The sequence below is a fragment of the Mesorhizobium sp. ISC15 genome, assembly GCF_037162615.1.
Taxonomy (GTDB): Bacteria; Pseudomonadota; Alphaproteobacteria; order Rhizobiales; family Rhizobiaceae; genus Mesorhizobium; species Mesorhizobium mediterraneum.
Genome location: NZ_JAVSPX010000001.1, coordinates 693,928 through 749,065 on the forward strand (window position 1 = coordinate 693,928; position 55,138 = coordinate 749,065).

Consider the following 55,138-nt stretch of genomic DNA (forward strand, 5'->3'; position numbering starts at 1 on the left):
AAGCCGGTTTGGCCGTAAATTATGTCCGCTTCCGGGCAACATCTCGTGATCCTTGGCCAAACGGACCTGCACCGATATAACGCCGGAATGCTTCCGGTCCAGCCTTGGTGAAAAAATCGGCGACAGTCCCCGTCGCGGCAACCGTGCCATTGTCCAGGAACACCATGTCCTGGCCGATACGGTGGGCGTCCTCCGGCTGATGGGTGACGAACAGCACCGTCATGCGCCGCTCCGCATGGACGCCGGCTACCAGGTCGAGCATGTCGTCACGCAAGGCCGGCCCGAGCGAGGCGAACGGCTCATCGAGCAAAAGAACCGGCCGATCGCGCACGAGGACGCGGGCGAGTGCGACACGCTGCCGCTCGCCGCCGGAGAGTTCGCGCGGCAGACGCCGTTCCTTGCCGGCAAGGCCGACGCGCTTGAGTGCCCCCGCGATTGCCACGTGGTCGGCCTCAGCCAGCCTGAGCGACGGCGAGCGGCCAAGGCCGACATTTCGTTCGACCGAAAGATGGGCGAAGAGATTGTTCTCCTGGAACACCATTGACACGGGCCGCGTCGAAGGCGGTTTGGCGCCGACATCGGCGCCGCTGATCAGCACGCGGCCCGATCGTGGCGTCTCAAAGCCGGCCACCAGATTGAGCAGCGTCGATTTTCCCGAGCCGCTCGGCCCCATGATCGCAGTGATCTTCGAGGCGGCGAACGCGACATCGAATAAAAACGGCGCTTCGCCATAGCTGAACGAGACCTTTTCCAGCCGCACAGCCGTGCCGTTTTCAGCGCTGCTGAGCGTCATGTCTTTTCTCCCCGCCCCAGCCGATCCGCGGCCAGCACAAGCGCGAGACAGACCAGGCCGAGCAGCAGCGCTAGGCCGGCGGCATCCATCGTGCGGTAGCTGCCCATGCGCGCCAGCAAGAGATAGGGCAGTGTCTGCAGGGAGTCGCTACCGAACAGGGCGATGACGCCGAGATCGCCGAGCGACAATGCCATGGCAAAGGCGAAACCCATGGCGAGCGGCCGCCGCAGCGACGGCCAGTCGATCAGCCGGAACCGGTTCCAGCCCGAAATGCCAAGCAGCAAACAGAGCCGTTCGTGGCGTTCGCTCGCCGCATCATAGCCGGGGCGAATAGCGCGGATGGCAAACGGCATCGCCATCACCGCGTTGACGGTGACGACCATGACAGGGGCGATCGCGAAGACGTCGCTGACGGTACGCAGGAGCAGAAACCAGCCGGCGCCGATGACGATGGGCGGCACGACGAGCACGAAGCCGGCGCCGGTATCGGTGGCATGCTCGAGCAGCGTCTTGGCGCCGACGCGACGCTTCAGGGCCAGTGCCCGTCGTCCCATGACGAGCGACAGCGACAGCGCCACCGAAAGCAGCGCCGCCAGCAAGGCGAGCACTGCGCTGGTCAGCGTCGCTTGCCGCACAGCGCTCTCGCCCGCCAGCCGGCCAAGATCGGCGCCAAGGCCCGACATCACCGTGGCCGCCATCGGCCCGGCGACGAACAGCAATGCCAGAACGATCAATGCTGCGTTCAGCACGGTCTCGCCGACGCTTGCCGAAAGATACCGGCGCGGTGCCACCGACAGGTTGGCATCGCCGACGGTGTTGGCGCCGAGCCGCATCAACACCAGCACCACGACGAAGGTCAGCGCGATCTGCAGCAGTGTCAGCGTCACCGCGCGGGCAGGATCGAAATCGAAACGCAGCGCCTGGTAGATAGCGACCTCCAGTGTCGTCGCGCGCGGCCCGCCGCCCAGCGTGAGCACGATGGTGAAGGATGTGATGCACAGCATAAAGACAAGCCCGGCGACGCCCGGCAGCGCCGCCCGCAGCGTCGGCCATTCGATCAGCCGGAAGGCGGGTCTGGCGCCCATGCCGAGCTGGCTCGCCAGCCGCCACTGGTCGGCCGGCACTGTCCCCAGCGCTTCAAGGAACAGCCGCGTTGCCAGCGGCAGGTTGAAGAAGACGTGGGCGACGAGGATGCCGGACAGGCCGTATATGCCCGGCCAACCCTGACCGCCAATCGCGCTGAGCAGGCCGGCGAAATAGCCGGCACGGCCATAGAGGGCCAGAATGCCGAGCGCGGCGACGATGGCCGGCAGCGCCAGCGGCACGGCGAAGAGCTGCAGGATCAGGCCGCGGCCAAAGAACCACGGATGCCGCGACAGCGCCCGCGCAACGAGCAGCGCCGGCAGGACGGACAGCAGTGTCGACAGTAGCGCTTGCCATAAGGTGAAACGGACAACGCGGAAGAGATAGGGGTCGAAGGCCGACGCGGCGCCGGACGGGTCGCGGGCGCCTTCGACGATGAGCCCGGCGAACGCTCCACCGATCAAAAGTGCTATTGCCGCAAGCGCGAGAATGCCAGCTGTGACGCGGGAATCCGATGATGGCGCGCGTTGCACGCTAGACCACCAGATTCGAGATTCTTAGCGAGGATTGCGTTCCTTCGCGCCCCCCTCTGTCCTGCCGGACATCTCCCCCACGAGGGGGGAGATTGGCAGGTTCAGCGCTCCGCTCATTCCGGCAATGTCGGAGATTGGCGAAAGCCGGCATGATGGCCGATCTCCCCCCTCGTGGGGGAGATGTCCGGCAGGACAGAGGGGGGCGCCGTAGAGTGATCATCGTCAATCAGAAGCTACTTGCTCATCACCGCCAGCCATTCGTCGACCCAGGCCTTGCGGTTGGCGGCGACCTCTTCGGGGCTGAACAGCAAGGCCTTGGTCGGCTTGACGAGCTTGTCGAAGGCTGGGTTGAGCGGCTTGTCGGTCTTGCCGGCAGGAAACATCCAGTTGGTCTCGGGAATGACGTTCTGGAATTTCGGACCGGTCATGAAGGCCAGGAACTTTTCCGCCAGCGGGTTCCTCGCACCAGTCGTGGTGATGCCGGCAACCTCGATCTGCAGGTACTCGCCCTCCTCGAAGGACGCCGCCTGATAGCGTTCGGTGTTTTCGGCGACCATGTGATAGGCCGGCGACGTGGTGTAGGACAGCACCATCGGCGCCTCGCCCTTGGTGAACAGGCCATAGGCCTCGCTCCAGCCCGGCGTCACGGTGAGCACCTTTGCCCTGAGCTTGGCCCAGGCTTCCGGCGCCTTGTCGCCATAGACCGATCTCACCCACAACAGCAGGCCGAGACCGGGCGTCGAGGTGCGCGGATCCTGGATGACGATCTTCTCATCGGCATCGCCCTCGACCAATTCCTTCAGGCTCTTCGGCGGGGTCTTCAGCTTTTCGGTGTCGTAGACGACGGCGAAATAGCCATAGTCGAACGGCACAAAAATATCGTCGCTCCAGCCGCCCGGCACCTTGACGTCCGATACCGGGCCATGCGGCGAAAACAGGCCGGTAGCCTTGGCTTCCACCGTCAGATTGGTATCGAGGCCGAGCACGATGTCGGCCTTGGTCGCGGCCCCTTCCAATCTGACGCGATTGAGCAGCGCGACGCCGTCGGCGACCGCAACGAAATCGAGAGTGCAGCCGCATTCCGCCTCGAAGGCCTTCTTGACCGCGGGGCCTGGACCCCAGTCGGCGGTGAAGCTCTCATAGGTATAGACGGTGAGTTTCTCCTGCGCGGATGCTGGCCCGGTGCCGAGAACGGACGCGGCAAGCAGCATTGCCGAAACAAGAGAGTATGAAAACGTGCGCATCGGCGCCTCCTTCGTTCACATTGAAAGGAATTGAGGCGTCGGGCTGTCCGAAACGTCTAATCCCTCCGCCGGTACAAACCGGATCAGGTTCAGCGGGTTGGCATGGTTGCCTCTCAGCTGGTCCGCGAAGATCACGTCCAGCACCCCGTTAGAGCGTTTCGACACATAGGCCCGGCCGAAGTGCTGCGCAAGCTGAAGTTTGCAGGGCATCTGGAGCGCGGCCTTCCGTTTCGCAAGCAGGGCTGGTAAGGGCCACGCATATGAGCAAATTCACCATCCTGCTTGGCGGCGATCTTATCCGCACGCCGCTGCTCGACCGCCAGGTCGAAGGCTCCCGTGTCATCGCCGCCGACGCTGGCATCGGCCATGCCCGGACGCTGGAGCTGACGCCGGAACTCTGGGTCGGCGACTTCGATTCGGTGCCGGCGGACTTGCCGGACGATCTGGCCGCCGTGCCCCGCCAGGTGTTTCCGGCAGAAAAGGACAAGACCGACGGCGAGCTGGCTATCGCCGCTGCGCTCGAACGCGGCGCGACCGGGCTCGTGCTCGCCGGCGCGTTCGGCGGCAAGCGCACCGACCACGCCTTCCTGCACCTCGCGCTCAGCATCCGGCTGGCCGAGGCAGGCATAGAGGTGCTTTTGACCAGCGGCGCCCAGGAAGGCATCCCCTTGCTTCCCGGAAAGACCGGCTTCGACTACGCCGACAGCACGCTGTTTTCGATCCTCGGCTTCTCCGACCTTTCCGGCTTGACCGTTACCGGCGCCAAATGGCCGCTGAACCACGTCGAGGTCGCGTTCGGCTCATCGCTGACCATTTCCAACGAGGTCAAGGGCCGGCTCGAAATCGCGCTGGGCAGCGGCCGCGCGCTGTTGCTCGCCCATCCTTTTCCCCTACCTGAAAGCTGACATGGCGCCGCCACTTCTCAATCTCGACGGGATAAAGCTGACTTTTGGTGGCACGCCGCTGCTCGACGGGGCGGAACTGACAGCGTCGGCGGGCGACAAGATCGCTTTGGTCGGCCGCAACGGCTCGGGCAAGTCGACGTTGCTCAAGATCGCTGCGGGATTGATCGAGCCGCAGGACGGCGAGATGTTCCGCCAGCCTTCGGCGACAGTGCGCTACCTGCCGCAAATGCCAGACATGGATGGTTTCGCCAGCGTCCGCGCCTATGTCGAGGCGGGGCTTGGACCCGCCGATGACCCCTACCGCGCCACCTATCTGATGGAGCATCTCGGCCTGTCCGGCGAGGAACGACCGAACGACCTGTCCGGCGGCGAGGCGCGGCGCGCTGCCCTTGCCCGCGTCATGGCGCCGGAGCCCGACATTCTCCTCCTCGATGAGCCGACCAACCATCTCGACCTGTCGGTCATCGAGTGGCTGGAGGAGGAGCTTGCCCGCACCTCTTCGGCGCTGATTGTCATCTCGCACGACCGCCGCTTCCTCGAGCGCGTGTCACGCGCCACCGTCTGGCTCGACCGCGGCCAGACCCGCCGTCTCGACAAGGGTTTTGGCCATTTCGAGGAATGGCGCGACACGGTGCTGGAAGAAGAAGAGCGCGAGCAGCACAAGCTCGGCCGCCAGATCGTGCGCGAGGAGCACTGGCTGCGTTATGGCGTGACGGCGCGACGCAAGCGCAACATGCGCCGGCTCGGCGAGTTGCAGACCATGCGCCAGCGCTTTCGTGGCCATCGCGGCGCCGAGGGCGCGGCGACCATGGTGGCCAGCGACGCCGCCGAATCCGGCAAGCTGGTGATCGAGGCCAAGAACATCGAGAAGAGCTTTGGCGACCTCACCGTGGTCAAGGGCTTCTCGACCCGTATTCAGCGCGGCGACCGCGTCGGCTTGGTCGGGCCGAACGGCGCCGGCAAGACGACGCTCTTGAAGATGCTGACCGGCGAATTGAAACCGGACTCAGGCACGGTGCGGCTCGGCACCAATCTGGAGATCGCCACACTCGACCAGAAGCGCGAGGCGGTCGATCCGCAAGAGACACTGGCGCAATACCTCACCGACGGACGCGGCGAGAACCTTGTCATCAATGGCGAGCAGCGCCACGTCGTCTCCTACATGAAGGATTTCCTGTTCAAACCGGAACAGGCGCGCACGCCGGTGCGTGAGCTTTCGGGCGGCGAGCGAGCGCGGCTGTTGCTGGCCCGCGTGCTGGCACGGCCGGCAAACCTTCTGGTGCTCGACGAGCCGACCAACGATCTCGACATGGAGACGCTGGAACTGCTGCAGGAGCTGGTCGCCGGTTTTGCCGGCACCGTCATCCTGGTCAGCCACGACCGCGATTTCCTCGACCGCACCGTGACCAGCCTGATCGCGCCGGACGGCGGCGGCCGCTGGATCGAATATGCCGGCGGCTATTCCGACATGCTGGCGCAGCGCGGCGGCACCAGGCTGGACGACCGCAAGGCGCGGACGAAGGCCGAGACCAGCGAAGCGACGGCGGCAGCCAGGACCGAAGCAGCTGCGCCGAAGGGCCCGGCAAAGAAACTGTCGTTCAAGCAGAAATTCGCGCTGGAATCGCTGCCCAAGAAGATCGAGGCGGTGACCGCCTCGATCTCACGGCTGGAGGACAACATCGCCGACCCGGCCTATTACGAGCGCGATCCGGCCTCGTTCCAGAAGACCATCGCCGCCCTCGACAAGGAAAGAGCCACGCTGGCCGCGCTTGAGGAGGAATGGCTGGAACTTGAAATGTTAAGGGAAGAAATGGAGGGATGAGGAGCGTTCGGCCGCGGGCCGATCGATCGACAATTATTTGTAGATTGGAGCGACGAACGCCGAAGCCATAGCGGAGGGCTGGGCGCACGATCAGACGCCGTTTCGTCGTTGCTACGCCGGGCAAATGCGCATACATTATGCGCACACTGCGGAGGTCACAATGCGCAAGCTAGCCTTGAACGCGGTTCGCCAGCCGGCAAACCTGTCGATCGACTCAAAACTCATGAAGGAAGCCAAGGGGCTTGACGTGAACGTCTCACGCGCCGCGGAGGCCGGCATCGCAGAGGCTGTCGCTGCCGAAAAGGCGCGACTATGGAAGCTTGAGAACCGAGCCACGATCGAGGCGTGGAACGAATACGTCGAAAAGCACGGTATCCCGCTGGAAGAACATCGGCAGTTCTGATGGCACGCTATGATGTCTTCGCGGGCCGGGTCGAAGGCAGCTATTTGCTGGACGTTCAATCCGACCTGCTCGACGATTTTAAAACACGGGTAGTGATCCCGCTTCTGCCGATAACAATGACGCCGCCGCCGATGCGAAAGCTCCACCCCATCCTCGAGATCAATGGCCGAAAATTGATAATGGCGACCCATCTGATCGCCACCGTTCCGGCCAAGGAATTGGGTGAAAGTCGACTGAATATCACCAGGCACCACGACGACATCGTGGCAGCACTCGACATGCTGTTCCAAGGCTTCTGAGCCAAAGGGGAGCGTTAGGCTGGTGAGCGCGGCCCTCAGCCCGCCGTCTTTGTCTGCCAGGCCTTCAGCGCCTCATCGAACACCTTCTCGCCGGGAATGCCCTTTTCCATGGTGAGCAGCGCCCGCCGTCCGGTCTTGTAGACGACCGGCACGTCGATCCAGTTCTGGCCCCGGAGCAGGGTCAGATTGGCGTCTTCGTCCGCCTTGGTGTCGTTGAGAGCGACCAGGAAGAAGCCGTCGGCGATTTTGGCCGGGATGCCGATCAGCGGACTACCGGCATCCTGTTCGGAGCCCTTCATGGCGACGCGCAGGATATTGTCGACGCCGCCGCCGTCGAAACCGTCGGGCGTCAGGAAAATCATTTCGATGATATGGCTGGCCGGCAGCGTTTGGTCGGTGTTGCGGCGGATGGTCATGCGCAACTGCACGTCCTTGCCCGGAATGCTCGCCTCGGCGCGGATTGCCGGCTCGGGCGGCAGATTGCCGCCGGGCGATTCCTGCACCAGCGACCAGACGATGCTGCCGGGCTCGGCTGAGCCTTGGGCGGTGCTGGTGCGCTCCTCGTAGAAGATCGCCTTCTGGCCGACCGCCAGCGCGGTTTCCGCAGGCGCGGCTGTCGGCGCGGCCGGTGTGGCACTCGGGGTCGGCGCTGCCGGGGCGGCTGCGCTGTCGGTAGGCGCCGCCGGCGTCGGCGCTGCTCCATCGGCAGGCGGTGTCGCAGGGGCTGCACCTGGCGTGGCGGGCGCATTCGTGGCTGGCGCATCGCCGCCCGGCGCTGCGGGCGCAGGTGCGGCCGGAGGCGGCGTGGTCAGTGCTGCGACGGATTCGCCCTCTCCGATGCCGCTTTGTCCTGAAGCAGCGGGGCCGGGATCGACCTCACCGCCCTCGGGCGTCAGGCGCTGGGTGAACTTTGCGCCCTCGGCATCCGTTGGAGCCGCTGCGGCCGGAGGCCTTGCCGCGGCATCGGTAGCCGGCTCGGCCGGAGCAGGCTTGACCAACGGTTCGATCGTTGCGACCTCGGTGCTGTTGAGACCCAGCATATTGCTGAACGCGTCCTTGTTCAGCCAGATGCCGTAGCCGCCGCCGGCAACGACGAGCAGAGCGACGACAGCGGCGATCAGCCCGCCATAGCTGCGCTTGCGCTCGGCAGGACGCAGACGCGGAAAGGTGTCCGCCGCCGGTTCCTCCTCGTTGGAAAAGACATCGCTTCTAAAGACGTCGCCCTTTTCGTCCGCCGCTGGAAAATCCCTGTCCGAAGGCACCGGATCGGTGCGCTCTGGAGGAGAAGCAACGGACGGCGGCTTTTGCCAGTTCGGCGCGGCTTTGGCGGCAGGCGTCGGCTGCCATGCCGGTTCGGTCTTTGCCGGCTGCCATGCTGGCTCGGCCTTTGCCGGCTGCCGGACATGGCTGGGTTGGTTCTTGTTGCGGTCGATGGAGGAGAAGATGTCTTCCAGTTCCGCCAGCGGATCGGATGCGGGCGCAGGCTTGGCATAGCCCCGCTCTACGCTGGCGATGGCGTCTTCCAGGGTGCGCTTATGCTGGGCAACGACCGAAGGCGCCAGCGGCGGTGTGTTCTTGGCCAGCTTGTCCGCGATGGTCGAGCGAGCCTTCTCATAGACTCTCGCGCGTATCTCCGGCGTCGGATTGCCAAGGCCATCGAGCGTCTTTTTCAGAGCACCAACAAAATCTGCCATGCTTCAGTCGACCTGCATTTCGTTTCTGGGCCGGCCCCCGCAAATCGGCCGCGATGCCCGGAACGGCTGAGAATCTAGTCTTGAAACGGATCGGTCACAAGTATTGTGTCGTCCCGTTCAGGGCTGGTGGAAAGGAGTGCGACCGGCGCGCCGATCAGTTCCTCGATATGACGGACATATTTGACTGCCTGGGCCGGCAGATCGTTCCAGCTTCTGGCGCCGGCGGTGGTGCCTTTCCAGCCCTCCAGCGTCTCGTAGACCGGTTCGACTCGCGCCTGCGCGCCCTGGCTGGCCGGCAGATAATCGATCGCCTCGCCGTCGAGGCGGTAGCCGGTGCAGACCTTGATCTCGTCCAGACCGTCGAGCACGTCGAGCTTGGTCAGAGCGATGCCCTTGATACCGTTGACGGCGACGGCTTGGCGAACCAGCACGGCATCGAACCAGCCGCAGCGGCGCTTGCGGCCAGTGACGACGCCGAACTCGTGGCCGCGCGTGCCCAGGAACTCGCCGATCTCGTTCTTCTGTTCGGTCGGGAACGGACCTTCGCCGACGCGCGTCGTATAGGCCTTGGTGATGCCGAGGACATAGCCGATGGCACCCGGGCCGACGCCGGATCCGGCTGAGGCCTGGCCGGCGACCGTGTTGGACGAAGTGACGAACGGATAGGTGCCGTGGTCGATGTCGAGCAGCGTGCCTTGCGCGCCTTCGAACAGGATGCGTTCGCCGGCGCGGCGCTTGTCGTCGAGGATCTTCCAGACACGGTCCATATAGGGCAGTATCTCGTCGGCGACCGAAATCAGCTCATTCATGATCGCGTCATGCGTGACTTCTGCGTGGCCGAGCCCGCGGCGCAGCGCATTGTGGTGCGTCAGCAGCCTGTCGACCTTCAAGGGCAGCGTTTCCAAATCCGCCAAATCCATCACCCTGACCGCGCGCCGGCCCACCTTATCCTCATAAGCAGGGCCGATGCCGCGACGGGTCGTGCCAATCTTCGTTCCGGAATTAGTGGCGGCGTCTTCGCGGAATCCGTCCAGTTCCCGGTGCAAGGACAGGATAAGCGCGGTGTTTTCGGCTATTTTCAGGCGCTCAGGCGTCACCTCGACGCCTTGCGCCTTCAATTTCGCCACTTCCGCGACGAAGGCGTGCGGATCGAAGACGACGCCATTGCCGATGATGGACAGCTTGCCTTGCCGCACCACGCCGGACGGCAGCAGCGACAGCTTGTAGACCTTGCCGTCGACAACCAGCGTATGGCCGGCATTGTGGCCGCCCTGGAAGCGCACGACGACGTCGGCGCGCTCCGACAGCCAGTCAACGATCTTGCCTTTGCCCTCGTCGCCCCATTGCGAGCCGACGACCACCACATTGGCCATGTTTCTTTTCCCTTGAGGCGCCGCTCGGAGCGGCTTGAAATGGTTTCGAAACGACAGGCTTCTATCGCATCGGCCCGAAAATCGGAATCGATTTCGGCGAGCACGATGCGAACATTCAAAGCCTCGAGACGCGTACTGTGTGCGACCAAGTGGACGCACGTCGCTCTATAACGTCAAGACCCGGCGAGCGCGACCATTCTTTACCGCCGAAGGCGCCCCCAGGCACAACAATTTTCGCCTTTGACATCATTTACTTGGGCGAACCATCACAATAGGTCGGCAAAAGACCCTTCGCCCGCCCGCCCCGGCTGGAAATTTCGCGATGCATCGAACCGCCTATCTGTTCCTGCTGTTCACCACCTTGCTGTGGGGCGGCAACTCCGTGGCCGGCAAGCTGGCGGTCGACCACATTTCGCCGATGACGCTGGTCTTCCTGCGCTGGGTTCTGGCCGTTCTGATCATGCTGCCGATCGGCTGGCGAACGTTGCGCGAGGACTGGCCGGTGGTGCGCAAGCATTGGTTGCTGCTCGGCGGGCTCGGCGCTTGCGGCTTCACCTTCTTCAACGCCATCTTCTACACGGCGCTCAACTACACCACGGCGATCAACGTCTCGATCGAGCAGGCGGCGATACCGATCGTGATCATCCTCGCCAATTTCGTGCTGTTTCGCCTGCGTGTGAACCGGGTGCAGATCGCCGGCGTCGTGCTGACGATCATCGGCGTCGCCCTGACCGCCAGCCATGGCGATCTGCGCCAGCTCCTCAGGCTGGATCTCAATTTCGGCGACGCCATCATGCTGATCGCGGTGCTTTGCTACAGCTTCTACTCGGTCGGGCTGCGGCTGAAGCCGGCCATACGCTGGCAGAGCCTGATGCTGGCGCTGTCGATTGCCGCACTTGCCACTTCGCTGCCTTTCTTCCTGTGGGAGGTGGCGGCCGGCAAGGTCATCGTTCCCGATGCACGCGGCTGGGCGGTCGCGTTCTACACCGCGATCGGCGCCTCGGTCATCTCGCAGATCTTCTACATCAGGGGCAACGAGCTGATCGGCGCCAACCGGGCCGGCCTGTTCATCAATCTGGTGCCGATCTTCGGCACGCTGCTCTCGGTGCTGATCGTCGGTGAGACATTCCAGCTCTATCAGGCGCTGGCCCTCGTGCTGGTGCTCGGCGGCATCAGCCTCGCCGAATACAGCGGAAGGAAGATGGCGATTTAGCCGGCAAATGTTCGGCGCCGGATGCGGATGGTGCGATCCAGAGCCTGTCGCAGCCTCATGGTGAACCAAGCCCCTACAACAGTGGCCGGACGAATATCCAAAACAACTAATGTATTAAGAACCAGAGATACCAGTACGGCTGTATTAAGGATACGGACATTCCAATATACGGCGCCATTCCCTGGAGATTGACTTTTTCATCTTTCGCAACTCATCTTCCCAGCACCAGTTTAGCTGATCTCGGTGAAATGGAGACGATCATGAATTTTCGAATGCTTGCGGCGCTTGTCCTTGCTTTTGTTGGCTTGGCAGCCTTTCCCGTATCGGCCTCCGCAGCCACCGCCTATACAACCGGGACCTTGAATGTGCGAAGCGGCCCTGGCCCCGGCTATGCAAGGATCGCAACATTGCCGGCCGGCCACAGGGTGACGGTGATCGATTGCCAGGGCAGCTGGTGCGCAATTCGTGCCGCCGGGATACGGGGCTGGGCCAGCGCAAACTATCTGGACCGCGTCTATGTTTCCCGACCGATCGTCGTGCGGCCGCACATTATCGTTCGCCCGCCGCATTACCGTCCGCATCGGCCGCACCGGCCGCATAAGCCGCACCGGCCCCGTCCCGGCAAATGCAAGATCGCGCCCGGCTTCGCCTGCAAATAACGGCCGTCAAAGGATTATCCAAACGCTCTGACGTCATTGTCGAAACGCCCCGTGTGCTTTTGGAAGCACGCGGGGCGCGGATGATTCAGGCGCCGCCCACATCGAAATGCAGCCGCTTGGCGGAGTCGATCGACTTGTGCGCCCGCACCTGCTCCAGCACGTTTTCCGGGAACGGCGCATCGAGATAGAGCAGCGCGATGGCATCGCCGCCAGGCCGGTTGCGGCCGAGCTGGAAGTTGGCGATGTTGACGCCGTTCTCGCCGCAGACCGTGCCGAGCAGGCCGATGATGCCGGGCGCATCGGCATTGGTCGTGTAGAGCATGTGCTGGCCGACCTCGGCGTCAAGGTTGATGCCCTTGATCTGGATGAAGCGCGGCTTGCCGTCAGAGAAGCAGGTGCCGGCGATCGAGCGCGTCCTATGCTCGGTCTTGACCGTGAGCTTGATATAGCCGTCGAACACGCCGGATTTGTCGCGCTTGACCTCGGCGACGATGATGCCGCGCTCCTTAACCATGATCGGCGCCGACACCATGTTGACGTCGGAGACCTGCGGCCGGATCAGCCCGGCAAGGGTGGCGCTGATAAGTGCTCGCGTGTTCATCGTCGCGGTCGACCCGTCGAACAGGATCTCGACCTCTTTGATCGGATCCTCGGTGACCTGTCCGACAAAGGCGCCGAGCACTTCGGCAAGCTTGACGAAAGGTTTCAGGCGCGGCGCTTCCTCGGCGGTGATCGACGGCATGTTGATGGCGTTGGAAACGGCGCCCTTGATCAGATAGTCGGACATCTGCTCGGCGACATGCAGGGCGACATTCTCCTGCGCTTCGGTGGTCGACGCGCCGAGATGCGGCGTCGCCACGACATTCTCCAGGCCGAACAGTTCATTATACTCCGCCGGTTCGACCTCGAACACGTCGATGCCAGCACCTGCCACCTTGCCGCTTTTCAGCGCCGCGATCAGATCGGCCTCGACGACCAGCCCGCCACGCGCGCAATTGATGATGCGCACACCGGTCTTCATTTTGGCGATCGCCGCGGCGTCGATGATGTTACGCGTTTTGTCGGTAAGCGGTGTGTGCAGCGTGATGAAGTCGGCGCGGGCGAACAACTCGTCGAGCTCGACCTTCTCGACGCCGAGCTCCTCGGCGCGGCTGTCCGACAGGAACGGATCGAAGGCGATGACGTGCATCTTCAGGCCGACGCCGCGTGTGGCGACGATCGAGCCGATATTGCCGCAGCCGATGATGCCCAGCGTCTTGCTGGTGATCTCGATGCCCATGAAGCGGTTCTTTTCCCATTTGCCGGCATGGGTCGAGGCATTGGCTTCCGGTATCTGGCGGGCCAGCGCAAAGATCATGGCGACGGCATGCTCGGCGGTGGTGATCGAATTGCCGAAGGGCGTGTTCATCACGATGATGCCCTTGCGGCTTGCCGCCGGGATGTCGACATTGTCGACGCCGATGCCGGCGCGGCCGACCACCTTCAATTTGGTGGCGGCGTTGATCAGCTTCTCGGTGACTTTCGTCGCCGAACGGATGGCGAGGCCGTCATACTGACCGATCACTTCAAGGAGCTTTTCCTTGTCCTTGCCGAGATCGGGCAGGTAGTCGACCTCGATGCCGCGATCCCTGAAGATCTGCACGGCGGTGGTGGAGAGTTTGTCTGAGACGAGAACGCGGGGCATGGGCTAGATCCTTTGCGATTGGCGCCCCTCCCCCTTGAGGGGAGGGTCGGCGCGAAGCGCCGGGGTGGGGTCGTTGCGGCCGGACGCGGCCGATTCTTTCTGGATGGTGGGGTCGTTGAGCTGGGTGGAGGCGACCCCACCCGGCCCTTCGGGCCACCCTCCCCTCAAGGGGGAGGGATCAGGCCGCTGCCTTGAGCGACGCCTTTTGCGTGGCAAAGGCCCAGTCGAGCCACGGCAGCAGCGCTTCGAGGGAGGAGGTCTCGACCGTCGCCCCGCACCAGATGCGCAGGCCGGGCGGCGCGTCGCGATAGGCGCCGATGTCGTAGGCGACGCCTTCCTTGTCGAGCGTCGAGACGATGCCCTTGGCGAACGCCGCCTGGCCGTCGGCATTGAGTGCTGCGACATCCGGGTCGGTGAAGGAAAGGCAGACGGACGTGTTCGACCGCGTCGCCGGGTCGGTGGCCAGATGGCCGAGCCATGCGGATTTGCGGACGAAGCCGTCGAGAACGGCGGCATTGGCGTCGGCGCGGGCAATCAGCGCGTCGAGGCCGCCGATCGACTTCGCCCAACGCAGCGCGTCGAGATAGTCCTCCACGCACAGCATCGACGGCGTGTTGATGGTCTCGCCCTTGAAGATGCCTTCGATGAGCTTGCCGCCCGAGGTCAGGCGGAAGATTTTCGGCAGCGGCCAGGCCGGCTTGTAGCTTTCCAGCCGCTCGACGGCGCGCGGGCTGAGGATCAGCATGCCGTGCGCACCTTCGCCGCCCAGCACCTTCTGCCAGGAGAAGGTGACGACGTCGAGCTTCTGGAAATCGAGCCTTTGCGCAAAGGCCGCCGAAGTGGCGTCGCAGATGGTGAGGCCGCGGCGAGCGGCCGGGATGAAATCGCCGTTCGGCACACGCAGGCCCGATGTCGTGCCGTTCCAGGTGAAGACCACGTCGCGGTCGAAATCGATTTTTGTCAGGTCCGGCAGCGCGCCGTAACCGGCTTCGATCCTGCGCACGTCGGCAAGCTTCAGCTGCTTGACCACATCGGTGACCCAGCCGTAACCGAAACTCTCCCAGGCGACCATGTCGACGCCGCGTTCGCCGAGCAGCGACCACAGCGCCATCTCAACCGCGCCGGTATCCGACGCCGGCACGATGCCGATGCGATAGTCTGCCGGAACCTGAAGTATCTCCCGCGTCAGCTCGATCGCCTGCTCGAGCTTGGTCTTGCCGATCGTGGCGCGATGCGAGCGTCCGAGCGCGGCATTGATCAGCGCCTCGACCGACCAGCCGGGGCGTTTTGCACAGGGACCTGAGGAAAAATTGGGATTTGCCGGACGGAGTCCGGGCTTCGTATGCGTCGTCATCGTGGTCTATCCTTCCAGATAGTGGCCCCTCGTTGGGGAGGGGTGGCCCACGGACGGCGATATGCGTTCAGGCGTCAGGCGTCAAGGGGAAAGTTTTTGTCGCTGGCAGGATACTGGTCACCTGTGGTGAGAATGTCATGGCCTAAAAACACGAACGGCGAACCCGAAGATCCGCCGTCTTGATTGTCGCCTGCGCGGCTCCTACCAGAGGTCGTAACGCAACCCGATCTTGACCTGATGATTGCTGATCCCTTTGCGGATCGGATACGAATCCAGATCCTCTGCGGTGGCATATTCGGCGTCGGGCGCGGAAAAATACTGATAGCCCAGATCAACGGAGACATTCTTGGACACTCGATAGGCAAGGCCCGCATTCAGCGTATAGGCAAGGGAATACTGGGTCTTGTTGTCCTGCAGAACGAAATCGTCGGCGGGGTCATCATTGTCGGTGAAATAGCTCGCCGAAAGCTTGCGCTTGCTCTGGACGACGCCGATACCCGCGCCGAGATAGGGCGTGATCCCGACATAGGTGCCAAGATCGACATAGCCATTGAGCATGCCCGAAAAGGCGTAGTTCTCCAGGGATGCTGATGCCACGGTCGCCTCTGCCGCAATCGCTGAATCGTCATAGCCGACGCCAATCTCGTTGCCGGGCAGATAGCCGAGATTGAGGTCGGCACGCAGATAGTCGTTGAAATGGTAACCGAAGCCGATGCTGGCAAAGATCGGATCTTCTTTGTCGCTGAAGCTCGCCGGCGTGAAGGCGAAATCCTCATTTTCGAAGCTCTCTTCCGGTAAATAAGCGACATCGCCGCGCAGATACCATCCCGAACCGACTTCGACCGGCACGTAGTCCGGCGCCTGGTCGACATAGATCGGCGGGTCGTAGTCGGCGCCGAGTGCCTGCGACAGCGGCGTCAGGGCGATTGCTGCAAGCGCCAGCGCTATGCGCGATTTGACTGTCATGATCCGGCTCCCGAAGGTGGCGCCATCGCAATCGCAAGCGCCGTTTGAGAGCATTGTTAACCATAGTGGTTAAGTGGCGGTTAAGGATAACAGGACGTTAGCGAATTGATTTTGATGAGCTTCCCGACACAAACGAAAACCGCCCGGCTTTGCCGGGCGGTCCGCAAACCTGCTGTCGAAGCGATTACTTGGTGTAGACCGGTTCGGGTTCATAGGCGATCGGTTCCGGCTGGGCGCAGCCGGAGTTGCCGAACTGATAGCGCAGACCGCCGCGCACTTCGTGCACATTGATGCCCTTGTCATGTCCGGGACCGACATCGCTGGCGAAGTCGAACATCTTGCCGCCTTCGATATGGCTGAAGCGGTAACCGAGATCGAGCTTGACGCGATCGGTCAGGCAGTAGGAGGCGCCCGCCATCGCCGCATAGGCAAAGCGCCAGCCCTTGCCGCCGCTATGCTCAAACGTATCGTCGTCAATGGTGTTGTGCAGCTTGTCCCACTTGACCCAGGCGCCGCCGATGCCGGCGCCGACATAAGGCGTGATGCCGTGCCAGGTGCCGATATCGACATAGGCATTGGCCAGGAGCAGCAGCGCCGTATAAGACGACGTGTCGGTCGAAGTGCAGGGGTTGATGCCGCAGAAGCCGCTGGTCGAGCCGCGGAAATCGGATTTGCTCATCCAGTCCGCGGTCAGGTCGGTGCGAAAATGCTGGTTGATCTGGTAACCGACGCCGGCACCGGCCGAGAAGGCGCTCTCCAGCTTGCCGCTGTCGAAGCGGCCGGTACCGGGTGTGTCACCGTAGGTGATGTAGTCGGCGCCGCGAAACTTCGACCAATGATAGTCGATGTCGCCGCGAATGTACCAGCCGCCATATTCGGCCGGCTGCTCGTAGACGGCCGGTGGCGGGGCCGGCTCGATCACGGGCGGCTCGACGAAGTCGGCGGCGAACACTGGTCCGGCTACGCCCGCGAACAGCGCGGCAAAGAGGGCCATTCTTGCTGTATTGAACATGCTTGTCACCCCTGAGAACCCTCGGCACAGCGAACGCGTCCGAATGTGATTGGCTTCAGTCGTGGATAATGAATTGGAAAAGTTAAAAGGCGTTTAACCGTATCGCTTAACCATGAATCTCTAGAATTCGAGGAAACTACGGGCAGCGTTGACCTGCAACCCAACGAAAAAGCCCGCCGGAAGGCGGGCTTTTCAGACCAGCAAAAGCTGCAGGATCAGGCGGCGCTGCGCGTTTCTGAAATGATCTCGACGATGTCGTTGACGACGGCCTCGACCAGCTGCTGGTCGTCGCCTTCCGCCATGACGCGGATGAGCGGCTCCGTGCCGGATGGCCGGATGACCAGGCGTCCGGCCTTGCCCAGGCGGTGGCGTGCATCTTCGATCGCCGCCTTGACCGGGGCTTCCTCAAGCGGCTTGCCGCCGGAAATGTGGACGTTCTTCAGAAGCTGCGGCACCGGCTCGAACTTCTTCGACAGTTCGCTGACCGGCCGGTTCTGCCGCTTGATGCAGGCGAGCACCTGGAGCGCCGAGACCAGGCCGTCGCCGGTCGTGGAAAAATCGGACAGCACGATGTGGCCAGACTGCTCGCCGCCGACATTCAGGCCGTGCGCACGCATGTGCTCGACGACATAGCGGTCGCCGACCTTGGTGCGGTGCAACTGCAGGTTCATGTCGCCGAGGAAGCGTTCGAGGCCGAGATTGGACATCACCGTCGAGACGACGCCGCCGCCGGCCAGCCGTCCGCTCTGATGCCAGGACTCGGCGATCAGCGCCATGATCTGATCGCCATCGACGATCGCGCCATTCTCGTCGACGATGACGACGCGGTCAGCGTCGCCGTCGAGCGCGATGCCGATATCGGCGCGCACTTCGTGCACCTTCTTCTGCAGGCCGGCCGGATGGGTCGAGCCGCACTCCTTGTTGATGTTGAAGCCGTTGGGCTCGACATTGATGGCGACGACCTCGGCGCCGAGTTCCCACAGCGCCTCGGGCGCCACCTTGTAGGCAGCGCCATTGGCGCAATCGACGACGATGCGGAGGCCGGAAAGCGACATCGATCGCGGCAGCGTGCGTTTGGCGAATTCGATATAGCGGTCATGGACGCCGTCGACGCGCTTGGCGCGGCCGAGCCCGTCCGAATCGGCGAGCGCCAGCTCGATATCCTTGTCGAGCATCCCCTCGATACGCTCCTCGATCTCGTCGGAGAGCTTGTAGCCATCCGGGCCGAACAGCTTGATGCCGTTGTCATAGTAAGGATTGTGCGAGGCCGAGATCATCACGCCGATGTCGGCGCGCAACGAGCGCACCAGCATGGCGACTGCGGGCGTCGGAATCGGGCCGAGCAGGAACACGTCCATGCCGGCGGCGCAGAGGCCCGACACCATCGCATTCTCGATCATGTAGCCGGAAAGTCTGGTGTCCTTGCCGAGCACGACGCGGTGGCGATGATTGCCGCGCTGGAACGAAAGGCCAGCGGCCATGCCGACCCTCATGGCGATCTCCGCCGTCATTGGAAACCTGTTGGCGCGCCCGCGAATGCCGTCCGTGCCGAAATAACTTCCTGCCATGCTAGTCAGCTTCCCGATGGTTCTTTCCCGGCACGTCATGCCACAAATTGGCCCGAGCCCTATCATCACAATGCATGATTATATGCCTCCAATCCTTAGAAAATTGTTGTTTTGTGTGTTTTGTGTCACGCCACTGTATTGATTTTCAAGTTCCCTGCTCTGATTGCGGCAGCAGCGTTCAGGAACTTCAACTCAAACCGCATCTGGATTCTTGATGTGTGTCAGTATGGCTTTGAATTCGGAATCCGCGCGTCGTTCTGCTCCAGACCGAGGTGAATTCAGGATCCGCCGCACCAGCCGGTTCGACTGGCTGTCATGCGAGGCAGTCTCCTGACTGCGAACCGCTATATACGCGCTCTCCGTGCAAATGCACCCGGAAAAACTTGGCTGCGAGACAGCGCCCGGCAACGATTTCATCACCTTATCGGAAAGAATACACTTTCCGGCACTTTTTACGCTACTTGGCATCTAGCGCAACCAGCCGTTGAGCGCTATTGATTTGCTGGGACATATCATGAACCGCTGTAGGGAGAAAATGCATGCTCATCCATCGACTTGCCACTTTGACGGGTCTTGCCGTCGTGACCTTGTTCCTGGCGGCGCCTGCCAATGCGCTGACCATGGCCGAGTGCAGCACCAAGTATAACGCGGCAAAGGACGCCGGAACACTTGGCGGACAGAACTGGAATCAGTTCCGCAAGGCAGAATGCGGCACGGACGCTAGCGCCACGGCAGAACCCGCCAAGACGACGACCAAGGCGGCAGCGGCCACTGGCGATGACGCCGCGCCGGGCCTGACGGCGAAAGAGTGCAGCACCAAGTATCAGGCAGACAAGGCCGCCGGCACACTGAACGGCCTGACCTGGAACCAGTATCGCAAGACTGAATGCACCGCCGGCGCTACCGCTGCGGCAGCACCGGCCGCGGCAGCACCGGCTGCGACGGCAGCGGCCACTGATGACTCGGCACCGGGCCTGACGGCGAAAGAATGCAGCACCAAATACCAGGCTGCAAAGGCTGCCGGCACGCTGAACGGCATGAAGTGGAACGACTTCCGCAAGAGCGCATGTGCCGCCGGCGCCAGCGCTACGGTAGAACCGGCCGCAGCGACGACCAAGGCAGCGGCAACTGCTGACGCCGGCAAAGGCCTCAGCATGGCGGACTGCAGCGCCAAATATCAGGCGGCCAAGACCGGCAACACGCTGAACGGCATGAAGTGGAACGACTTCCGCAAGAGCCAGTGCGGTGCTGGTGCATCCGACGACGACACCGTGCCGGCTGCCGATGAGGCGAGCTACACCAGCGACCCGGAAACACCGACCGTCACCGCTCCCCAAGGTGTGAAGTTTCCGAAGGCGATCTCCCAGAAATATAGCACCGAGACCCCGGCCAAAGGCCGTATGCATACCTGCCTCGATCAGTACTACGCCAACAAGGACGCCAACGCGCTGGGCGGCCTCAAGTGGATCCAGAAGGGCGGCGGCTTCTACAGCCTGTGCAATGCCGCGCTGAAGAGCTGATAGATAGCAGCATCTGAACGAAAGCCCGCGAACCGCAAGGTTCGCGGGCTTTTTTGTTCGCCGCTTCAGGAGAGGCCACTCTTGCGTTGCAAGGAGGCGCCATCGACGACGCTGCCAATCTCCCCCCTCGTGGGGGAGATGCCCGGCAGGGCAGAGGGGGCGCGAAGGATCGCTGCTTTCATTCTAGTTTGGATTCCTCGCCTCCCCGAAAATGGGGAGAGGTGGCTCGGCGAAACCGAGGCGATGAGGGAAATTCGAACTAACAGCCAGAGTGAAGTTCGCCCTAGCCCCAGATACCGGCGGGACAGTGCCCCCTCTGTCCTGCCGGACATCTCCCCCACGAGGGGGGAGATTGGCCGCCACACCGGCTTTCGCCGATCGCCAACGTTGCAGGTCGGGTACAGGTCGCGGACAATTCCGCAGTCCTCCCCACCTCCTGAACAAAAAACGCCGCGGTCCAAGCCGCGGCGTTTTCGAAATCAACCTCTTGGGCCGGACCCTAGCTTGACGGCTGGGGCTCCATGCCGCCTTCGGGCTCCGGACCCTTCTTGCGTCGGCTGCCGGACTTCGGCACGGCCGAGCCACGGCTCGGCGGCGTGTCGTCGCCGAGATCGCGGGCGGGCTTGTGGCCGGCGATCAACTGCTTGATCTCCTCGCCCGACAGCGTCTCGTATTCCAACAGCCCCTGCGCCAGCGCGATCCATTCCTTCTTCTTCTTGGTCAGGATGGATTTTGCCGTCGAATAGGCCTCGTCGATCAGCCGGCGCACTTCGGCGTCGATGATCTGCGCCGTCTCTTCCGAGACGTTCTGCGTGCGCGCCACCGAATGGCCGAGGAAAACCTCTTCCTGGTTGTCGCCATAGGCGACGTGGCCGAGCTTGTCGGAGAAGCCCCAGCGCGTGACCATGGCGCGCGCCAGCTTGGTCGCCTGCTCGATGTCCGAGGACGCGCCCGAGGTGATGTTCTCCTTGCCGAACTTGAACTCCTCGGCGACGCGGCCACCCATCATGATGGCGAGGCGCGAGATCATGTATTTGTAGCTCATCGAATAGCGGTCGCCTTCCGGCAACTGCATGACCATGCCAAGCGCCCGGCCGCGCGGAATGATGGTCGCCTTGTGCAGCGGATCGGCCGACGGCACGTTCAGCGCCAGGATGGCGTGGCCGGCCTCGTGATAGGCGGTGAGTTCCTTCTCGGCCTGGGTCATGGCCGACGAGCGGCGCTCGGCGCCCATCATGATCTTGTCCTTGGCGTCCTCGAACTCGGCCATGGTGACAAGGCGCTTGTTGCGCCGTGCTGCCATCAGGGCGGATTCGTTGACGAGGTTCATCAGGTCGGCTCCGGAAAAGCCCGGCGTGCCGCGTGCGATCACCTTGAGGTCGACATTGGGCGCCAGCGGCACGTTGCGCACATGCACCTTCAGGATCTTCTCGCGGCCGACGATGTCGGGGTTCGGCACCACCACCTGGCGGTCGAAACGGCCGGGCCTGAGCAGCGCCGGGTCGAGCACGTCCGGTCGGTTGGTGGCGGCGATCAGGATGATGCTTTCGTTGGATTCGAAGCCGTCCATTTCGACCAGCAACTGGTTCAGCGTCTGCTCGCGTTCGTCATTGCCGCCGCCGAGGCCGGCGCCGCGATGGCGGCCGACCGCGTCGATTTCGTCGATGAAGATGATGCAGGGCGCATTCTTCTTGGCCTGGTCGAACATGTCGCGGACGCGGCTCGCGCCGACGCCGACGAACATCTCGACGAAGTCCGAGCCGGAGATGGTGAAGAACGGCACGTTGGCTTCACCGGCGACCGAGCGGGCAAGCAGCGTCTTGCCGGTTCCGGGAGGGCCGACAAGCAGCACGCCGCGCGGAATCTTGCCGCCAAGCCGCTGGAACTTCTGCGGATCACGCAGGAATTCGACGATCTCCTCCAGATCCTGCTTGGCTTCGTCGACGCCGGCGACATCCTGGAAGGTGACGCGGCCATGCGCTTCGGTCAAAAGCTTGGCCTTCGACTTGCCGAAGCCCATGGCGCGGCCGGAGCCGGACTGCATCTGGCGCATGAAGAATATCCAGACGCCAAGGATGAGGATCATCGGCAGCCAGGAGATGAGATAGCCGAACAGCGAATTGGAGCCGTCGGATTCAGGGCGCGCATTGATGGTGACGTTCTTGTCCTGCAGCCTCGAAACCAGCGACGGATCGCCAGGCGAATAGGTCTGGAAGCCGGTAGAGGTGTCGGTATAGGTACCGGAAATGCGGGCACCCGCGATGGTCACCGTCTTGACCCGGCCGGCCGCGACATCCTGCAGGAACTGCGAATAGGGGACATCGCTCGCCGCTCCGCGCGTCTGCGGCGTCTGGAACAGATTGAAGAGAGCGATGAGCAGGACCGCTATGATCGCCCAGAGCGCGAGATTGCGATAATTCGGATTCATCAATTGTCCCGTTGGCGTCCGCTGGCGGACACGCGTCGTGAGAGGAAACTTGGGTCTAACATAGGGATGGCGTCCTCCCTTGCCAAGCAGAACAGCATGTCGCGGTTAAGCTTTCGCCCATCATCAACCGGCAGTGTGGCCGCTGAAAGGCGCGGCAGGGAGGAGCGGCGCGCCGATCAGCGCGGCGACAGTTCCGGCCGGCGCCAGGTCGAAGGACGGCAGGAAGCGGGCAAAAGGTGCGACGACCGGACATGCCGCCATTCGTGGCAAGGCCGGACTGTCCTGCACCGGACTAAGGCTTTCGCCAAGAGGTCCACTTGAGCGCCACAACGCCGGCTCGGCCGCCAGGGCCGCGCGGACAAGGCTTGGCGGCGCGCCGTCTTCGGCAATTTCTCGTTTTGCGGCACGAGCCGCGCCGAGCGGCGCGATCAAAAATGCACCTGGCTCGTCGCCCAATGTGATCCTCCGGCGGCCGTCCCAGAGAGCATTGTCCACGGCAGGAGCAGCGGGCGGCAGGTTGCGGGTTTCGCGACGCAGGAAAATGCCGGCACGCCGTGCATCGACCACCGTCCGCGACAATGTGGCGCAAAACGGGTTAGCATAAAATGGCATCACGCAAGATGGCCTGGGCCTCAGCCGGGCAAACAGCGCCTCGCTGCGAGCCTGGTCGGGCAGAAAGGCAACGCCGCCGACAGTCGCCAGCAGGATGCGCAGCGCATAGACGGCCGCGAGGTCGTCGCCGGCCGTCGCAAAACCCGGATCGAGACGGATAAGGCCATCGGCGGGCCTGCTGGCAAAGCCACGGATCAACGCGGCCGCGCGATGGCCAAGCTGTTCGCGCTCCACGGCAGCCCGTGCGGCCAGCGCCATCGCGTCTTCCTGCGCACCATTGCCATCGGCAAGTGCTGCGCGGATGCGCGACCGCTCGAAAGCCTCGTCGTCATTGGTCGGGTCTTCGGCCCAGCCGACGTTCGCGCGCCGCAGGACTTCGCGCAGCGCCGCACGCCGTGTGCCGAGAAGCGGCCGTGCGATCCAGATCCGCCAGTCGTAAAGGGTTGCGGGCGCCATGCCGGCAAGGCCTCGCCCTGCCTCTCGCGGCCCCTCCTGGCGCGCGTGCCGCATCAGCACGGTCTCGGCCTGGTCGTCGGCAGTGTGGCCGGTCAGGATGAGGCCGATGCCCTCCGCCTGCGCTGCCTCGGCCAGCAGCCGGTAGCGCGCCTTTCGCGCGGCAGCCGGCAGGCCGGTCGACGGCTTGCGCCCGGACCAGACCATGATGCGGTGGGCAATGCCGCGCGCGGCGCAAAGCCTGGCCACGGCTCGCGCTTCCGCTGCCGAGCCCGGCCGCAGATTGTGGTCGATCGTCACAGCCAGCAATTTCGTTGCGGGCGCGCTACGGTCGAGGTGATCTTTGAGGAGAAGGAGAAGGGCGGTCGAGTCGCTGCCGCCGGACACGGCCGCAACAGCGCCGTTGGTAAAGTCGATCTTCGAAAAAACCGAAAGATCAGGCTCGGTTTCGAGCATCAATGCATGTCGCCCAAAAGTGGGTCCGGGGCAACGACATGCAAGAGAAAAACTAGCACGCCGCGAGCGCCCTTTCCTGTTTGACACGTTCCTTGAGCGTGCCGGAAACGTTAGGATAGCGCTTGCCGATCTCGCCGAAAGTGGCGCAGGCCACGTCGCGCTGGTTCAATCCGACCAGCGACACGCCGAGCTTCAGCAGCATGTCGGGAGCCTTCTTGGCCTTCGGATAGTCCTTGCTGGCGGCGAGGAAAGTCTCGGCCGCGTCGCGGTATTTCTGCTGCCCGAGTAGCGACTCACCCAGCCAGTAATGCGCGTCCGCCGCCTTGGCGTCCTTGGGGAAGCGGGCGATGTGGTCGCGAAAGCCCTGTTCGGCAGTGCTGTAGTCGCCCGACAAGATGAACTGGTAGGAGTTGCGGTAAAGTTCCTCCGGGTCGTCGGTGGCAGGCAGCGCCGCGACCACCGTATCGTCGGACTTGCCGGCCTGCGTTCCAGTGGCTTGGTCGCCGGCGGCTTGATCGTTAGTGGCTGGGGCGGTGTTCTGCGCCGGTGCATGGGCCTGGGTGTTGCCGTCGGCGTCGACCACATTGCCGTTCTTGTCGACGGTGATGGTGCCGAACGTCTTCGGCGGCGTGCCCGGGATCACCTTGCCGGGTTCGCCCGTCGGCGATTCGACGATGACGTCCTCGCCCTGGGCGCCGGCGGGCGGTGTGCCCGCATCGGCCGGGGCGTGCGTCGCCGGAGCCTCGGCGACGCTGCTGTCGGTGTTGGTGGTGGCGTCCGACTTTTTCTGCTCCGCTGGTTGCGGCGCGCCTTGCGAACCGCCTTCCAGCTGCTGGAAGCGGAACTCGTTGTCTTCCTGCTGCTTGCGGATCTGCTCCTGCATCTGCAGGACCTGGAAGTTGAGTTCCTCGATCTTGCCGTTCATTTGCCGGAGCTGCTCCTGCAGTGCGGTAGTGCCGGTGCCATCCTGTGCGTACTGAACCGGATCCGGCTTCTTCTTTTCACCGAAAATGCCCGGCTTTTCACCGAAAATGCCGAGCGTCGGCAGGCGGAAGGAAAAGCCGCTTTTTTCTGCAGGTTGCTCGTTGCCGCTTGCCCCGGTACCGGCAGCAAGTGCGGCGACGCTTGATACGAGCAGCAGCGCAAGCGTGCCGCTCAAGACCGATCTGAAATGCATGTGCCTCTCGCCGTGAAATTGTTACCTGTTGCATGCCTTCCGATCGGAGTGGGACCGTCAGGCGCCTTGGCTCTTAGCAGGACGCAGGACTTCGGCCAAATTTTGTTTCAAGTCTCATATCCGGGTGCCGGACATGAAAAAGGCGGCCGTCGCCGCCTTTCGCACATATGTGTTGCATTTCTGCCGATCAGGAATTGCCGATCAAGAACCGGCGCCGCTGAGCGTGGTGACGGCGCGGCGGTTCTGCGACCAGCAGGAGATGTCGTCGCAAACCGCGACCGGACGCTCCTTGCCGTATGAAATAGTCTTCAGGCGCTGGCCGGAAACACCCCTGGCGACGAGGAAGTCGCGGGTGGCGGCGGCACGGCGGGCACCGAGCGCCAGATTGTATTCGCGCGTGCCGCGCTCGTCGGCATGGCCTTCGATGACGATGGCATACTGCCCATACTGGTTCAGCCACTGCGCCTGGCGCGAAAGCGTCGTCTGCGCGTCGGCGCGGATCGAGGACGAATCCGTGTCGAAGAAGATGCGGTCGCCGATGTTGACGGTGAAGTCCTGGGCCGATCCGGGCGTTGCCGCGCCGGCGCCGCTGAGGCCGAGATCGGCGGCGCTGTTCGGGGTCTTCTTCGAGGCGCAACCGGCGATGGCGAGCGACGCCACCAGCGCGATCATCACCGGGTTTCTGGTAAGTGCTGCGATACGGCCCATGCCGCCTCTCCTTCGCAATTCGAGTGATTTCGTTGATCGTCCAGTAACCACGTTTGGGTTAACCGGCGTTCAAGAAACACGGTTAAAATTTGGTTTCGGCTGCCGTCCGCAGCCGTTTTGCCAGGGGCCGCCCAAGGGGTCCACAATGTGCGCGGACCGTAGGCGGAAATGCGGCTAAAACGCGACCAAGCCGTGGAAAGGAGTGAATTGAAGAGTTGAGGAATGCCGTTTTCTTCATCTCTTCAATTCTTCATTTCTCCAATTCCTCTCACTCGAGCAGCGGCGACCAGGCCGGGTCCGACGCGAAATTCGCAGTCGGGATCGACTGTTCGTTGCGGCCGGTGAGATCGACCGAAACGAGTTTCGGCCCGCCGGCTGAATCGCGGAAGAACATCAGCACCCGGCCGTTGGGCGCCCAGGTCGGCCCTTCCTGCTGGAAGCCGGTTGAAAGGATGCGCTCGCCTGAACCGTCGATGCGCATGACGCCGATCTGGAATTCACCGGCAGTCTGCTTGGTGAAGGCGATCAGATCGCCGCGCGGCGACCACACCGGCGTCGAATAGACACCGTCGCCGAAGGAGATGCGGGTCTGGCCCGAACCGTCGGCGCCCATCACATAGATCTGCGCGCGGCCGCCGCGGTCGGAGGTGAACACCACCTTGCTGCCATCAGGCGAATAGGACGGCGAGGTGTCAATGGCCGCCGAATTGGTGAGCCTGGTCGTCGAGCGGCTTCTCAAATCCATGGCGAAAATGTTGGAATTGCCGTCGTCGCGTAGCAGGCTCATGATCACCTTCTGGCCGTCGGGCGAGAAGCGCGGTGCAAAGGTCATGCCGGGAAAGTCGCCGACCAGCTCGCGCTGCCCGGTCTCGATCTGCAGCAGATAGACCTTCGGCTGGCCGCTTTCATAGGACATGTAGGTGATTTCCTGCCGGTTCGGCGAGAAACGCGGCGTCAGCACGATCGACTTGCCGTTCGACAGGTAGCGGACATTGGCGCCGTCCTGGTCCATGATGGCGAGGCGCTTCTTGCGCGCATTCTTTGCGCCCGATTCGTCGATGAAGACGACGCGCGTGTCGAAATAGCCCTTCTCGCCGGTCAGCCGCTCATAGATGGCGTCGGCAATGATATGGGCGACGCGCCTTGTATTGGCATCGTTGGCGAAGAACTGCTCGCCCGACATCTGCTGACCGGCAAAGGTGTCCCACAGCCTGTACTGGGCGCGGACGCGGCCGTCGGCCTCCTTGCTGACGCTGCCGGTGACCAGCGCCTGGGCATTGATCACCTTCCAATCCTCGAAGCGGGGCGTGGCATCCGGGTTCGAGATCTTTTCGATGAAGGCGCTCTTGTCGATCGGCGCGAACAGGCCCGAGCGTTTCAGGTCTGCGCTGACGATGCCGGAAATCTCCGCGCCCAGCGCATCGCCACCCTGGAAATCGGTGATGGCGATCGGCAGCGGCTCGACATTGCCTTTGTTGACGTTGAGCTCAACGAGCGCCCACGCCGGCAAGGTGGCGACAGCAGTCGTGCCCAGCGCCATCGCTACGATCATCAGGAGCGGCTTGAGGATGGATTTCATGTCTTCTCGCTTCTCTTCAATGATTTTGGGGGCGCCCAGCCTATAGGCCCAGCATCTCTCTCGGATCGAAAGTGACCCGAACGTCGGCCCAGATGTCTTGTTTGCCTGCGGGAACCTGCAGGCCGGCCACATCGCATTTCTGAACCGCGCGCACGGCACTTTCGTCGAACGGGCGGTTTCCGCTCGATTTTTCAACGGATGGCCGGCCATCCAGCTTGCCTGAGGCGTCCAGGTTGAACCGGACTACGACGATGAAATTCTCCGAACCCTCGAGCCCCGCCGGCAGCGTCCAGCAACCACCAAGCTGGGCCTCCAATGCTCCCTGCTCCGACCTTGAAAGCTTCTGGCCCTGATCCTTGTCGCCACCGAGCGATGCCTGTTGGGTCGAGCGCTTGGCGCCGCCGCCGGACGGCTTTCGCTTGTCGAGCAACGCGGAAATCTCGTCGGCGTTGAACTGCTTGTCTTCCGACTTCGGCTTGGACGAGGCCTCCTTGACCGGCTTGTCGGCGTCCTTGCGCTCCGGCGCCTTGGCGCTTTCGGCCTGGGCCGGCTGCGGCTTCGGCCGCGCCTGCGGGGCGGGCGCAGAGTCCGGAAGCTGCGTCGTCTCGGTGGGCTGCTCTTTCGTTATTGCTTCGGCGACGGCGTCCGGCTTGACCTCGGGCTGCGGGTCGATGGCGGCGGTCTTGTCCTGCGGCGGCGTCGGTGCCGGCTCTTTGGCCGGTGTCGGCTTAGGCTCCGCCTGCTTGACTGGCTCCGGCTTCACCTCTTCCTTCGGCTGCGGGACCGGTGCGACCTCCGTCGCAGGAACAGGCTTGGGCTGCTCCTTCGGCTTCGGCACGTCCTCCGGCTTCGGCTTCTCTTTCGGCGTGGGCGCGGGCGGTGGTGCGGCGGCCAGATCGACCGGGTTGGGCTTGGCTTCCGGCGTTATCGGCTTGTCGGTGTCGACGCTGTTCTCGCCGACCTTCTGGGCATCGGGAACGATGTCGGGGCGCTGTGTCGGCACCGGCGCCGGCTTCTCGTGCATCACGGCCTTCTTGTCGCCTTGCAGAATCTGCGCGGTTGCTTCTATCGGCACGATCTCGACCGACACCGATTCCACGTCGGACGCGGGCATGGCAGGCGGCGACGACAGCGTGAACAGCCCGAAGGCCAACGCTGCCGTATGCAAGATCACCGATGTGGTGAGGCCCGTCCTCATCTTGCGTCTACTGATCCTGTTCCTGCAGCGAAACCAGGCCGATGTTCTTGTAGCCGGCGGCCGAGATGCGGGCCATCACCTTCATGGCGGTGCCGTAGTCCGTCAATTTGTCGCCACGGATGAAGATGCGCTCATCATAGCCGGTCTTGGATATCGCCTGCAGTTTCGCCACCAGCTCCTCGATCGGGATTTCGGTCTCCTGGAGATATATCTGGCCGGTGGAGTTGATCGAGACGGTGATCGGCTGCGTGTCGACATTCATCGCCTTGGCCTGCGTGTCCGGCAGGTCGATCGGCACGCCAACCGTCAGCAATGGTGCGGCGACCATGAAGATGATCAGCAGCACCAGCATCACGTCGACCATCGGCGTGACGTTGATTTCCGATATCATCGCGTGATGGCGGCCGCGCCGCCTGTGGCCACGACCACCGCGTCCTCCACCACCCGCGCCTACAGACATTCCCATGATTGTTCCTCAGGTCTTCTGCGCGACTTTTTCATCGATTTGGCGCGAGAGTATGGCGGAGAACTCGTCCGCAAACCCCTCCATGCGCACGGCGATCTTGCTCGCGTCCGATGACAGCTTGTTGTAGGCGATGACGGCGGGGATGGCCGCGAGCAGGCCGATGGCGGTGGCCAGCAGCGCTTCGGCAATGCCGGGTGCGACCACCGCCAGGCTGGTATTCTTGGATGCGGCGATCGCCTGGAACGAGGTCATGATGCCGATCACGGTACCGAACAGGCCGATGAAGGGCGCTGCCGAGCCGGTGGTGGCGAGAAAGCCAAGCCGTCCTTCCAGTTTTTCCATTTCGCGGGTCAGCGCCAGGTCCATCGCCTTGTCGATGCGATTCTGCAGGCCAAGCGGCGATTTCGCGCCCTTCTCGAAGCTCTTCTTCCATTCGCGCATGGCGGCGACGAAAATGGCGCCCATGCCGGTGGTCTTGCGATCTGCGAGCGTGCGATAAAGCTCTTCCAGCGACTGCCCGGACCAGAACACCTGTTCGAAGCGATTGAGCGCGAGCCGCATGCGGCCATAGGCGACGAGCTTGTCGACGATGATCGCCCAGGTCCAGATCGAGGCGCAGAGCAGCCCGATCATGACCAGCTTGACCACCCAGCCAGCCTGCATGAACAGCGCCCAAATCGACAAATGCGCGCCCGGTTCGGCGAGTGCGATATTTTCCATGGTTACGTCCTTAAGATTTTCCGGGCACGGCTGGCGGCTGGCCCATGGGCATCCCTTGTGGTCCGTTCGCGCAAAGCTTCCGGAATAACCCCAAAATGCACCGTTGGCGGCCTTTTCGGGGCAAATGTTGGTGAAAGGAAGGCGCTGGATTCCTCCAATCTTCACCACTCTCTTCATGAACCGTTATGGTTAAGGATGGGTTAGGACGTACAGCGCGGCGCATTGCCGCGCCTTGGGCCGGCCGCCAGGCATCGTCAGCGGATCATCGGCGTCAGTAATTTATCCATTTGCCTTGGGCATGAAGGCCGCGATCCATTCCTTCGGAAAACGTCTTGGCCGGCCATTCTCGCCGATGATCGCCGCCTCGACCCGCGCCTCGACCAGCACCTCGCCACCGCGCTTCAGCTGCTGCGCCATGAAGATGCGGGCGCCCGAAATGTCCTCGGTGCGCGTCTCGATGGTCAGGATGTCGTCCATGCGGGCGGACCCGCGAAAGTCGATCTCCATGCGCCGCACCACCCAGACTATTCTTTCGCCATGCTTGCCGTTGGCGAGCTCGGTGTGATGGACGCCGGCAAGCCTGAGATAATCGGAACGGCCACGCTCGAAGAATTCGAGATAGCGCGCGTGGTAGACGACGCCGGAGAAATCGGTGTCGGCATAATAGACCCGCGCCATCAGCCGGTGGCCGAATTCCGTCAGCGCGCCGGAAAGCCCGGCGCCGAGCGCCGCCGATTCACCATGATCGTCCATCGCGCTTTCCTTTTTGGGCCTGACCGGGCACCTAAAGCGCGACGCGCTTTAGGTAGTTGTTTCCGTGCGTGTCGTTGTCCCAAAGCCGCTACACACTTTTTGGGCGACACTCATTAGCTTGGCGCATGAACCCGATGGCACTGTTGACGGCGATGATCAAGACCTTGATGGCGGCGCTGCTTGTGCTGACCGCGCTGGCGCTGCCGGGCCAGGCGGCGAGCTTTTCGGTGAAGCGCGGCCTCAATCTCGACCAATGGACGACTTGGCCGAGCGAGGACAAATGGGGCGACCGGCAGGCAATCCTGCCCTATCCGGAATGGCGCAAGTTCCTTGGCGATGATGGCCTCGAGGCGCTGAAGGGCGCCGGCTTCGATTTCCTGCGCATGCCGGTCGATCCGTCGCCGTTCCTGTCGGACGAGACGGCGGCGCTGCGCGACGAGCTCTATGCCAGCGTGCTGGACTCGGTGCGGATGATCAATCGCGCCGGCTTGAAGGTGATCGTCGACATGCATCTGATCCCCAGCGGCAGCAGCCGCAAGATCGGCATGGGCGAGGTGATGGACGAGCCGAAAACCTTCGAAGCCTATGTCGAAATGGTGCGCAAGATGGCGCGCACGCTGGCCGATGAGGATCCGCGCCAAGTCGCCTTCGAGCCGATGAATGAGCCGGTCGTCGACTGCGACAGCGACGTCACCAGCCTCTGGCCGGAGCGCCAGCAGAAACTGTTCGCGGCTGCGCGTTCGTCGGCCACCAAGCTCACCCTGATCCTGACCGGCGCCTGCTATTCCAATGCGGCATCGCTGGCAAAGATCGATCCGAAGGCGATCCCCGACGACAACATCATCTGGACCTTTCACTCCTACGAGCCGTTCCTGCTGACCCACCAGGGCGCGACCTGGGCCGGCGACTTCATCCCCTACGTGACCGGCCTGCCCTATCCGCTCAGCGCCGTCCCGCGCGCCCAGCTGGATGCTACGCTCGATACGATCCGGGCAAGGATCAAGGCCGAGGCGCCATGGGCGCGGCAGAGCGGTCTGCTTGCCTATCTCGACGAGCAGGTCGCCAGCATGGACACGGATGAGAAGCTGCTCGCTGTCATGGACACGCCGTTCAAGACTGTCGAAGCCTGGGCGAAGGCCAATGGGATAAAACCGGAGAACATCACGCTCGGCGAGTTCGGCATGATCCTCCAGGAATACGGCAATGCCTATGTGATGCCGGCCAAATACCGCGCCGCTTATGTCAGGGACATGGTCGCGCGCGCCGAAGCTCATGGCTTCTCTTGGTCGGTCTGGAGCTATGGCGGCGCCTTCGGCATCGTCGACGCTTTTGACAGAGAAAAAGCCGAGCCGGATGTGATGGAGATGATCAAGTCGCTTCATTGAAGCGGTTCAGGCTGAACCCAGCTCGATCGAAAGAATCTCTGGGCGCACCCCAAAACGCACCGGCAGGATGCTGAAGCCGAGCCCTCCGGAGACGATCAGGTTGCGGCTCTCCTCCACGACATGGCCATAGGCAAAACGGTTGCCGAAGCGGGATGGCACGACCGGAGAATAGCCGAGCAACCGCACCTGTCCGCCATGGGTATGGCCTGAAAGGGTCAACGATACCCGTGACGGGACCTTCGGGAATATATCCGGCTCATGCGCGAGCAGGATAACGGGAGCCTTGTCGCTCACCTTTGCCAGCGTGCCATGCAGGTCGTCCAGTCCTTTGAATCTGCTGCGGCCCCAGGCTTTGCCCGGCCGCAGCGCAAGTTGGTCCGCAAGCCCGGCGACCCAGAAGCCATGCCCGTCCTTTTCAAGGCGGACGACATCGTTTTCTAAGACCGGGATACCGGCGCTCTCGAGCGCCCTGCGCGCCACCGTCGGCCCCAACCCGGCCTTTTGCGCGGAAAGGTCCTCCCACCAGTCGTGATTGCCAAGGATCGACCACACGCCGAGCGGCGCCTTCAGATCGGACAAGGCCGGCGCCCATTCGGAGGAATCCACCCAGTCCGTCACCAGGCGTGTGCCGGATGCATAGTCGCCAAGCAGAACAATCAGATCCGGCTGCAGGGTGTTCGCCCGTTCGGCAAGCGACCTAATCCGCTCCGGCGTCATCCATGGCCGGCAAGCATGAATATCGGCGAGAGCGACAACGCGAAGCCGCAATCCTGCAGGCCAGTTTGGCGGCGTCAATGCATAGCGCTTTACATGCGTCAGCAACATCGGCTCCAGGCCAACCGCATAAGCGCTGAGCGAAACGGCCGATAAGAACGAACCGCCGATGAGGCGCAGGAAGCCACGTCTGGTGATCATCGCTCAGCTCCGTTGTTCGTGGGATCGACGGTCCCACAGCGCGAGGCGTTAGAGCCCGCAAATGCGCCGGCAAGCTGACCGGGATTAGGAGATTTTGCGCAGGAACAACGAGCCGCGGGGGCGCTACTCTTCTTGGAACAGGCTGATCTGCTGCTGCGCCAGATCCTTCGGCGCGTCGAGTCCGAGATGCCGCCAGGCATTGGCGGTCAGCACGCGGCCGCGCGGCGTGCGCTGAATAAAACCCTGCTGGATCAGATAGGGCTCTATGATGTCCTCGATGGCATCGCGCGGCTCGGAGAGCCCTGCAGCGATGGTCTCGATGCCGACAGGCCCGCCGCCAAAATTCCGCGCGATCATCGAGAGATAGCGGCGGTCGAGCGCGTCGAGGCCGAGTGCATCGACCTCGAGCCGCGTCAGCGCCTCGTCGGCGATCTGGCGATCGACATGACCGTCGCCGGCGACGGAGGCAAAATCGCGCACGCGGCGCAACAGCCGGCCGGCGATGCGCGGCGTGCCGCGTGCCCGCCGCGCGATCTCCAGCGCGCCATCGTCGCCGAGCGGCATGGCAAGGATGCGGGCGCCGCGCCGCACGATCTGCTCCAGTTCCTCGACCGAGTAGAAATTGAGACGAACCGGAATGCCAAAACGGTCGCGCAGCGGATTGGTCAAAAGACCGAGCCGGGTGGTTGCGGCGACCAAGGTGAAGCGGGCAAGATCGATCTTGACCGAGCGCGCCGCCGGCCCTTCGCCGATGATCAGGTCGAGCTGGAAATCCTCCATCGCCGGATAGAGGATTTCCTCGACCGCCGGATTGAGCCGATGGATCTCGTCGATGAACAGCACGTCGCGATCTTCGAGATTGGTGAGCAGCGCTGCGAGATCCCCAGCCTTGGCGATGACCGGACCGGAGGTCGAGCGGAAATTGACGCCGAGCTCGCGCGCCATGATCTGCGCCAGCGTCGTCTTGCCGAGGCCGGGCGGGCCGACGAACAGCACGTGGTCGAGCGCCTCGCTGCGGCCCTTGGCGGCCTCGATGAACACTTTGAGATTGGCCCGCACCGCCGCCTGGCCGACGAACTCGCCGAGCGTCTGCGGCCGCAAGGTCTGCTCGGCATCCTCGCCGCGCTTGTCGGGAGCAATGAGGCGTGTCGAAAGGCTCATGCCGCCTTCCTTGCACAGGGCAGGGAGCTGGACAAGCGTAGACTCACCGCGCCAGTTCCTTCAGCCCGAAGCGGATCAGCTTCGACGCATCCGCATCCTCACCAGCGCTTTTCAGCGCCGCCGCCACCGCGTTGGCGGCGGTATCGCGCGAATAGCCGAGATTGACCAGCGCCGAGACGGCGTCGGTGATCGGCGCCGGCGCGACGCCTTCGCCGAGCTCCTGCTTCAGGCCGATGGTGCCGGAGGCAGTGCCCGCGTAGGCCGGCGCCTTATTCTTCAGCTCGGTGACGATGCGCTCGGCCACTTTTTTGCCAACGCCCGGCGCGCGGCTGACCATGGCAATATCACGTAGCGCGATGGCATTGGCGAGATCGGCCGGCGCCAGCGTCGACAGGATGGCCAGCGCCACCTTGGCGCCGACACCCTGCACATTGCTCATCAACAGCCGGAACCACTCGCGCTCGAGCACCGACTGGAAACCGTAGAGCCGCAGCATGTCCTCGCGCACATAGGTCTCGATGAACAGCACCACCGCCTCGCCGGGTGCCGGCAAAGCGGCAAGCGTGCGCGCCGAGCAGTGGGCGACATAGCCGACGCCGTGCACATCGACGATGCAGAAATCCTCGTCGATCTCGTCCAGCGTGCCCCTGAGCTTGCCGATCATGCCAAGGCTCTCATGGATGCAAGGCCCTCATGGATAGGTTTCCGGAGACATGATGTCGAGGTCCGGGAAGTAGCTGCGATAGCGCGCGGCATCGCGTGTCAGCAGACGATGTCCCGCAACGACGGCGTGGGCTCCAATAAAGAAATCCGGCAGCGTTCGTTCGCGGAGCCCCCCTGCGCGGCGATAGCGGGAATGCGTGACGCCGGCAAGGAACGCCGCTTCCCATGGCAAGAGTTCGCGATCCATCTTGAGCGTCTCGACTGCTTTACGAAGTGCGGCTTCCGTCGCTATCAGCGGCGCGAGTTCGGACCAGACGATTGTGTTGATAACGAGTGCGCCATCGCGCCGGCATGCGGTGATCGCCGACGCCGACCACTTCGTCTCCCGTCCGGCAGGACCCCAAACGTCGATCAGGACATTTGTGTCAATCAATGTCGAGATCTTCACGTGGACCCCTCAGCCACTCGATGTACTCGTCTGCCGTCATCCCTCCCAGATCCAGCGTGCCGGCCATCTGATCGAGCAGCCGGCTGAAGCTACGGGAAGCCTCCTCTTCGGAAATGTTTTCGTTGACCGCAACGACACGAACTCCATCGTCAGTGGGCAAGAACTCCACCTCCGAGCCTGGGCCGATGCCCAGGCGATCCCGTATCTCTTTCGGGATCGTCACCTGTCCTTTGGTTGTCACCCGCATGGTAATACCTCTCAGGTATTACTTATTGCCAACCCTGAGAACAAGTCAAGAACAAACTTATCGTATCGTTCCGAAATCGGAATCGATTTTCGGAAAGCACGATGCGTAGATTCAAAGTGCTAGAACGTGCTTTGTGCGTCCAAATGGACGCTCGTCGCTCTAGGCGAGCGCCATCCTATAGGCAACACTCTGCCGGTGATGCGCATGGCAGATGGCAATGGCCAGCGCGTCGGCGGCATCGTCGGTATCGAAAGTCGCCTTCGGCATCAGCACCTTGACCATCATGTGGATCTGCTTCTTGTCGCCATGACCGACGCCGATCACCGCCTTCTTGACGGCGTTGGGCGCATATTCGGCAACGACCAGGCCTGCCCGCGCCGGCACCAGCATGGCGATGCCGCGCGCTTGGCCGAGCTTCAGCGTCGCTGCCGCATCCTTGTTGACGAAAGTCTGCTCGACCGCCGCCTCGTGCGGCATGGCGGCATGCAGGATCTCGGCGAGCCCATCATGCAACTGGCAAAGACGCGTCGCCAGCGCCGCCTTGTCGTCGGAACGCACGGTGCCGGAGGCGACGAAGCGCAGCGAATTGCCGAGGCTCTCGACGATGCCCCAGCCGGTGCGCCTCAGCCCCGGATCGATGCCGATGATGCGAATCGCTTCCCCCATCCGCCAAGTCTACCCCTAGCGGACAGCGATGCCAGCGAAATGTGAACAAACCAGAAACAGGCTCTCGCTACACCCGAGCAGCCTGTTAGCCGCGGGCGAAAGCCGTGTTGAGCAGCGTGATCTGGTCGGAAACCGGATTGACGCGGCGGCCGGATGGCGACACGTCAGGCACGGCGCTGCCGTAGATTTCCTCGTCCATGCGACGCACCAGCGCCTGCAGGCGCAGCGAACGGTTGATGAGGTCAAGAAAATCCTTGGGCAATTCGACCCAGCCTGCGGCATCGTTGTTGGCGGAAGCGGTGTCGAGACGCACCTTGGATTTTTCGGAAGCAACCTGATCGCGGGTCATCTCTCCGGAATTCGCCGCACGCTGCAAGAGCAGCCAGGAAGCGACCTGCATCAGCCTTGTGGTCAGTCGCATCGACTCGGCCGCATAGAGCGTCGCCGCCAGCCTGGACAATTTCTTCGCCTCGGCCCGGCCCTTGCCGTCCAGATATTCGGCCGCCTGCTCGACCAGGCCCATGCCTTCCTGGTAGAGCGGCTTGAAGGATTGGGAGAAAACCCGGCGCTCCGCCAGCTTGATGGTTTTCGCGCTTCCCTTCGAAGTCTCGTTCATCGATACGCCCTGCACTTGCCTTACAGCCGGCCGAATCGGCGTCATCGCCGTCACGTCCTGCACCCTATATGACCGAGGCTTGAAAATGCGCTTCGGAGCGGGTGAAGGCAAGCACATGTTTAACAAACGGTTAACGGCGGCGCAGACGCCCGGGCAATCCGGATTGCGGGCAAAAAAAGAGCCGCGGATAAGGCGGCTCTCAGGAGTTTAACAGGGAGGCGTCAAACAAAGTGGCTCCAACCACTCGGTAAGAATCCAGATCACTGGATGCACATAGTAAACGCCTGTAAAGCTTAATGAAGCCTTAACGGCGCGGATATTTTTTGAGCTAGCGCCGCCCGCCTGTGCCGTAACAGCACATGCTCAGGCCCGGGCTCAACCCTTTGGGCTCAGGCCTTTTGCGCCTCAGGAAGCCGCTCGGCTTTCCAAACCACCGGCAGTGCGATGTAGGCAAACAGCAGCAATCCCGCGTAAAAGCCCATCGAGGACGTTGCCACCAGTGGCTCGATCGCCGGGTTTCCGCCAAGCATGATGTAAAGGCCGATCAACAGGCCGATGCCACTGATTGCCGTCAACCAGAAATGGACAGTAGCGAGCGTCTTTTGCCCGACTGCCGGAAACAGATGGTAAAAGAAGGCGAACACCGCCGACATCAGCCATCCGGCCACCATGATGTGGGCGTGGGTCGGCATCTGCGCATGGTCTTTGCTGATCGCCATCTCAAGGCCAAGCGCCATCCCGAACATCGCGTAGATGACGGCCAGCGTGAAGAAATTTCGTGCTACCTTTTGCATAGTATCCCCCGATTTGCCTTTTCCCGTTATGGGAATGGGTTGAATTCAGGCGGTCGACCCGCCACCGGGGTCCCCGGCATCGGCGCATTAGCATCGGCAATGTTTCTGGACGATGTCGCGTGGCGCCCGACCCTTCCCGGCGCTGTCAGAATAGCAGAAAACAGCGTGACGCGCTTGCGCAATCGTTGAACGATGCCGGTGCCGAGTGCCGCCCGAACTTTGCCGTGAAGCTGACGGCAACTCGGCCACGGCGATCTATAGAAGGCCGGCGATCCCGTCCCACAGAAGCTTGACCGCGACGACCGCCACGGTCGCGTAGGTGAAGGGGTAGAACAGTTCCGGCCGCATCCGCCGCACCAGCCAGGCGCCGGCGATGGTCGAAAGCGGCGCCAGCGGTACCAGAACCGCCGACGCGGTCAGGTTGGTGGTGTCGAACTGTCCGAGCGCGAAATAGGGGATGAGCTTCAAAGCATTGGTGGCGGCAAAGAAGATTGCGGCGGTGCCCGACAGCACTTTCGGATCGAGCCGGATCGGCAGCGCATACACTTGGAATGGTGGGCCGCCGACATGGGCGACGAAGCTGGTGAAGCCGGCGACCGTCCCCCAGAAAGCGGCAGCGGCGCGGTTGGGCTCGGCTGAGTGGTTTGCACCGTGCCGCATCTGTAGATAGACCCAGCGAAGCACGAAGATAATCGCCACGGCGCCGACGATCAGCCGCACCATTTCCGCTGTCACCAGCGCCGCGGTCAGCCAGCCGAGGCCGATGCCGATCACCGCGCCTGGCATCATGTCTATAAGCATCTTGCGGTCGTAGACACGCCACCATGTCCACACCGAGACGATGTCCATCAGGCACAGTATAGGCAGCAGGATGGCGGCGGCCTGCACCGGCGGCATGCCCAGCGCCATCAGCGGCACGCCGACGAAGCCGACCGCACCGCCAAAGCCGCCCTTGGACAGACCGACCAGGATGACGGCTGGAATGGCGGCGGCATAGAACCACGGATCGAGAAGCAGGCCTGACATCGGAGGGGAGCAGTTGGAGGGAAGGTCGGGCTCTGGAATAGACCAGAAATGGTCACGCCGCGACCGCAAAATACGAACGCAATGCGCCTGAGCCCGTCAGCCGGCGGAGCCTGTCAGATGTTTGGCATGTCGAGCGGTGGCGGGCGCCTCCGGATCGGCTGCGCCTTGATGATGGCTGTGCTGGTTTCGGCCTTGTCGGCGATACGGTCGAGGAGCTTGTCGAGATCGCCGATCGAGCGCACGAACAGCCGGGCAACAAAGCAATCGTCGCCCGTCACCTTGTCGCATTCGCCAAACTCCGGGATCTCCTCGATCAGCTTCTGGACGATATGCAGCTTGCCCGGCAAGGGCCGGATGCGAACGATCGCCTGCAAGGTGTAGCCGAGCGCTTGGGGATCGATCTCGACGGTGAAAGCCCTGATAACGCCGCGATCCTCGAGACGTCGGAGCCGCTCCGAAACGCTTGGCGACGACAACCCGACCTGCTGGGCCAACTCCTTCAGCGAGGTTCGTGAATCCCGGATCAGGATGTCGAGAAGCTTTTTGTCCAGGTCGTCCAGCATTTTACGATCCTCAATCGAAAACGAGATTTGCCTCACTTAATTAGGCAAAGCAGGGATAACACCTTCTGCAAATCATGGAAAGCGCCGGAACCATGTGAGATTATCAAGTCTCAACAGATCTCAGGGGTATTTCATGGACAGCACGGTGCGTGGCACGATCGAAATGACGGCCGCAATGACGATCCTGGGCACGATCGGATGGTTCGTCGTCATGTCGGGCCAGCCCATCATGGACGTCGTCTTCTGGCGCTGTGCCTTCGGCGCGATAACGCTGCTGATCATCTGCGCTGCCTTGGGGCTGCTGCGCGGCAGGCTGTCACTGCGCATCGTGGCGATCGCGGCTCTGGGGGGTGCTGCCATCGTCGTCAACTGGCTGCTCCTGTTCAGCTCGTTTTCCCGCGCCTCGATCTCGATCGCCACGGCTGTCTACAACACGCAGCCCTTCATGCTGGTCGGCTTTGGCGCGCTCTTCTTCTCAGAGCGGCTGACCATGACAAAGCTGGCCTGGCTTGGCATCGCCTTTGCCGGCATGCTGCTGATCGTGCAAGGCTCGCCTGATGCCGGCTCCGATGCAGGCCCCAATACAGGTAATGTCGGCACGGATTATTTTACCGGTATCGCGATGGCGCTGGGTGCGGCTTTCTTCTGGGCCGTCGCCGCCATCGTCACCAAGAAGCTCAAAGGCACGCCACCGCACCTGATCGCCCTGATCCAGGTCTGCGTCGGCGTCGTCATGCTGGCACCCTTCGCCAATTTTTCCCAACTTCCCGCCGATGCGTGGAGCTGGAGCATGCTGGCGACGCTTGGCGTCGTCCATACCGGTCTGATGTACATCCTGATGTACGGCGCCATTCAGAAACTGCCGACGCATCTGCAGGGGTCGCTGTCCTTCATCTACCCCGTGGTCGCGATCCTGGTCGATGTCGTCGCCTTCGGCCACCGGCTGCATCCGGCCCAGATCGTCGGCGCCGCCGCCATCCTGATCGCCGCCGCCGGCATGAATCTTGGCTGGACGCTGTGGAAATCGAAGACCCCAGCCGGGAGCACTCAGGCAATCAAGTGAGGCAAGAACGTCGCCGGACGACAATCCTGCGCCAATGATCCTGCCCCGCCCGCCTGTTCAAGGCCGGCACTTTGCTCTATGCCGCAATGCAACCATCTTCGCCCGGCATAGGCGAAAACCGGGATCGAAAACCAATGAACGACGCAACGCCTCCAAATCGCTGCCGCATCGTGCTGATCGCGCCGCCGGGCGTGTCGGCTGAGCGCATCGTTGCGGCGTTCGAGGGCGGCGACGTCGCCTCGCTTATCCTGCCCGAGAACGGCATGGACGAGGCCTCCTTCCAGGCCTTCGCGGAACAGATAGTGCCGGCGGCGCAAGCGGCAGGCGTTGCCGTCGTCATTGCCGGCGACACCCGCATCGCCGGCCGCGTTCAGGCCGACGGCATCCATATCGAGGTCGGCAAGGCCGAACTCGCCGAGACGATCGAACGTTTTCAGGAAAAAATGATGGTCGGCACCGGCGGCGCCAAGACCCGCGACGATGCGCTGGAACTCGGTGAGCTCAGGCCCGACTACATCTTCTTCGGCCGTTTCGGCTACGACAACAAGCCGGAGCCGCACCCACGCAACCTGTCGCTGGGGCAATGGTGGGCAGATGTGATCCAGATTCCTTGTATCGTCATGGCCGGGTCCGACATCGCCTCGGTGGAAGCGGTGGCTGCCACCGGCGCCGAATTCGTGGCGCTGTCCAGCGCCATCTTTGCCGAAGGCGTCGATCCAAAGATGGCAGTCGCCAGCGCCAATACGCTGCTCGACGAGGCCGCGCCGCGTTTCGAGGACTGACGTGCCCACGCGGACAATCCTTTTCGGTGCTTTGCTTGTGGCGCTCGCGGTGCAGACCGCCATGGCGGAAACCGTCCCATTGCCGCAAGCCAAACCCAACGTCGGTGCAAAGACGGACAAGCCGATCGCCACGCCGCTGCCGCAGCCCGCCACCACGGCCCCGCTGCCGTCGGCCGACGCCATCAATCCCGACCGCTTCGGTGCCAAGCCGTCGGATTCTGCCTATGGCGCCTTCCAGCGCGGCCTTTACAAGACGGCCTACAACCTCGCCTTGGTCCGCGCCCAGAACGGCGATCCGGCGGCGCAGACACTGGCCGCCGAGATATTGTCGCGCGGTCTTGGCATGCCGGTCAACGCGGCGGAGGCGGCGAAGTGGTACGCGCTTGCCGCCGAGCAGGGCATACCGGAATCGCAGTTCCAATATGCGCTGATGCTGCTCGACGGCCGCTACGTCAAGAAGGACGAAAAGGGGGCCTACGCGCTGATGCAGGCCGCCGCCGAGGCCGGGAACCGTCTGGCACAGTTCAATTTTGCGCAGCTGCTCGTCCAGCAGGACCCCGGCGATGCCGGCATTGCAAAGGCCGTGTCCTACTATCAGCGCGCCGCCGCGACCGGCCTTGCCGACGCGCAATATGCAATGGCGCAGGTCTATGCCAATGGCGTCGGCGGCAAGCCGCGCGACGATGTCCAGGCGCGAGGCCTGCTGGCGCAGGCAGCACGGCAGAACTACGATACGGCACAAATCGATCTCGCCGCCTGGATGATCGAGGGACGCGGTGGCGCCCGTGACCTGAGATCCGGCTTCGGCTGGATGAAACAGGCCGCCGAAGGCGGCAATGTCGCCGCCCAGAACCGCCTCGCCAAGCTTTACATGGGCGGCATCGGCACCGATCCGGATCCGATCCTTGCCGGCGCCTGGTATGTCGTCGCCCGCCGCGCTGGGCTCATCGACCCGCAGATGGACGATTTTCTGCAGGGCCTGACCGACGACCAGACAAAGCAGGCGCTACAGAGGGCCAACCGCCTGCCGTAAAGCGCCATGAGATGGCTGGGCGCCCGCCACTCCCTTGCCTCTCCTGGCGATTTGTGGTCTTGGAGGCACCAAATCGCTTTCATTGCGAAAATCTCATCCCGGATCACATCCTCATGGCCAAGATCAATGGCAACGAAATCCGTCCCGGCAACGTCATCGAGCATGATGGCGGCCTTTGGGTGGCGGTCAGGACCAATCACGTCAAGCCCGGCAAGGGCGGCGCCTATAACCAGGTCGAGCTGAAGAACCTGATCAACGGCACCAAGCTCAACGAGCGTTTCCGCTCCGCCGAAACCGTCGAACAGATCCGGCTGGAGATGAAGGATTTCTCCTTCCTGTACGAGCAGGGCGAAGCGCTGGTATTCATGGATACCGAAAGCTACGAGCAGCTTGAATTGCAGAAGGACTTCGTCGGCGATCGCGCCGCCTTCCTGCAGGACGGCATGATGGTGACGGTCCAGCTCTATGACGAAAGGCCGATCGGCATTTCGCTGCCCGACCAGGTAACGCTGACCATCACCGAGGCCGATCCGGTGGTGAAGGGCCAGACCGCGGCCTCGTCTTACAAGCCGGCGATACTTGAGAACGGCATCCGCGTGCTGGTGCCGCCCTTCATCGGTTCGGGCGAGCGCATCATCGTCGACACCAACGAAATCACTTACGTGCGCCGCGCCGACTAAGGCGCCGGCAGCAGGAAGAAGCGCAGCAGGAAGAAGCACAATGGCGCGTTCCGCGATCCTCAATGTCATGGTCCAGGCCGCCATGAAGGCCGGCCGTTCGCTGTCGCGCGATTTCGGCGAAGTGCAGAACCTGCAGGTCTCGATGAAGGGCCCGGGCGACTATGTCAGCCAGGCCGACCGCAAGGCCGAGGACATCCTCTTCACCGAGTTGTCGAAGGCGCGGCCGGCCTATGCCTTCCTGATGGAGGAGCGCGGCCTGATCGAAGGCGACGACGGCCAGCACCGCTGGATCGTCGACCCGCTCGACGGCACCACCAATTTCCTGCACGGCATTCCGATGTTCGCCATCTCGATCGCGCTGGAGCGCCAGGGCCAGATCGTTGCCGGTGTCGTTTACAATCCGGCGATGGACGAGCTCTACACTGCCGAGCGCGGCGGCGGCGCCTTCATGAACGACCGCCGGCTGCGGGTCGCCGGCCGCACCAAGCTGATCGACACGGTGATCGGCTGCGGCGTGCCGCATCTCGGCCGCGGCCAGCATGGCAATTTCCTGGTCGAGCTGCGCAACGTGATGGCCGAAGTCTCGGGCGTGCGCCGCCTCGGCTCCGCCTCGCTCGATCTCGCCTACGTCGCTGCCGGCCGGATGGACGGGTTCTGGGAAACCGGCCTGTCGGCCTGGGACGTTGCCGCCGGCATCCTGCTGATCCGCGAGGCGGGCGGTTTTATCTCCGACTTCGCCGGCGGGCAGAACATGCTGGATGGCGGCTCGGTCGTTGCCGGCAACGAGATCATCCAGCGGGCGCTGTTGAAGACCGTCAGGAAGCCGGTGGCGCCGCGCTAGATCAAAAAGACCCGTCCGGATTCTATCGGACCAGGCTCTAGCGGACTTGGCGCGCTGAACCGCCGCAGTCGCAAAACCGCAACCAAAGCTTGAAATACTGTTCTACATCGACCCAGATAGAGGGTGATGCAGGATTGTTCATGACGGACATCGGGCCAGAATCCCAGATCGAAATTCCCTTCATGGGACGCTGGCACTATTCGCGCGCCGAAATGATCGCCGACGGCGTCGTCCATGCGGTGGGCATCGTGCTGGCCATTGCCGCCGGCTCGGCGCTGCTGGCGCTGGCCGCCTTCCACACCGGTCCGGGCGAATACATCGCCGCCGCTTTCTACGTGGTTTCGCTGCTCACCGTGCTGTCGGTGTCGCTGGCTTACAATCTGTGGCCGGTGTCGTCGCCAGCCAAGTGGATATTGCGGCGCTTCGACCATGCCGCGATCTACCTGCTGATCGCCGCGACCTATACGCCCTTCCTCGCTCAGCTCGACGGCTCGCCGCTGACCATCTCGATGATCGTCCTGGTCTGGGCTGCTGCAGCGATCGGCATCGCTATCAAAGTGTTTCTTCCCGGCCGCTTCGACCGGCTGGCGATCGTCTTCTATCTCGCCATCGGCTGGAGCGGCATCGTTCTTGTCGAGCCGCTCGTCCAGACATTGCCGACGACATCGATTGCGCTGATCGTTGCCGGCGGCATCGTCTATTCCTGCGGCGTCATCTTCTTCGCCTGGAAGGGCCTGCGCTTCCACAATGCGCTGTGGCACGGCTTTGTCGTCACCGGCGCCGGCCTGCATCTGGCGGCCATGGTTGACTGCCTGGTCATCAATCGACTCTAACGCCAATGATCCGGTCGGCAATATTGCCACACGCCATTCAATTTCGTCATAATTCCGTTTAGAGTCGCGCTCAACGTGATCGGCGGCATCGGAAACGGGACACGGATGACTTTTCTCAAATCTTTCGGCATGGGCAAACGCTCCGACGTTCTGATGTACGACCCGCACAAATTGTCGAGCCCGCAGGTCTTTCTCATGACCATGGTCATCTTCCTGATGATCGTCGCCTTCATCGCCGCCATCCTGACCCGTCAGATCTCGAGCGCCTTCGTCACCAATCCCGGCCTCAACGGCCTGATCATCGGCGTGCTTGTCGTCGGCATCCTGCTGGCCTTCGTGCAGGTCGGCCGGCTGTTTCGCGAAGTGCGCTGGGTCAACTCCTTTCGGGCTGGCTCCGAAACCACCGAACCGGTGCTGCTGGCGCCGATGAAGGCGATGATCGGCCGCTCGTCGACGATCGCCTTCTCGACCAGTTCGATGCGGACAATGCTCGATTCGATCGCCACCCGCCTTGACGAAACCCGTGACACCTCGCGCTACCTCGTCGGGCTTCTGGTGTTCCTTGGCCTGCTCGGCACCTTCTGGGGCCTGCTCAACACGATCGGCTCGATCCGCGAAACCATCGATTCGCTCGATCCTGGCACCGGCGATGCCGCTGCCGTGCTCGAATCGCTGAAGCAGGGGCTTTCCGCGCCGCTGGCCGGCATGGGCACCGCCTTCTCGTCCTCGCTGTTCGGCCTGTCCGGCTCCCTCGTGTTAGGCTTTCTCGACCTGCAGGCTGGCCGCGCCCAGACGCGCTTCTACACCGAGCTCGAAAACTGGCTGTCCTCGGTCACCGACCTGTCCTCCGACATCGTCGTCGCCGATCCGGCCAAGACCGAATCCTCCGATGAGATCCGCGTCCTGTCTGAAAAACTGCGCAGCATGCAGGAGAATGGCGGCGGCGCCAATCCGCGCGTCGCCACCGCCATGGCCAATCTTGCCGACGGCATTTCGGGCCTGGTCAAGAACATGCGCTCGGAGCAGCAGATCATGCGCGACTGGGTCGAGGCCCAATCGGACGAGCAGAAGGCGATGCGCAGCACGCTGGAGAAGATCGCCGACGCGCTGAAGAAGCCTGGAGTTCATTAGCATGGCTCTCGCCAGGGGCCGGCGTACCGATCGCCGTATCGACTATTGGCCGGGCTTCGTCGACGCGCTGTCGACGTTGCTGCTGGCGATCATGTTCCTGCTCACCGTCTTCGTGCTGGCGCAGTTCCTGCTCGGTCGCGAAATCTCCGGCAAGGACACGGTGCTCAACCGCCTCAATTTGCAGATCAACGAACTGACCCAGCTTCTGGCGCTGGAGCGCTCGACGACGCAGGACAAGGAAGATTCGCTCGCCAATTTGCAGGCGTCGCTGTCGGCATCGGAGGCGGAAAAGAGCCGGCTCGAGCAATTGCTGGCGCAAGGTGCGGGTGCCGGCGACGCGGCCAACCAGCGCGCCACGGCACTTTCGGGTGAACTCGACAGCCAGCGCCAGATCAGCCAGCAGGCACTGAGCCAGGTTGAAATCCTCAACCAGCAGATTGCGGCGCTGCGCAGGCAGATCGGAGCGCTCGAAGAAGCGCTCAACGTGTCCGAAACGCGCGACCGCGAGTCCAACACCAAGATCGCCGATCTCGGCCGCCGTCTGAACGTCGCACTGGCGCAACGTGTGCAGGAACTGAACCGCTATCGGTCCGACTTCTTCGGGCGCTTACGCGAAATCCTCGCCGATCGCGAGAACATCCGCATCGTCGGCGACCGCTTCGTCTTCCAGTCGGAAGTGCTTTTCCCGACAGGCTCCGAAGTGATCAACGACGCCGGCAAGGTCGAGATGAAGAAGCTCGCCGACGCCATCATCGACCTGCAGAAGGAGATTCCGCCGGAGATCAACTGGGTGCTGCGCGTCGACGGCCACACCGACGACAAACCACTGTCCGGCACCGGCCGCTACCGCGACAATTGGGAATTGTCGACGGCGCGCTCGACCTCGGTGGTGAAGTACCTGATCGAGAACGGCGTGCCGGCCAACCGGCTGGTTGCGGCCGGCTTCGGCGAATTCCAGCCGCTCGACCCCGCCGACACCGAAGACGCGCGCAACAAGAACCGCCGCATCGAGCTGAAACTGACCGAGCGTTGATCCAGACCGGGCAGGCTCAGGGCGAACGCGCGGATTTAGCGTGCCAGCGCAGACCGTCAAGGTCTGAAAAGATTACCTTTTTTTGATTACACTTTGCCGAGAACCGCTCCTAGGTTGTACCAAGGGGCCGAGAACCGCCGGCGGTGGAACCGCCCATCGCGACGCGACGGAACCGGACGGCCCACGGCCGGAAGGTGAGCGTCCCAACCGCCGCCTTCCCCAGTAAAAGGAGACGCAACCATGCGCTCTTTCACTCCCAAAACCCTCAGGCCCAAAAGCCTCAGGACTGCAACGCTTGCCGCACTTCTCGTCGCCGTTCCGCTTGCTGGCGCCTACGCCGGCCCGCGTGAGACAGCTTTGATCAATCAGATCCAGAGCGTGGATACGGGTATCCGGGCCGCCATGCAGGCGAACCAGCTCGAGCCGGGCGAGGCGCGTGACTTGCGCACGCAGATCACCCAACTTGATCGGGCCGCCCAGAGGGCGGCGCGAGATGGAACGATACCGGTCACGCAATATCAGCAGTTGCTGGCGCAGCTCGATGATGTGAGCCAAAAGCTGCGGGCTGCCACCGGCAGCGCCTTCCTTATCGGCAACGGCGCCGATGGCGGATATTATCCAAACGGCTACGGCCCAAATTATCCAAGGGGCTGAAATCATCCATTACAGCGCCGCAGTTGATCTTGCGCATGATCCTTTGATTTTGCGCATGATCCCTTCCGCAACGAAGGCCCGCTGATGCGGGCCTTCGTTGCTTGTCGGCAGGCTTTTATCTCGAATGCTGTGGGGAATGCGGGACACCAGACATCGGTCCGGGGGGAGATTTGTGGCGGAGCGGCGCCAGCTAGGGCGCCGGTTCGTGGTCAACAAGGCCTGAAAAGATTATCTTTTTTTAATTACACTTTGCTGCGGCCCGCTCCTAGCTTCCGTTGCAAGGCCGAGAACCGCCGGCGATGCCCTCCCTCATCGCGACGCGACGGAACCGGACGGCCCGCGACTGGAAGGCGGAGCGGCCCAAGCCGCCGTCTTCCCCGATAAAAGGAGACGCCGCCGTGCGCTCTTTCAAGACTCTCAGGACTGCAACCCTCACCGCATTTCTCATCGCCGTTCCGTTCGCGGGCGCCTACGCCGCCGGACATCACAAAGGCGCCCTCGACGAGGCGACGCCGACCGTTTTCTACGGTCCGCGCGTGACAAGCTTGATCGATCAGGTTCAGGGCGTGGACAAGGGCATCGCGGACGCGAGGCAGGAGAACACGATCACGCCGGCCGAGGCACAAAGGCTGCACATGCGGGCGGCCCATATCAGCCAGGCCGCCGAGAGAGTGGCTACGACAGACTATGGCAGGATACCGGGCGCGCAATACCGGCAGTTGTTGCGCCGGCTCGATAATGTCGACCAGGCGCTGCTGTTCGACACTGGTAACGCCTTCAACATCGGCGACTACACCGATGGCGGAAATCCAAACGGCTGATCATATCGAGGAATGGACTGCCCGGCGCCCTCGGGGCTTTTGCCCCGCGGGCGCCTCTTTCATGACAGCGCCGCGCATCCTTTTGGGACGCGCAAAGGCCGGCGAGGCGATATTGATCACGCCGTCCTCGCTTCCGCAGGATGCCCCTTGCTTCCGCCGGATCACGTCGAGGTATGGCGCGATCAAAGCGCCCGTCGCAAAACGGCCTTCAGGGTTGCCAATGCCCGCGCATTGGTATCTTTTCCCGCCGTTCAAATTCAGCGGAACCTGCCATGTCCTTTCAAAAACTCGACGACCTCGGCCACAAGCTCGAAGCGCTGGAACATGCGCTCGCCATTCTCGGTGCTGACGAGGCGACCCACATGGCCGTCGGCGGCGGCGAAAAGCGCGCCGAAGCTATGTCGGCGCTGGCCGGCATGCATCACGCCAGAGCGACCGCGCCGGAGATCGCCAACTGGATCGCGGCGGCCGAGCAGGAAACGCTGAACGAGGAACAGCAGGCAGCGGTCAAGGAGTTCCGGCGGCAATACACCAACCTGACCTGCCTGCCGGTCGAATTCGTCGAGCGCCAAACGACGGCGCGCATGCGCTCCGAGCAGCTCTGGCGCGACCTGCGCGCGAAAAACGACTGGGCAGGGTTTTTGCCGGCGCTCGAAGGCGTCGTGGCGCTGGTGCGCGAGGAAGCAGCGCTTCGCGCCGACGTGCTCGGCCTCGATCCGTATGACGCGCTGATGGAGCAATATGATCCCGGCAACCGCGCCGCCGACATCACGCCGGTCTTCGCCGAGTTGAAGACCTTCCTCAGGGATTTCGTACCGGAGGCACTGGCCGTGCAGGAGGCGCGGCTGACGAAGCGCCCGCTGAAGCCACTTTCGGGCAGCTATGCGATCGAAAAGCAGCGCGAGCTTGGCCTCGCCATGATGGCGGCGGTCGGCTTCGACCTGACGCACGGCTCGCTTTCGGTGTCGCATCATCCGTTCTGCGGCGGCGTGCCGAGCGACGTGCGCATCACCACCCGCTACAAGACGACCGACTTCCTGTCGGCGCTGATGGGCGTGCTGCACGAGACCGGCCACGCGCTTTACGAGCAGAACCTGCCGAAGTCGTGGGCGCACTGGCCGCTCGGTAAGGCGCGCGGCATGGCCGTGCATGAAAGCCAGAGCCTGTTCGTCGAGAAGCAGATCGGTCGCAATCCGGAATTCTGGCGCTGGGCGCTGCCGGTGGTCGAAAGGCACCTCGGCGAGGCCTGGTCGATCGACGACATCCTGCCGCATGTGCATCGGGTCGAGCGCGGCCTGATCCGCGTCGACGCCGACGAGGTCACCTACCCGCTGCACGTCATCCTGCGCTTCGAGCTGGAACAGGAGCTTGTCTCGGGGCGGCTGGAGGCCGCCGACCTACCCGAGGCCTGGGACGCCAAGATGCGCGACTATCTCGGTCTGTCGACATCGGACAACCCGGCCGACGGACCGATGCAGGACGTGCACTGGCCGGGTGCCGCCTTCGGCTATTTCCCGTCCTACACATTGGGCGCCATGATGGCGGCGCAGCAATGGGCGGCGCTGACCAGAGACCATCCCTCCGCCGACGAGGATCTCGCCAAGGGAGACTTCAGCGCCATCAACAATTGGCGTCGCGAAAAGATCTGGTCGCAAGGCTCGCGCTGGTCGACGCCGGAGCTGCTCGAACGGGCGACAGGTGAAAAACTGAACGCCGCACACTTCACCGATCACTTGCGCAAGCGGTATGGAGCGGCGTGAGGCGGCAGTAGAATCGCGGCGCAGATACCCCCTGTCTACTCGGCAGCACCTCTGAAAGCACTCGCCCCGGTTTCGAATTGCAGCTTGGCCAGCCGCGCATAGATGCCGCCCTTGGCGACGAGGCTCTGGTGCGTGCCTTCCTCGACAATGCAGCCGCCATCCATGACCAGGATCCGGTCGGCCTTCAGCACCGTCGCCAACCGGTGGGCGATGACGATCGTGGTGCGGTCCTGCATCAGCCGTTCCAGCGCCGTCTGCACCAGCGTCTCGCTTTCGGCGTCGAGTGCCGAGGTCGCCTCGTCGAGCAGAAGGATCGGCGCATCGCGCAGAATCGCGCGGGCAATCGCCACGCGCTGGCGCTGGCCGCCGGACAGCGTCACGCCGCGCTCGCCGACCTGGCTGTCATAGCCTTTCTCAAGTTTGAGGATGAATTCGTCGGCAAGCGCATCCTTGGCCGCCGCCTCGATCTCGGCGTCGCTGGCGTCCGGACGGCCGAAGCCGATGTTGTCACGTGCGCTGGCCGCGAAAATGGTGACATCCTGCGGCACGATGGCGATGCGCTCTCGTATGGCGACGGGGTCGGCCTCGCGCACGTCAACGCCGTCGATCATGATCTTGCCCGTCTCGGGATCATAGAAGCGCAGAAGCAGCGAAAAGACAGTGCTCTTGCCAGCGCCGGAGGGGCCGACGATCGCCACCGTCTCGCCGGGCTTGACCTGGAAACTCAGGCCGTGGACGGCGGCGCGGTCGGGCCCAGCGGGGTAGGAGAACGATACGTCGTCGAAACTTATTGCGCCTCTGGCCGTCGCCGGCAGCAGTTTCGGATGCGCGGGGGCCTGGATCGCGGGCTTCTCGGCCAGGATCTCGGTCAGCCGTTCGGCAGCACCCGCCGCCTGGGAAAGCTCGCCCCACACTTCTGACAGCGCGCCGAGGGCGCCGGCGGCGAACACCGAATAGAGCAGGAACTGGCCGAGCGTGCCCGGCGACAGCGTGCCGTCAAGCACGTCGCGCGAGCCGAACCACAGCACCGCCACCACCGAGGAAAAGATCATGAAGATGGCGAAGAAAGTGAGGAAGGAGCGGGCAAAGATCGAGGATCGCGCCGCTTCGAACGCGGTTTCCACGGCAGATGAAAAATGCCCAGTGACGAGCTTCTCGTTGGTGAAGGCCTGCAGCGTGCGCACCGCGCCGATCTGCTCGCTGGCATAGGCCGTGGCGTCGGCCAGCGTGTCCTGCGCCAGCCGGGATTTGCGCCGCACCGAACGGCCGAAGGCGACGAGCGGCAGCACGATCACCGGAATGGCGGCGATGACGAGGCCCGACAGTTTCGGGCTGGTGAAGACCATCATCGCCACGGCGCCGAGGCCGAGGATGACGTTGCGCAGCGCCACCGAAGCGGTGGCACCGACCGCCGACTTGACCTGCGTCGTGTCGGCGGCGAGCCGCGACACGATCTCGCCCGACTGGGCGGTATCGAAGAAGGATGGCGACAGCGTCGTGACATGGCGGAACACATCGCTGCGGATGTCGGCGACGACGCGCTCGCCGAGCGTGATGACGAAATAGTAGCGGCTGGCTGACGCCGCAGCGAGCAAGGCAGCCATCACCACCAGCATGGCGAAATACTCGGCGATGAAACTGGAATCGGAAGCGGAAAAGCCGTGGTCGATCATCCGCCGCACCGCCAGCGGCAGCGCCAGCGTCGTCGCCGCCGCGACGGTCAGCGAGACGACCGCGCCAATGACCGTTTTCCGGTAGCGGGTGATGTAGGGGAACAGGCGCCGCAGCGGCTTGAGCGAGCGCCTACGCTCGTCTGCATCGCCGCTAGTGTGCGCCATGACCGTTTCCTCTGGCTCTTATGGGTATGCGCCTCAATATGCGCTTACCGCGGCCTTGTGATTCAATTCCGGCTGATGTATAGGCTCGCCGACCGTTTTAGAAGCCGTGGCTCCTCAATAGCTGCGGCTTCGAGTTTTAAAAAGGGGCGCATCGACGCAGGCTTTATGCCCGTCAGCGCCGGCGAACCAGGAATAGCACAATGAAGACCGACATCCATCCCGACTACCACACCATCAAGGTCGTCATGACCGACGGCACCGAATACATGACCCGTTCGACCTGGGGCAAGGAAGGCGACACGATGAACCTCGACATCGACCCGACCACCCATCCGGCCTGGACCGGCGGCCAGCAGACCCTGCTCGATCGCGGCGGCCGCTTGTCGAAGTTCAAGAAGCGTTTCGAAGGTTTCGGCCTCTAAGCCGCAGGCCTTTCTCGGATCGAAGAAACCCGCCCTCGTGGCGGGTTTTTTTGTTGCCGAAATGCGGCCTATTCGCCGACCAGTTCGCGCAGCGCCATGCGCTTGTAGGCGGCGACCAGATCGTCGCCTTCTTGCCGCCCGACCGAGATCGCCAGCCGCATGGTGGCTTCGCCCATCTGCCAGATGAGAAATGCCGTCGTTTCCAGCGCCGCCGGATCGGCGGCGGGCCGCAGCCGCTTCAGCACCGCTGTGAGGAAGTCAGCGTTGGCCCGGCTGTCGGCGAGCTCGAGTTCGCGCAGCGCCTTGTCGGCCTGCGTGCCCGACCAGATGTCGCGCATGACAGGCGACGCTAGGAACAGCCGGTAATAGATATCCACCAGCTCCGAAAATGCCCGCCGCAGCCCTTCGGCATCGATGACATCTGCCAGCGCCGCTGAGATGCAGGCCTGGCTTTCGGCGGTGTAACGCTCGGCCAGCGCCCAGATGATCGCCCGCTTGTCCGGGAAGAACTGGTAGAGCGATCCGATCGACACGCCGGCCCGTTCCGCCACTTCGCCCATGCGCATGGCATCGCTGCCTTGCTCGGCGATCAGCGCGGAGGCGGCAGCCAGCATCCGCTCGACCCGCTCGCGGCTGCGCTGTTGGCTTGGCGCCCGGCGCGGCAACGCGATCTGGCCACCCTGTGAACCCGATACGGTCGAGCCTTCCATCACTGTCTCCTGGCGAATGATCCAACAAATTGGCCAACAAACTGGCTTGACTCGTAAAATACGAGGGTTTATCACGTTTTGCAAATGTGAGTATGACTCATGTTTTCAAGCAAGGAGAACCACCATGAACGACACAGCGAAAAAACCGACTTTGATCCTCGGCGGCACAGGCAAAACCGGCCGTCGTCTCGCGGACAGGCTGGCGGCGCAGGGCCTGCCGGTGCGGATCGGCTCGCGCTCGGGCACGCCGCCCTTCGACTGGGAAAACGACACGACCTGGGAACCTGCGCTTGATGGTGTCGGTGCCGTCTACATCAGCTACTATCCTGATCTTGCGGTGCCCGGTGCGGCCGAAGCGGTCGGCGCCTTCGCCAACCTTGCCGTGGAGCGCGGTGTGCGCCGGCTGGTGCTGCTGTCGGGGCGCGGCGAAACGGAAGCGCAACGTGCCGAAGAGATGCTGAAAGTCTCAGGCGCCGACTGGACGATCCTGCGCTGCGCCTGGTTTTCCCAGAACTTCAGCGAGAGTTTTTTGCTCGATCCGCTGCTCGCCGGGGAGGTGGCTTTGCCGGTCGGCAATGTCGGAGAACCGTTCGTCGACGCCGACGACATTGCCGACGCCGCCGTGACGGTGCTTACCCAGCAAGGCCATATCGGCCAGCTTTACCAACTGACCGGGCCACGGCTGCTGAGCTTCGCCGACGCGGTCGCCGAGATCAGCAAGGCGAGCGGTCGTGACATCCGGTTTGTCAGGATTTCGCATGCCGAGTTCACCGCCGCGATAGCCGGGTACGAGTTGCCGGCCGAGTTCGCCTGGCTGCTTAACGAGCTGTTCACCGAGGTGCTCGACGGCCGCAACGAGGCGCTGACTGACGGCGTCCAGCGCGTGCTCGGCCGCGCCCCAAAAGATTTTTCCGCCTATGTAACCGAAACCGCCGCTACCGGCATCTGGAGCAACTGACATGATCATGAAACTGCTTCCCACCCTCACCTTCGTCGCCGCGCTCGGCTCGGGCGTCGTCGCTGGTGTCTTCTTCGCCTTTTCCAGCTTCGTCATGCCGGGCCTCGCCCGCATGCCTGCCGCGGGAGGCATCGCCGCGATGAATTCGATCAACGTCACCGCGGTGACGCCGATATTCATGACCGCGCTTTTCGGCACAGGGCTGATCTGCCTCGCCCTCGCCGTCGGCGCCATCCTCGGCTGGAACCAGCCGGGTTCGTTGTGGCTTCTCGCTGGTGCCCTGATCTATCTCGTCGGCAACCTGATCGTGACCATGATTTTCAACGTGCCGCTCAACAACGCTCTGGCCGCCGTCGATCCGGCAAGCGCCAACGGCGCCGCGGTGTGGACCACCTATCTCAGGGACTGGGTGATGTGGAACCATGTCCGCACCATCACCGCCATCGCAGCTCTGGGCTGCTTCATCATGGCAGGGCGGTGAATGCAGGGGTAGAAACGCAAAAGACCCTGCGTCAGGCAGGGTCCCTAGATGTCGGATCTTTTGACTTGTGGCCCTTGCGATCGGCATGGCCGAGATCGCGGTCCGGATCGATCACGTCGCGAACCAGCTGCTTGAGCTTTGCGGCATCGGGAAAGCCGCCGTCGCGCTTGCGGTCCCAGACCAGCGTGTCGTTGCAGGAAATGGTGAAAATGCCGCCGGTGCCGGGCACCAGCGTGACCTCGCCCAGATCCGTTCCGAAGGTCGAGAGCAGCTCCTGCGCCATCCAGCCGGCCCGCAGCAACCACTGGCACTGCGTGCAATAGGTGATGCGGATGGTCGGCAGCGGCTTTTCGGTCATGTCAGATTGAGCTCCGCTCATATCTCGGACTGAGCTCCGCTCATGTCTGGCTGAGTTCCGCTCATGCCGCGCTGAGCTTCGCCATGGTCTCGTCGTCGACCTCGAAATTGGCGTAGACGCTCTGCACGTCGTCATCGTCCTCGAGCGTCGCGACCAGCTTCATCAGCGACTGTGCCCGCTCCTCGTCGACCGCAATGTTGGTCTGCGGCTTCCAGATCGGCTTCACCGACTCTGCCTCGCCGAGCGCGCCTTCCAGCGCCTTCGACACCTCGCCGAGATTCTCGAAGGCGCAATAGATCGTGTGGCCTTCCTCGTCTGACTGGACGTCGTCGGCGCCGGCCTCGATCGCCGCGTCCATGACCTTCTCGGCGCTGCCGACTGACGCCGGATAGAAGATCTCGCCGACACGGTCCCACATGAACGACACCGAGCCGGTTTCCCCCATCGCCCCGCCGGCCTTGGTGAAGGCGGCGCGTACATTCGACGCCGAGCGATTGCGGTTGTCAGTCAGCGCCTCGACGATGAGCGCGACGCCACCGGGTCCGTAGCCTTCGTAGCGCACGGCTTCGTAAGTCTCGGCG

55 protein-coding genes and 1 riboswitch (1 of these 56 cut by a window edge) are annotated in these 55,138 nt (G+C 63.1%); of the genes, 22 read left to right on the forward strand and 33 right to left on the reverse strand.

The features are described from left to right. Positions 1-19: 19 nt before the first annotated feature. From thiQ to thiB, 3 genes are all read right to left on the reverse strand, one after another. Positions 20-793 carry a thiamine ABC transporter ATP-binding protein gene (gene thiQ, locus RPG13_RS03490; RefSeq protein ID WP_337124406.1) on the reverse strand — a complete coding sequence of 258 codons (774 nt, stop codon included), beginning with the start codon at positions 791-793 and terminating at the stop codon, positions 20-22. Then, positions 790-2,409, reverse strand: coding sequence for a thiamine/thiamine pyrophosphate ABC transporter permease (gene thiP / locus RPG13_RS03495; protein WP_337124407.1), 1,620 nt, complete (start codon positions 2,407-2,409; stop codon positions 790-792). Before thiP ends, thiQ begins: the two co-directional genes overlap by 4 nt. A 233-nt stretch (positions 2,410-2,642) precedes the next feature. Continuing rightward, complete coding sequence (gene thiB, locus RPG13_RS03500) at positions 2,643-3,653, reverse strand: thiamine ABC transporter substrate binding subunit (protein ID WP_337124408.1); 1,011 nt, start codon at positions 3,651-3,653, stop codon at positions 2,643-2,645. Between the two features lie 43 nt (positions 3,654-3,696). Continuing rightward, positions 3,697-3,811: riboswitch (TPP riboswitch) on the reverse strand. 102 nt (positions 3,812-3,913) lie between these two features. Between thiB and RPG13_RS03505 the strand changes: the two genes are divergently transcribed. The 4 genes from RPG13_RS03505 to RPG13_RS03520 all read left to right on the forward strand — a co-directional run bounded on the left by RPG13_RS03505 (position 3,914) and on the right by RPG13_RS03520 (position 7,082). Next, positions 3,914-4,558, forward strand: a complete 645-nt coding sequence (locus RPG13_RS03505; protein ID WP_127288396.1) for a thiamine diphosphokinase — start codon at positions 3,914-3,916, stop codon at positions 4,556-4,558. A 1-nt stretch (position 4,559) separates the two neighbouring features. After that, positions 4,560-6,380 (forward strand): ABC-F family ATP-binding cassette domain-containing protein, encoded by a 1,821-nt coding sequence (locus RPG13_RS03510; protein WP_126104553.1) that lies wholly within the window; start codon positions 4,560-4,562, stop codon positions 6,378-6,380. A gap of 160 nt (positions 6,381-6,540) precedes the next feature. Next, a complete protein-coding gene (locus RPG13_RS03515; protein ID WP_095487682.1) occupies positions 6,541-6,783 on the forward strand; it encodes a type II toxin-antitoxin system CcdA family antitoxin in 243 nt (80 codons plus the stop codon). Beyond that, a complete protein-coding gene (locus RPG13_RS03520; RefSeq protein ID WP_095487375.1) occupies positions 6,783-7,082 on the forward strand; it encodes a CcdB family protein in 300 nt (99 codons plus the stop codon). The genes RPG13_RS03515 and RPG13_RS03520 overlap by 1 nt, the downstream gene beginning before the upstream one ends. Positions 7,083-7,117: 35 nt before the next feature. Here the strand turns inward: RPG13_RS03520 and RPG13_RS03525 are convergent, their stop codons facing one another. Together RPG13_RS03525 and RPG13_RS03530 are read right to left on the reverse strand one after the other, a co-directional pair. Beyond that, positions 7,118-8,776, reverse strand: coding sequence for a hypothetical protein (locus RPG13_RS03525; protein WP_337124409.1), 1,659 nt, complete (start codon positions 8,774-8,776; stop codon positions 7,118-7,120). A 74-nt stretch (positions 8,777-8,850) separates the two neighbouring features. Further along, positions 8,851-10,149: an adenylosuccinate synthase gene (locus tag RPG13_RS03530; RefSeq protein WP_095487377.1), complete on the reverse strand. Its 1,299-nt coding sequence runs from the start codon at positions 10,147-10,149 to the stop codon at positions 8,851-8,853. Between the two features lie 322 nt (positions 10,150-10,471). Here RPG13_RS03530 and RPG13_RS03535 point away from each other — a divergent pair, with 322 nt between their 5' ends. Continuing rightward, a complete protein-coding gene (locus RPG13_RS03535) occupies positions 10,472-11,362 on the forward strand; it encodes a DMT family transporter (protein ID WP_127205986.1) in 891 nt (296 codons plus the stop codon). A gap of 260 nt (positions 11,363-11,622) precedes the next feature. Continuing rightward, a complete protein-coding gene (locus tag RPG13_RS03540; protein WP_127205987.1) occupies positions 11,623-12,021 on the forward strand; it encodes an SH3 domain-containing protein in 399 nt (132 codons plus the stop codon). Between the two features lie 85 nt (positions 12,022-12,106). On the opposite strand, the gene serA is transcribed toward RPG13_RS03540, so the two are convergent. The 5 genes from serA to glmM form a co-directional block, all read right to left on the reverse strand. Next, positions 12,107-13,705 carry a phosphoglycerate dehydrogenase gene (gene serA / locus RPG13_RS03545; RefSeq protein ID WP_127205988.1) on the reverse strand — a complete coding sequence of 533 codons (1,599 nt, stop codon included), beginning with the start codon at positions 13,703-13,705 and terminating at the stop codon, positions 12,107-12,109. Between the two features lie 178 nt (positions 13,706-13,883). Next, positions 13,884-15,059, reverse strand: coding sequence for a phosphoserine transaminase (locus RPG13_RS03550; RefSeq protein ID WP_337124412.1), 1,176 nt, complete (start codon positions 15,057-15,059; stop codon positions 13,884-13,886). A 201-nt stretch (positions 15,060-15,260) separates the two neighbouring features. Continuing rightward, entirely contained in the window at positions 15,261-16,025 is a 765-nt protein-coding gene (locus tag RPG13_RS03555; RefSeq protein ID WP_126104545.1) for an outer membrane protein, read from the reverse strand. 184 nt (positions 16,026-16,209) lie between these two features. Further along, positions 16,210-17,037 (reverse strand): outer membrane protein, encoded by an 828-nt coding sequence (locus RPG13_RS03560; RefSeq protein ID WP_127288389.1) that lies wholly within the window; start codon positions 17,035-17,037, stop codon positions 16,210-16,212. Between the two features lie 215 nt (positions 17,038-17,252). After that, positions 17,253-18,605: a phosphoglucosamine mutase gene (glmM, locus tag RPG13_RS03565; RefSeq protein ID WP_128286521.1), complete on the reverse strand. Its 1,353-nt coding sequence runs from the start codon at positions 18,603-18,605 to the stop codon at positions 17,253-17,255. A 539-nt stretch (positions 18,606-19,144) separates the two neighbouring features. Between glmM and RPG13_RS03570 the strand changes: the two genes are divergently transcribed. Next, on the forward strand, positions 19,145-20,125 hold the full coding sequence (locus RPG13_RS03570) for a hypothetical protein (RefSeq protein WP_442921326.1): 981 nt from the start codon (positions 19,145-19,147) through the stop codon (positions 20,123-20,125). 499 nt (positions 20,126-20,624) lie between these two features. Here RPG13_RS03570 and ftsH read toward each other — a convergent pair whose 3' ends face one another. The 9 genes from ftsH to ybgC all read right to left on the reverse strand — a co-directional run bounded on the left by ftsH (position 20,625) and on the right by ybgC (position 30,675). Next, positions 20,625-22,553 (reverse strand): ATP-dependent zinc metalloprotease FtsH, encoded by a 1,929-nt coding sequence (gene ftsH / locus RPG13_RS03575; protein ID WP_065011263.1) that lies wholly within the window; start codon positions 22,551-22,553, stop codon positions 20,625-20,627. A gap of 123 nt (positions 22,554-22,676) precedes the next feature. Continuing rightward, on the reverse strand, positions 22,677-24,074 hold the full coding sequence (gene tilS / locus RPG13_RS03580; protein WP_337124417.1) for a tRNA lysidine(34) synthetase TilS: 1,398 nt from the start codon (positions 24,072-24,074) through the stop codon (positions 22,677-22,679). A gap of 52 nt (positions 24,075-24,126) precedes the next feature. After that, positions 24,127-25,251, reverse strand: coding sequence for a tol-pal system protein YbgF (ybgF, locus tag RPG13_RS03585; protein ID WP_337124418.1), 1,125 nt, complete (start codon positions 25,249-25,251; stop codon positions 24,127-24,129). A gap of 201 nt (positions 25,252-25,452) precedes the next feature. Then, the gene (pal, locus tag RPG13_RS03590; RefSeq protein WP_095487393.1) at positions 25,453-25,959 is read right to left on the reverse strand and encodes a peptidoglycan-associated lipoprotein Pal; all 507 of its coding nucleotides are present in this window, start codon (positions 25,957-25,959) and stop codon (positions 25,453-25,455) included. 268 nt (positions 25,960-26,227) lie between these two features. Further along, positions 26,228-27,511 (reverse strand): Tol-Pal system beta propeller repeat protein TolB, encoded by a 1,284-nt coding sequence (gene tolB / locus RPG13_RS03595; RefSeq protein WP_337126978.1) that lies wholly within the window; start codon positions 27,509-27,511, stop codon positions 26,228-26,230. 67 nt (positions 27,512-27,578) lie between these two features. Then, positions 27,579-28,736, reverse strand: a complete 1,158-nt coding sequence (locus RPG13_RS03600) for an energy transducer TonB family protein (RefSeq protein WP_337124419.1) — start codon at positions 28,734-28,736, stop codon at positions 27,579-27,581. A gap of 7 nt (positions 28,737-28,743) precedes the next feature. Then, entirely contained in the window at positions 28,744-29,202 is a 459-nt protein-coding gene (tolR, locus tag RPG13_RS03605) for a protein TolR (RefSeq protein ID WP_127206219.1), read from the reverse strand. Positions 29,203-29,211: 9 nt separating this feature from the next. Further along, positions 29,212-29,922, reverse strand: coding sequence for a protein TolQ (gene tolQ, locus RPG13_RS03610; RefSeq protein WP_095487401.1), 711 nt, complete (start codon positions 29,920-29,922; stop codon positions 29,212-29,214). Between the two features lie 279 nt (positions 29,923-30,201). Continuing rightward, positions 30,202-30,675, reverse strand: coding sequence for a tol-pal system-associated acyl-CoA thioesterase (ybgC, locus tag RPG13_RS03615; protein ID WP_292397808.1), 474 nt, complete (start codon positions 30,673-30,675; stop codon positions 30,202-30,204). Positions 30,676-30,809: 134 nt separating this feature from the next. On the opposite strand from ybgC, the gene RPG13_RS03620 reads away from it, so the two are divergent. Next, positions 30,810-32,060 (forward strand): glycoside hydrolase family 5 protein, encoded by a 1,251-nt coding sequence (locus RPG13_RS03620; protein WP_337124420.1) that lies wholly within the window; start codon positions 30,810-30,812, stop codon positions 32,058-32,060. Positions 32,061-32,066: 6 nt separating this feature from the next. On the opposite strand, the gene RPG13_RS03625 is transcribed toward RPG13_RS03620, so the two are convergent. The 10 genes from RPG13_RS03625 to RPG13_RS03670 all read right to left on the reverse strand — a co-directional run bounded on the left by RPG13_RS03625 (position 32,067) and on the right by RPG13_RS03670 (position 39,159). Continuing rightward, a complete protein-coding gene (locus tag RPG13_RS03625; RefSeq protein WP_292502169.1) occupies positions 32,067-32,975 on the reverse strand; it encodes a metallophosphoesterase in 909 nt (302 codons plus the stop codon). Positions 32,976-33,098: 123 nt separating this feature from the next. Continuing rightward, on the reverse strand, positions 33,099-34,136 hold the full coding sequence (gene ruvB, locus RPG13_RS03630) for a Holliday junction branch migration DNA helicase RuvB (protein WP_337124421.1): 1,038 nt from the start codon (positions 34,134-34,136) through the stop codon (positions 33,099-33,101). Between the two features lie 43 nt (positions 34,137-34,179). Beyond that, a complete protein-coding gene (gene ruvA, locus RPG13_RS03635; RefSeq protein ID WP_292712705.1) occupies positions 34,180-34,800 on the reverse strand; it encodes a Holliday junction branch migration protein RuvA in 621 nt (206 codons plus the stop codon). Positions 34,801-34,827: 27 nt separating this feature from the next. After that, positions 34,828-35,247, reverse strand: a complete 420-nt coding sequence (locus tag RPG13_RS03640) for a type II toxin-antitoxin system VapC family toxin (protein WP_095487409.1) — start codon at positions 35,245-35,247, stop codon at positions 34,828-34,830. Continuing rightward, entirely contained in the window at positions 35,225-35,494 is a 270-nt protein-coding gene (locus RPG13_RS03645; protein WP_126104535.1) for an AbrB/MazE/SpoVT family DNA-binding domain-containing protein, read from the reverse strand. Before RPG13_RS03645 ends, RPG13_RS03640 begins: the two co-directional genes overlap by 23 nt. A gap of 159 nt (positions 35,495-35,653) precedes the next feature. Then, positions 35,654-36,160 carry a crossover junction endodeoxyribonuclease RuvC gene (gene ruvC / locus RPG13_RS03650; RefSeq protein WP_126104534.1) on the reverse strand — a complete coding sequence of 169 codons (507 nt, stop codon included), beginning with the start codon at positions 36,158-36,160 and terminating at the stop codon, positions 35,654-35,656. Positions 36,161-36,245: 85 nt separating this feature from the next. After that, positions 36,246-36,776, reverse strand: coding sequence for a protease adaptor protein RcdA (gene rcdA, locus RPG13_RS03655; RefSeq protein ID WP_337124424.1), 531 nt, complete (start codon positions 36,774-36,776; stop codon positions 36,246-36,248). 389 nt (positions 36,777-37,165) lie between these two features. Then, on the reverse strand, positions 37,166-37,570 hold the full coding sequence (locus RPG13_RS03660; protein ID WP_126104533.1) for a hypothetical protein: 405 nt from the start codon (positions 37,568-37,570) through the stop codon (positions 37,166-37,168). 255 nt (positions 37,571-37,825) lie between these two features. Further along, a complete protein-coding gene (locus tag RPG13_RS03665) occupies positions 37,826-38,596 on the reverse strand; it encodes a sulfite exporter TauE/SafE family protein (protein WP_337124425.1) in 771 nt (256 codons plus the stop codon). Positions 38,597-38,709: 113 nt separating this feature from the next. Then, positions 38,710-39,159, reverse strand: a complete 450-nt coding sequence (locus RPG13_RS03670) for an Lrp/AsnC family transcriptional regulator (protein ID WP_095487421.1) — start codon at positions 39,157-39,159, stop codon at positions 38,710-38,712. Between the two features lie 133 nt (positions 39,160-39,292). Between RPG13_RS03670 and RPG13_RS03675 the strand changes: the two genes are divergently transcribed. The 11 genes from RPG13_RS03675 to RPG13_RS03725 all read left to right on the forward strand — a co-directional run bounded on the left by RPG13_RS03675 (position 39,293) and on the right by RPG13_RS03725 (position 49,790). Further along, positions 39,293-40,222, forward strand: a complete 930-nt coding sequence (locus RPG13_RS03675) for a DMT family transporter (protein ID WP_126104531.1) — start codon at positions 39,293-39,295, stop codon at positions 40,220-40,222. 134 nt (positions 40,223-40,356) lie between these two features. Further along, positions 40,357-41,004, forward strand: coding sequence for a thiamine phosphate synthase (locus tag RPG13_RS03680; RefSeq protein ID WP_126104530.1), 648 nt, complete (start codon positions 40,357-40,359; stop codon positions 41,002-41,004). A 61-nt stretch (positions 41,005-41,065) separates the two neighbouring features. Beyond that, on the forward strand, positions 41,066-42,037 hold the full coding sequence (locus RPG13_RS03685; protein WP_337126979.1) for a tetratricopeptide repeat protein: 972 nt from the start codon (positions 41,066-41,068) through the stop codon (positions 42,035-42,037). A 113-nt stretch (positions 42,038-42,150) separates the two neighbouring features. After that, a complete protein-coding gene (efp, locus tag RPG13_RS03690; RefSeq protein WP_095487427.1) occupies positions 42,151-42,717 on the forward strand; it encodes an elongation factor P in 567 nt (188 codons plus the stop codon). Between the two features lie 40 nt (positions 42,718-42,757). Next, the gene (locus RPG13_RS03695; protein ID WP_337124426.1) at positions 42,758-43,558 is read left to right on the forward strand and encodes an inositol monophosphatase family protein; all 801 of its coding nucleotides are present in this window, start codon (positions 42,758-42,760) and stop codon (positions 43,556-43,558) included. Between the two features lie 140 nt (positions 43,559-43,698). Further along, a complete protein-coding gene (gene trhA, locus RPG13_RS03700) occupies positions 43,699-44,391 on the forward strand; it encodes a PAQR family membrane homeostasis protein TrhA (protein ID WP_337124427.1) in 693 nt (230 codons plus the stop codon). Between the two features lie 105 nt (positions 44,392-44,496). Then, on the forward strand, positions 44,497-45,522 hold the full coding sequence (locus tag RPG13_RS03705) for a MotA/TolQ/ExbB proton channel family protein (protein WP_337124428.1): 1,026 nt from the start codon (positions 44,497-44,499) through the stop codon (positions 45,520-45,522). Between the two features lies 1 nt (position 45,523). Then, positions 45,524-46,555 (forward strand): peptidoglycan -binding protein, encoded by a 1,032-nt coding sequence (locus RPG13_RS03710; RefSeq protein WP_337124430.1) that lies wholly within the window; start codon positions 45,524-45,526, stop codon positions 46,553-46,555. A gap of 240 nt (positions 46,556-46,795) precedes the next feature. Continuing rightward, a complete protein-coding gene (locus RPG13_RS03715) occupies positions 46,796-47,209 on the forward strand; it encodes a hypothetical protein (protein ID WP_337124431.1) in 414 nt (137 codons plus the stop codon). Between the two features lie 398 nt (positions 47,210-47,607). Then, positions 47,608-48,030, forward strand: coding sequence for a hypothetical protein (locus RPG13_RS03720; protein WP_337124433.1), 423 nt, complete (start codon positions 47,608-47,610; stop codon positions 48,028-48,030). A gap of 272 nt (positions 48,031-48,302) precedes the next feature. Beyond that, a complete protein-coding gene (locus RPG13_RS03725; RefSeq protein ID WP_337124435.1) occupies positions 48,303-49,790 on the forward strand; it encodes a carboxypeptidase M32 in 1,488 nt (495 codons plus the stop codon). Between the two features lie 35 nt (positions 49,791-49,825). Here RPG13_RS03725 and RPG13_RS03730 read toward each other — a convergent pair whose 3' ends face one another. Further along, a complete protein-coding gene (locus RPG13_RS03730; RefSeq protein WP_337124437.1) occupies positions 49,826-51,628 on the reverse strand; it encodes an ABC transporter transmembrane domain-containing protein in 1,803 nt (600 codons plus the stop codon). A gap of 200 nt (positions 51,629-51,828) precedes the next feature. Between RPG13_RS03730 and rpmE the strand changes: the two genes are divergently transcribed. Further along, positions 51,829-52,050, forward strand: a complete 222-nt coding sequence (rpmE, locus tag RPG13_RS03735) for a 50S ribosomal protein L31 (RefSeq protein ID WP_006327661.1) — start codon at positions 51,829-51,831, stop codon at positions 52,048-52,050. A 68-nt stretch (positions 52,051-52,118) separates the two neighbouring features. Here the strand turns inward: rpmE and RPG13_RS03740 are convergent, their stop codons facing one another. After that, a complete protein-coding gene (locus RPG13_RS03740) occupies positions 52,119-52,760 on the reverse strand; it encodes a TetR/AcrR family transcriptional regulator (protein WP_337124449.1) in 642 nt (213 codons plus the stop codon). A 124-nt stretch (positions 52,761-52,884) separates the two neighbouring features. On the opposite strand from RPG13_RS03740, the gene RPG13_RS03745 reads away from it, so the two are divergent. Then, the gene (locus RPG13_RS03745; RefSeq protein ID WP_337124450.1) at positions 52,885-53,718 is read left to right on the forward strand and encodes an NAD(P)H-binding protein; all 834 of its coding nucleotides are present in this window, start codon (positions 52,885-52,887) and stop codon (positions 53,716-53,718) included. Position 53,719: 1 nt separating this feature from the next. Continuing rightward, positions 53,720-54,199 carry an anthrone oxygenase family protein gene (locus RPG13_RS03750; protein ID WP_337124451.1) on the forward strand — a complete coding sequence of 160 codons (480 nt, stop codon included), beginning with the start codon at positions 53,720-53,722 and terminating at the stop codon, positions 54,197-54,199. Positions 54,200-54,230: 31 nt separating this feature from the next. On the opposite strand, the gene RPG13_RS03755 is transcribed toward RPG13_RS03750, so the two are convergent. Then, positions 54,231-54,557, reverse strand: coding sequence for a SelT/SelW/SelH family protein (locus RPG13_RS03755; protein ID WP_128285428.1), 327 nt, complete (start codon positions 54,555-54,557; stop codon positions 54,231-54,233). Between the two features lie 61 nt (positions 54,558-54,618). Next, positions 54,619-55,138 carry the 3' portion of a YebC/PmpR family DNA-binding transcriptional regulator gene (locus RPG13_RS03760; RefSeq protein ID WP_023800014.1) on the reverse strand. Its footprint extends 230 nt past the window's final position, so 520 of the gene's 750 nt are visible here — the last part of the coding sequence; its start codon lies beyond the right edge, outside the window; the stop codon is at positions 54,619-54,621.

Bases quoted from the DNA above. Each gene is read 5' to 3' on its own strand.
- thiQ (WP_337124406.1), bottom strand. From the start codon at position 793: ATGACGCTCAGCAGCGCTGAAAACGGCACGGCTGTGCGGCTGGAAAAG.
- thiB (WP_337124408.1), bottom strand. From the start codon at position 3,653: ATGCGCACGTTTTCATACTCTCTTGTTTCGGCAATGCTGCTTGCCGCG.
- RPG13_RS03505 (WP_127288396.1), top strand. From the start codon at position 3,914: ATGAGCAAATTCACCATCCTGCTTGGCGGCGATCTTATCCGCACGCCG.
- RPG13_RS03510 (WP_126104553.1), top strand. From the start codon at position 4,560: ATGGCGCCGCCACTTCTCAATCTCGACGGGATAAAGCTGACTTTTGGT.
- RPG13_RS03515 (WP_095487682.1), top strand. From the start codon at position 6,541: ATGCGCAAGCTAGCCTTGAACGCGGTTCGCCAGCCGGCAAACCTGTCG.
- RPG13_RS03520 (WP_095487375.1), top strand. From the start codon at position 6,783: ATGGCACGCTATGATGTCTTCGCGGGCCGGGTCGAAGGCAGCTATTTG.
- RPG13_RS03525 (WP_337124409.1), bottom strand. From the start codon at position 8,776: ATGGCAGATTTTGTTGGTGCTCTGAAAAAGACGCTCGATGGCCTTGGC.
- RPG13_RS03530 (WP_095487377.1), bottom strand. From the start codon at position 10,149: ATGGCCAATGTGGTGGTCGTCGGCTCGCAATGGGGCGACGAGGGCAAA.
- RPG13_RS03535 (WP_127205986.1), top strand. From the start codon at position 10,472: ATGCATCGAACCGCCTATCTGTTCCTGCTGTTCACCACCTTGCTGTGG.
- RPG13_RS03540 (WP_127205987.1), top strand. From the start codon at position 11,623: ATGAATTTTCGAATGCTTGCGGCGCTTGTCCTTGCTTTTGTTGGCTTG.
- serA (WP_127205988.1), bottom strand. From the start codon at position 13,705: ATGCCCCGCGTTCTCGTCTCAGACAAACTCTCCACCACCGCCGTGCAG.
- RPG13_RS03550 (WP_337124412.1), bottom strand. From the start codon at position 15,059: ATGACGACGCATACGAAGCCCGGACTCCGTCCGGCAAATCCCAATTTT.
- RPG13_RS03555 (WP_126104545.1), bottom strand. From the start codon at position 16,025: ATGACAGTCAAATCGCGCATAGCGCTGGCGCTTGCAGCAATCGCCCTG.
- RPG13_RS03560 (WP_127288389.1), bottom strand. From the start codon at position 17,037: ATGTTCAATACAGCAAGAATGGCCCTCTTTGCCGCGCTGTTCGCGGGC.
- glmM (WP_128286521.1), bottom strand. From the start codon at position 18,605: ATGGCAGGAAGTTATTTCGGCACGGACGGCATTCGCGGGCGCGCCAAC.
- RPG13_RS03570 (WP_442921326.1), top strand. From the start codon at position 19,145: ATGCTCATCCATCGACTTGCCACTTTGACGGGTCTTGCCGTCGTGACC.
- ftsH (WP_065011263.1), bottom strand. From the start codon at position 22,553: ATGAATCCGAATTATCGCAATCTCGCGCTCTGGGCGATCATAGCGGTC.
- tilS (WP_337124417.1), bottom strand. From the start codon at position 24,074: ATGCTCGAAACCGAGCCTGATCTTTCGGTTTTTTCGAAGATCGACTTT.
- ybgF (WP_337124418.1), bottom strand. From the start codon at position 25,251: ATGCATTTCAGATCGGTCTTGAGCGGCACGCTTGCGCTGCTGCTCGTA.
- pal (WP_095487393.1), bottom strand. From the start codon at position 25,959: ATGGGCCGTATCGCAGCACTTACCAGAAACCCGGTGATGATCGCGCTG.
- tolB (WP_337126978.1), bottom strand. From the start codon at position 27,511: ATGATCGTAGCGATGGCGCTGGGCACGACTGCTGTCGCCACCTTGCCG.
- RPG13_RS03600 (WP_337124419.1), bottom strand. From the start codon at position 28,736: ATGAGGACGGGCCTCACCACATCGGTGATCTTGCATACGGCAGCGTTG.
- tolR (WP_127206219.1), bottom strand. From the start codon at position 29,202: ATGGGAATGTCTGTAGGCGCGGGTGGTGGAGGACGCGGTGGTCGTGGC.
- tolQ (WP_095487401.1), bottom strand. From the start codon at position 29,922: ATGGAAAATATCGCACTCGCCGAACCGGGCGCGCATTTGTCGATTTGG.
- ybgC (WP_292397808.1), bottom strand. From the start codon at position 30,675: ATGGACGATCATGGTGAATCGGCGGCGCTCGGCGCCGGGCTTTCCGGC.
- RPG13_RS03620 (WP_337124420.1), top strand. From the start codon at position 30,810: ATGGCACTGTTGACGGCGATGATCAAGACCTTGATGGCGGCGCTGCTT.
- RPG13_RS03625 (WP_292502169.1), bottom strand. From the start codon at position 32,975: ATGATCACCAGACGTGGCTTCCTGCGCCTCATCGGCGGTTCGTTCTTA.
- ruvB (WP_337124421.1), bottom strand. From the start codon at position 34,136: ATGAGCCTTTCGACACGCCTCATTGCTCCCGACAAGCGCGGCGAGGAT.
- ruvA (WP_292712705.1), bottom strand. From the start codon at position 34,800: ATGATCGGCAAGCTCAGGGGCACGCTGGACGAGATCGACGAGGATTTC.
- RPG13_RS03645 (WP_126104535.1), bottom strand. From the start codon at position 35,494: ATGCGGGTGACAACCAAAGGACAGGTGACGATCCCGAAAGAGATACGG.
- ruvC (WP_126104534.1), bottom strand. From the start codon at position 36,160: ATGGGGGAAGCGATTCGCATCATCGGCATCGATCCGGGGCTGAGGCGC.
- rcdA (WP_337124424.1), bottom strand. From the start codon at position 36,776: ATGAACGAGACTTCGAAGGGAAGCGCGAAAACCATCAAGCTGGCGGAG.
- RPG13_RS03660 (WP_126104533.1), bottom strand. From the start codon at position 37,570: ATGCAAAAGGTAGCACGAAATTTCTTCACGCTGGCCGTCATCTACGCG.
- RPG13_RS03665 (WP_337124425.1), bottom strand. From the start codon at position 38,596: ATGTCAGGCCTGCTTCTCGATCCGTGGTTCTATGCCGCCGCCATTCCA.
- RPG13_RS03670 (WP_095487421.1), bottom strand. From the start codon at position 39,159: ATGCTGGACGACCTGGACAAAAAGCTTCTCGACATCCTGATCCGGGAT.
- RPG13_RS03675 (WP_126104531.1), top strand. From the start codon at position 39,293: ATGGACAGCACGGTGCGTGGCACGATCGAAATGACGGCCGCAATGACG.
- RPG13_RS03680 (WP_126104530.1), top strand. From the start codon at position 40,357: ATGAACGACGCAACGCCTCCAAATCGCTGCCGCATCGTGCTGATCGCG.
- RPG13_RS03685 (WP_337126979.1), top strand. From the start codon at position 41,066: ATGGCGGAAACCGTCCCATTGCCGCAAGCCAAACCCAACGTCGGTGCA.
- efp (WP_095487427.1), top strand. From the start codon at position 42,151: ATGGCCAAGATCAATGGCAACGAAATCCGTCCCGGCAACGTCATCGAG.
- RPG13_RS03695 (WP_337124426.1), top strand. From the start codon at position 42,758: ATGGCGCGTTCCGCGATCCTCAATGTCATGGTCCAGGCCGCCATGAAG.
- trhA (WP_337124427.1), top strand. From the start codon at position 43,699: ATGACGGACATCGGGCCAGAATCCCAGATCGAAATTCCCTTCATGGGA.
- RPG13_RS03705 (WP_337124428.1), top strand. From the start codon at position 44,497: ATGACTTTTCTCAAATCTTTCGGCATGGGCAAACGCTCCGACGTTCTG.
- RPG13_RS03710 (WP_337124430.1), top strand. From the start codon at position 45,524: ATGGCTCTCGCCAGGGGCCGGCGTACCGATCGCCGTATCGACTATTGG.
- RPG13_RS03715 (WP_337124431.1), top strand. From the start codon at position 46,796: ATGCGCTCTTTCACTCCCAAAACCCTCAGGCCCAAAAGCCTCAGGACT.
- RPG13_RS03725 (WP_337124435.1), top strand. From the start codon at position 48,303: ATGTCCTTTCAAAAACTCGACGACCTCGGCCACAAGCTCGAAGCGCTG.
- RPG13_RS03730 (WP_337124437.1), bottom strand. From the start codon at position 51,628: ATGGCGCACACTAGCGGCGATGCAGACGAGCGTAGGCGCTCGCTCAAG.
- rpmE (WP_006327661.1), top strand. From the start codon at position 51,829: ATGAAGACCGACATCCATCCCGACTACCACACCATCAAGGTCGTCATG.
- RPG13_RS03740 (WP_337124449.1), bottom strand. From the start codon at position 52,760: ATGGAAGGCTCGACCGTATCGGGTTCACAGGGTGGCCAGATCGCGTTG.
- RPG13_RS03745 (WP_337124450.1), top strand. From the start codon at position 52,885: ATGAACGACACAGCGAAAAAACCGACTTTGATCCTCGGCGGCACAGGC.
- RPG13_RS03750 (WP_337124451.1), top strand. From the start codon at position 53,720: ATGATCATGAAACTGCTTCCCACCCTCACCTTCGTCGCCGCGCTCGGC.
- RPG13_RS03755 (WP_128285428.1), bottom strand. From the start codon at position 54,557: ATGACCGAAAAGCCGCTGCCGACCATCCGCATCACCTATTGCACGCAG.